This is a genomic window from Metabacillus malikii, from assembly GCF_030813355.1.
Lineage (GTDB): Bacteria > Bacillota > Bacilli > Bacillales > Bacillaceae > Metabacillus > Metabacillus malikii.
This window is the reverse complement of the sequence record NZ_JAUSUD010000008.1, coordinates 1-57671: the sequence shown is the minus strand read 5'-3', so window position 1 is coordinate 57671 and position 57671 is coordinate 1. Positions and strand designations below refer to the sequence as shown.

At 37.3% G+C, this 57671-nt stretch carries 52 protein-coding genes (1 of these 52 running past the window's edge); 39 read left to right on the top strand and 13 right to left on the bottom strand.

Features of this window, described 5'->3' with window-relative positions; all coding sequences use genetic code 11:
* From esaA to J2S19_RS09835, 3 genes are all read left to right on the top strand, one after another.
* Nucleotides 1–646, top strand: partial view of a type VII secretion protein EsaA gene (gene esaA / locus J2S19_RS09845; RefSeq protein WP_307340870.1) — the 3' end only. The gene continues 2660 nt to the left of window position 1, outside the view; the window shows 646 of its 3306 coding nt (coding positions 2661–3306); its start codon lies off the left edge, out of view; the stop codon is at nucleotides 644–646.
* On the top strand, nucleotides 636–1139 hold the full coding sequence (gene essA / locus J2S19_RS09840; RefSeq protein ID WP_307340869.1) for a type VII secretion protein EssA: 504 nt from the start codon (nucleotides 636–638) through the stop codon (nucleotides 1137–1139). Before esaA ends, essA begins: the two co-directional genes overlap by 11 nt.
* Before the next feature lie 277 nt (nucleotides 1140–1416).
* The gene (locus J2S19_RS09835) at nucleotides 1417–2796 is read left to right on the top strand and encodes a VWA domain-containing protein (protein WP_307340867.1); all 1380 of its coding nucleotides are present in this window, start codon (nucleotides 1417–1419) and stop codon (nucleotides 2794–2796) included.
* Nucleotides 2797–2906: 110 nt separating this feature from the next.
* Here J2S19_RS09835 and pepT read toward each other — a convergent pair whose 3' ends face one another.
* The 5 genes from pepT to treP form a co-directional block, all read right to left on the bottom strand.
* Nucleotides 2907–4142, bottom strand: coding sequence for a peptidase T (gene pepT / locus J2S19_RS09830; RefSeq protein WP_307340866.1), 1236 nt, complete (start codon nucleotides 4140–4142; stop codon nucleotides 2907–2909).
* 21 nt (nucleotides 4143–4163) lie between these two features.
* Nucleotides 4164–4880 carry a trehalose operon repressor gene (gene treR / locus J2S19_RS09825; RefSeq protein ID WP_307340864.1) on the bottom strand — a complete coding sequence of 239 codons (717 nt, stop codon included), beginning with the start codon at nucleotides 4878–4880 and terminating at the stop codon, nucleotides 4164–4166.
* A 124-nt stretch (nucleotides 4881–5004) separates the two neighbouring features.
* The gene (gene treC / locus J2S19_RS09820) at nucleotides 5005–6693 is read right to left on the bottom strand and encodes an alpha,alpha-phosphotrehalase (RefSeq protein WP_307340863.1); all 1689 of its coding nucleotides are present in this window, start codon (nucleotides 6691–6693) and stop codon (nucleotides 5005–5007) included.
* A 15-nt stretch (nucleotides 6694–6708) separates the two neighbouring features.
* Nucleotides 6709–8385, bottom strand: coding sequence for a glycoside hydrolase family 13 protein (locus J2S19_RS09815; RefSeq protein ID WP_307340861.1), 1677 nt, complete (start codon nucleotides 8383–8385; stop codon nucleotides 6709–6711).
* Between the two features lie 252 nt (nucleotides 8386–8637).
* Nucleotides 8638–10038, bottom strand: coding sequence for a PTS system trehalose-specific EIIBC component (treP, locus tag J2S19_RS09810; RefSeq protein ID WP_307340858.1), 1401 nt, complete (start codon nucleotides 10036–10038; stop codon nucleotides 8638–8640).
* 481 nt (nucleotides 10039–10519) lie between these two features.
* On the opposite strand from treP, the gene J2S19_RS09805 reads away from it, so the two are divergent.
* The 10 genes from J2S19_RS09805 to J2S19_RS09760 all read left to right on the top strand — a co-directional run bounded on the left by J2S19_RS09805 (nucleotide 10520) and on the right by J2S19_RS09760 (nucleotide 18644).
* Entirely contained in the window at nucleotides 10520–11563 is a 1044-nt protein-coding gene (locus tag J2S19_RS09805) for a zinc chelation protein SecC (protein ID WP_307340855.1), read from the top strand.
* Nucleotides 11564–11628: 65 nt separating this feature from the next.
* Entirely contained in the window at nucleotides 11629–12393 is a 765-nt protein-coding gene (locus tag J2S19_RS09800; RefSeq protein WP_307340853.1) for a threonine/serine exporter family protein, read from the top strand.
* Between the two features lie 218 nt (nucleotides 12394–12611).
* The gene (locus tag J2S19_RS09795; protein ID WP_307340850.1) at nucleotides 12612–12740 is read left to right on the top strand and encodes a hypothetical protein; all 129 of its coding nucleotides are present in this window, start codon (nucleotides 12612–12614) and stop codon (nucleotides 12738–12740) included.
* Nucleotides 12741–12899: 159 nt separating this feature from the next.
* Nucleotides 12900–13376, top strand: a complete 477-nt coding sequence (locus tag J2S19_RS09790; RefSeq protein ID WP_307340847.1) for a threonine/serine exporter family protein — start codon at nucleotides 12900–12902, stop codon at nucleotides 13374–13376.
* Nucleotides 13377–13436: 60 nt separating this feature from the next.
* The gene (gene purU, locus J2S19_RS09785) at nucleotides 13437–14336 is read left to right on the top strand and encodes a formyltetrahydrofolate deformylase (protein ID WP_307340845.1); all 900 of its coding nucleotides are present in this window, start codon (nucleotides 13437–13439) and stop codon (nucleotides 14334–14336) included.
* A 258-nt stretch (nucleotides 14337–14594) separates the two neighbouring features.
* Entirely contained in the window at nucleotides 14595–15404 is an 810-nt protein-coding gene (locus tag J2S19_RS09780; RefSeq protein WP_307340842.1) for a uroporphyrinogen-III synthase, read from the top strand.
* Between the two features lie 226 nt (nucleotides 15405–15630).
* A complete protein-coding gene (locus tag J2S19_RS09775; RefSeq protein WP_307340839.1) occupies nucleotides 15631–15957 on the top strand; it encodes a PadR family transcriptional regulator in 327 nt (108 codons plus the stop codon).
* Nucleotides 15950–16507 carry a DUF1700 domain-containing protein gene (locus J2S19_RS09770; protein WP_307340836.1) on the top strand — a complete coding sequence of 186 codons (558 nt, stop codon included), beginning with the start codon at nucleotides 15950–15952 and terminating at the stop codon, nucleotides 16505–16507. The genes J2S19_RS09775 and J2S19_RS09770 overlap by 8 nt, the downstream gene beginning before the upstream one ends.
* Nucleotides 16504–17352, top strand: coding sequence for a DUF4097 family beta strand repeat-containing protein (locus tag J2S19_RS09765; protein WP_307340834.1), 849 nt, complete (start codon nucleotides 16504–16506; stop codon nucleotides 17350–17352). The genes J2S19_RS09770 and J2S19_RS09765 overlap by 4 nt, the downstream gene beginning before the upstream one ends.
* 308 nt (nucleotides 17353–17660) lie before the next feature.
* Nucleotides 17661–18644, top strand: coding sequence for an aldo/keto reductase (locus tag J2S19_RS09760; protein ID WP_307340831.1), 984 nt, complete (start codon nucleotides 17661–17663; stop codon nucleotides 18642–18644).
* 117 nt (nucleotides 18645–18761) lie between these two features.
* Here J2S19_RS09760 and J2S19_RS09755 read toward each other — a convergent pair whose 3' ends face one another.
* The 3 genes from J2S19_RS09755 to J2S19_RS09745 all read right to left on the bottom strand — a co-directional run bounded on the left by J2S19_RS09755 (nucleotide 18762) and on the right by J2S19_RS09745 (nucleotide 21810).
* Nucleotides 18762–19958, bottom strand: coding sequence for an MFS transporter (locus J2S19_RS09755; protein ID WP_307340828.1), 1197 nt, complete (start codon nucleotides 19956–19958; stop codon nucleotides 18762–18764).
* Between the two features lie 6 nt (nucleotides 19959–19964).
* Complete coding sequence (locus J2S19_RS09750; protein WP_307340825.1) at nucleotides 19965–20393, bottom strand: MarR family winged helix-turn-helix transcriptional regulator; 429 nt, start codon at nucleotides 20391–20393, stop codon at nucleotides 19965–19967.
* 211 nt (nucleotides 20394–20604) lie between these two features.
* Nucleotides 20605–21810 carry an MFS transporter gene (locus tag J2S19_RS09745; protein ID WP_307340822.1) on the bottom strand — a complete coding sequence of 402 codons (1206 nt, stop codon included), beginning with the start codon at nucleotides 21808–21810 and terminating at the stop codon, nucleotides 20605–20607.
* A gap of 277 nt (nucleotides 21811–22087) precedes the next feature.
* Here J2S19_RS09745 and nirB (J2S19_RS09740) point away from each other — a divergent pair, with 277 nt between their 5' ends.
* The 6 genes from nirB (J2S19_RS09740) (at nucleotide 22088) to cobA (ending at nucleotide 31626) form a co-directional block, all read left to right on the top strand.
* Entirely contained in the window at nucleotides 22088–24394 is a 2307-nt protein-coding gene (nirB, locus tag J2S19_RS09740; RefSeq protein ID WP_307340820.1) for a nitrite reductase large subunit NirB, read from the top strand.
* Nucleotides 24395–24488: 94 nt separating this feature from the next.
* Entirely contained in the window at nucleotides 24489–24629 is a 141-nt protein-coding gene (locus J2S19_RS09735; protein ID WP_307340817.1) for a hypothetical protein, read from the top strand.
* Between the two features lie 215 nt (nucleotides 24630–24844).
* Nucleotides 24845–26977 carry an assimilatory nitrate reductase catalytic subunit NasC gene (gene nasC, locus J2S19_RS09730; protein ID WP_307340814.1) on the top strand — a complete coding sequence of 711 codons (2133 nt, stop codon included), beginning with the start codon at nucleotides 24845–24847 and terminating at the stop codon, nucleotides 26975–26977.
* A 340-nt stretch (nucleotides 26978–27317) separates the two neighbouring features.
* Nucleotides 27318–29732 carry a nitrite reductase large subunit NirB gene (nirB, locus tag J2S19_RS09725; protein WP_307340809.1) on the top strand — a complete coding sequence of 805 codons (2415 nt, stop codon included), beginning with the start codon at nucleotides 27318–27320 and terminating at the stop codon, nucleotides 29730–29732.
* Nucleotides 29733–29777: 45 nt separating this feature from the next.
* The gene (nirD, locus tag J2S19_RS09720) at nucleotides 29778–30101 is read left to right on the top strand and encodes a nitrite reductase small subunit NirD (RefSeq protein ID WP_307340806.1); all 324 of its coding nucleotides are present in this window, start codon (nucleotides 29778–29780) and stop codon (nucleotides 30099–30101) included.
* A 58-nt stretch (nucleotides 30102–30159) separates the two neighbouring features.
* Entirely contained in the window at nucleotides 30160–31626 is a 1467-nt protein-coding gene (gene cobA, locus J2S19_RS09715; RefSeq protein WP_307340803.1) for a uroporphyrinogen-III C-methyltransferase, read from the top strand.
* Nucleotides 31627–31712: 86 nt separating this feature from the next.
* Here cobA and J2S19_RS09710 read toward each other — a convergent pair whose 3' ends face one another.
* Nucleotides 31713–31856 carry a hypothetical protein gene (locus J2S19_RS09710; protein WP_307340801.1) on the bottom strand — a complete coding sequence of 48 codons (144 nt, stop codon included), beginning with the start codon at nucleotides 31854–31856 and terminating at the stop codon, nucleotides 31713–31715.
* Between the two features lie 277 nt (nucleotides 31857–32133).
* Complete coding sequence (locus J2S19_RS09705; RefSeq protein WP_307340799.1) at nucleotides 32134–33657, bottom strand: FAD-dependent oxidoreductase; 1524 nt, start codon at nucleotides 33655–33657, stop codon at nucleotides 32134–32136.
* A 312-nt stretch (nucleotides 33658–33969) separates the two neighbouring features.
* Between J2S19_RS09705 and J2S19_RS09700 the strand changes: the two genes are divergently transcribed.
* The 6 genes from J2S19_RS09700 to J2S19_RS09675 all read left to right on the top strand — a co-directional run bounded on the left by J2S19_RS09700 (nucleotide 33970) and on the right by J2S19_RS09675 (nucleotide 38644).
* Nucleotides 33970–34323, top strand: coding sequence for a lmo0954 family membrane protein (locus J2S19_RS09700; RefSeq protein ID WP_307340796.1), 354 nt, complete (start codon nucleotides 33970–33972; stop codon nucleotides 34321–34323).
* Nucleotides 34324–34520: 197 nt separating this feature from the next.
* Nucleotides 34521–35168, top strand: a complete 648-nt coding sequence (locus J2S19_RS09695; RefSeq protein WP_307340794.1) for a PspA/IM30 family protein — start codon at nucleotides 34521–34523, stop codon at nucleotides 35166–35168.
* A 171-nt stretch (nucleotides 35169–35339) separates the two neighbouring features.
* Nucleotides 35340–36068 carry a cell wall-active antibiotics response protein LiaF gene (gene liaF, locus J2S19_RS09690; RefSeq protein ID WP_307340790.1) on the top strand — a complete coding sequence of 243 codons (729 nt, stop codon included), beginning with the start codon at nucleotides 35340–35342 and terminating at the stop codon, nucleotides 36066–36068.
* A complete protein-coding gene (locus J2S19_RS09685; protein WP_307340788.1) occupies nucleotides 36065–37111 on the top strand; it encodes a sensor histidine kinase in 1047 nt (348 codons plus the stop codon). The genes liaF and J2S19_RS09685 overlap by 4 nt, the downstream gene beginning before the upstream one ends.
* Complete coding sequence (locus J2S19_RS09680; protein WP_307340785.1) at nucleotides 37104–37736, top strand: response regulator transcription factor; 633 nt, start codon at nucleotides 37104–37106, stop codon at nucleotides 37734–37736. The genes J2S19_RS09685 and J2S19_RS09680 overlap by 8 nt, the downstream gene beginning before the upstream one ends.
* Before the next feature lie 65 nt (nucleotides 37737–37801).
* Nucleotides 37802–38644 (top strand): STAS domain-containing protein, encoded by an 843-nt coding sequence (locus J2S19_RS09675; RefSeq protein ID WP_307340782.1) that lies wholly within the window; start codon nucleotides 37802–37804, stop codon nucleotides 38642–38644.
* Between the two features lie 333 nt (nucleotides 38645–38977).
* Here the strand turns inward: J2S19_RS09675 and J2S19_RS09670 are convergent, their stop codons facing one another.
* On the bottom strand, nucleotides 38978–40525 hold the full coding sequence (locus tag J2S19_RS09670; protein WP_307340779.1) for an ABC-F family ATP-binding cassette domain-containing protein: 1548 nt from the start codon (nucleotides 40523–40525) through the stop codon (nucleotides 38978–38980).
* Between the two features lie 263 nt (nucleotides 40526–40788).
* On the opposite strand from J2S19_RS09670, the gene J2S19_RS09665 reads away from it, so the two are divergent.
* From J2S19_RS09665 to J2S19_RS09655, 3 genes are all read left to right on the top strand, one after another.
* Nucleotides 40789–42963, top strand: coding sequence for a DNA topoisomerase III (locus J2S19_RS09665; protein ID WP_307340776.1), 2175 nt, complete (start codon nucleotides 40789–40791; stop codon nucleotides 42961–42963).
* A gap of 12 nt (nucleotides 42964–42975) precedes the next feature.
* Nucleotides 42976–43449 carry an SRPBCC family protein gene (locus J2S19_RS09660; protein ID WP_307340774.1) on the top strand — a complete coding sequence of 158 codons (474 nt, stop codon included), beginning with the start codon at nucleotides 42976–42978 and terminating at the stop codon, nucleotides 43447–43449.
* 269 nt (nucleotides 43450–43718) lie between these two features.
* Nucleotides 43719–44699 (top strand): nuclease-related domain-containing protein, encoded by a 981-nt coding sequence (locus tag J2S19_RS09655; protein ID WP_307340771.1) that lies wholly within the window; start codon nucleotides 43719–43721, stop codon nucleotides 44697–44699.
* A 16-nt stretch (nucleotides 44700–44715) separates the two neighbouring features.
* On the opposite strand, the gene J2S19_RS09650 is transcribed toward J2S19_RS09655, so the two are convergent.
* Nucleotides 44716–44988, bottom strand: coding sequence for a spore morphogenesis/germination protein YwcE (locus J2S19_RS09650; protein WP_307340768.1), 273 nt, complete (start codon nucleotides 44986–44988; stop codon nucleotides 44716–44718).
* A 356-nt stretch (nucleotides 44989–45344) separates the two neighbouring features.
* Between J2S19_RS09650 and J2S19_RS09645 the strand changes: the two genes are divergently transcribed.
* The 5 genes from J2S19_RS09645 (at nucleotide 45345) to J2S19_RS09625 (ending at nucleotide 50174) form a co-directional block, all read left to right on the top strand.
* Entirely contained in the window at nucleotides 45345–46553 is a 1209-nt protein-coding gene (locus J2S19_RS09645) for an MFS transporter (RefSeq protein ID WP_307340763.1), read from the top strand.
* 66 nt (nucleotides 46554–46619) lie between these two features.
* The gene (gene nfsA / locus J2S19_RS09640; RefSeq protein WP_307340760.1) at nucleotides 46620–47369 is read left to right on the top strand and encodes an oxygen-insensitive NADPH nitroreductase; all 750 of its coding nucleotides are present in this window, start codon (nucleotides 46620–46622) and stop codon (nucleotides 47367–47369) included.
* 152 nt (nucleotides 47370–47521) lie between these two features.
* Complete coding sequence (locus J2S19_RS09635) at nucleotides 47522–48427, top strand: SDR family oxidoreductase (protein WP_307340758.1); 906 nt, start codon at nucleotides 47522–47524, stop codon at nucleotides 48425–48427.
* Nucleotides 48428–48938: 511 nt separating this feature from the next.
* Nucleotides 48939–49844, top strand: coding sequence for an NAD(P)/FAD-dependent oxidoreductase (locus J2S19_RS09630; protein ID WP_307340757.1), 906 nt, complete (start codon nucleotides 48939–48941; stop codon nucleotides 49842–49844).
* A gap of 75 nt (nucleotides 49845–49919) precedes the next feature.
* The gene (locus J2S19_RS09625) at nucleotides 49920–50174 is read left to right on the top strand and encodes a hypothetical protein (RefSeq protein ID WP_307340752.1); all 255 of its coding nucleotides are present in this window, start codon (nucleotides 49920–49922) and stop codon (nucleotides 50172–50174) included.
* A 51-nt stretch (nucleotides 50175–50225) separates the two neighbouring features.
* Here the strand turns inward: J2S19_RS09625 and J2S19_RS09620 are convergent, their stop codons facing one another.
* Nucleotides 50226–51071, bottom strand: a complete 846-nt coding sequence (locus J2S19_RS09620; protein ID WP_307340749.1) for an AraC family transcriptional regulator — start codon at nucleotides 51069–51071, stop codon at nucleotides 50226–50228.
* Nucleotides 51072–51356: 285 nt separating this feature from the next.
* On the opposite strand from J2S19_RS09620, the gene J2S19_RS09615 reads away from it, so the two are divergent.
* The 6 genes from J2S19_RS09615 to J2S19_RS09590 all read left to right on the top strand — a co-directional run bounded on the left by J2S19_RS09615 (nucleotide 51357) and on the right by J2S19_RS09590 (nucleotide 57248).
* Complete coding sequence (locus tag J2S19_RS09615; RefSeq protein WP_307340746.1) at nucleotides 51357–52526, top strand: galactokinase; 1170 nt, start codon at nucleotides 51357–51359, stop codon at nucleotides 52524–52526.
* A gap of 17 nt (nucleotides 52527–52543) precedes the next feature.
* Complete coding sequence (gene galE / locus J2S19_RS09610; protein WP_307340744.1) at nucleotides 52544–53533, top strand: UDP-glucose 4-epimerase GalE; 990 nt, start codon at nucleotides 52544–52546, stop codon at nucleotides 53531–53533.
* A 75-nt stretch (nucleotides 53534–53608) separates the two neighbouring features.
* A complete protein-coding gene (galT, locus tag J2S19_RS09605; protein WP_370875116.1) occupies nucleotides 53609–55129 on the top strand; it encodes a UDP-glucose--hexose-1-phosphate uridylyltransferase in 1521 nt (506 codons plus the stop codon).
* Nucleotides 55130–55579: 450 nt separating this feature from the next.
* Nucleotides 55580–56248 carry a uracil-DNA glycosylase gene (locus J2S19_RS09600; RefSeq protein ID WP_307340737.1) on the top strand — a complete coding sequence of 223 codons (669 nt, stop codon included), beginning with the start codon at nucleotides 55580–55582 and terminating at the stop codon, nucleotides 56246–56248.
* 271 nt (nucleotides 56249–56519) lie between these two features.
* Nucleotides 56520–56816, top strand: a complete 297-nt coding sequence (locus J2S19_RS09595; protein WP_307340734.1) for a YwdI family protein — start codon at nucleotides 56520–56522, stop codon at nucleotides 56814–56816.
* A 126-nt stretch (nucleotides 56817–56942) separates the two neighbouring features.
* Entirely contained in the window at nucleotides 56943–57248 is a 306-nt protein-coding gene (locus J2S19_RS09590) for a hypothetical protein (RefSeq protein ID WP_307340731.1), read from the top strand.
* Nucleotides 57249–57671 lie beyond the last annotated feature (423 nt).

Below are 57671 nucleotides of genomic sequence, written 5' to 3'. Positions count from 1 at the left end.
GTTTAGTGTCCTAGGAAATGCCTTTGTAGATGGACAATCGAATGGTTATGTCTATGATTTTTTAACAAATCCATTGAAAATAAGCGGAGATGTACCAGAAGAAACACAAACTCAAACGGTGAAAAACCTTCCACCAGTAGTTGTCATGTTTATTGTACTCGTATGTAGCTTACTGATTGGATATACAAGCTTCTACTTTCAGCAACCGCCTTTATGGGTACAAGCCATTTTATTTGTTTTATTAAACATCATTGTGGGACTCGTTATAAGTTTATTTGGCTTAGATATTTATCCATTAAGAGAAGATAGTGCAGTTCAATGGACGGTCTATACAATCTTCCTGCTGGCTGCAGGTGCTGCATTGATTAGAGTTGCATTTAGTGTGCACCACTTGGTCGGAATCTTTATAACGGTTGGCGTCATTGTATTTTATATCACCCCTTTACTAGCGTTAACTACGCCAAACTTCACGTTTGAAGACCCGATGTCAAGCGTATATATGTCAATTCAATACGGAACAGAAAGCTTATTTAACCAAGCAGTCATGATATTGGCATTTATGATTATTGGCTTAGGAGCATTGCAATACTTCATTTCAAAGGCAGGAAAGGTAACGACGGAAGGTTCTGAAACATATGAAGCATAGGGCATTTCTTTTTATGTTAATCTTGTTCCTCATCACTATGGTCGTTCATCTTACTATGACAGATGTAGTATATGCAAACCCGCCAAGTATTGATGAACTTGAGCCCAATCAGTATGAAAAAAAGACAGTAAAAACGAATAAGAGCTTACTACATGATGAATCAGCATCTACGACGGTACGCTCAAAAATACCAGAGCATATTAGAGAGCTATCATTTGAAGGAGGAACGTCTACAAATGATAATCACATTGCTTCACTCTTTTTAAATGAAACTGCAAATCGTAATACAATACAATCAAAAGCAGTTGAGATGAATCTATTTACTGCGACAATATCAGGAATGAACAATCAGTTGGAAGAAGAGGTCACATCTTCTTCCACTTTGTCTATTTCAATTCTAATATGGGTGCTTGTAGGAATATGTAGTGTTGCACTTGTCATTGTTTTATATATTTGGGGAGTTTCTTCATCAAAAAAACAGGTAATAAAGTAGATTTAATGATTAATATGTTGAAAGATATAAAATAATGCCACGAAAATTTTCCGTTTGTTAACAATTTCGTTCTAATATGACCAGTAATATCTCGTAATTTTAGTGGGGCTAATATCCCGCATGCGTAAACCACACGCGTGTAATTGGCCCTATGTGTAATAGGTGGAAAGTTTGGTTTTTCTTAGCAGTACAGGTTAATGATGTATTTTACCTTAGATATATGCTATTGGTATATAGAGAGAAAATAACATAACCATATTGAAGGGGGAGTTATGTCGTGAGGAAGGCATTATATGTATTTGTCTTATTATCACTAACACTTAGTATATTAGTAGCTTGTGGATCAAATGAAACAGTGAAGAAAGAAGCTAATCAAGGCGACAGTGTAGATAAAGAAACGAATGTAGATGAGAAAGAAAAAGAAGAAAAGGAAGTTGAGGAAGAAGAATTTGAAATTGCCACAACAATAGAGGAAATCATTAAAGAAAAACCCGGAAAATACTCTGGAAATAAATACAACCAAGCAATTGTTCATAGGGATTTAGACGAGAACAGCTTTCAAGATAAAGATAGCTTCCAAGTTTATCAGTATTTACTCGGCCTTATGAGTGAGTCAGAAACGTTTGAGGAACATTATGAGTTTGCTGAATCATTTAATGCGAATATCGAAACAACAGTATCTGGAACACCAGAAGGTATGAAGCTTGATGATGGGCAAGTTGTCAATGGCGTATCTAATATTGCCATTTTATTAGATGCGAGTGGAAGCATGGCCCAGAAAATTGGCGGGAAAACAAAAATGGAGTTAGCTAAGGAAGCAATCAATAACTTTGTTGCCTCAATGCCAGAAGGTGCAAATGTTTCGTTGCGTGTTTACGGACACAAAGGAAGTAATAGTGATAGTGATAAAGAGTTATCATGTGCAAGCACAGAGTTAGTGTACGAACTAAATGCATACAATGAAGCAGACTTTAAAGCATCATTAGACAGCTTTAGGCCGACAGGATGGACACCAATTGCCAACGCAATTATGGAATCAAAAAAAGATTTTGAAAAAGCGGCTAATGATGCACAAAATATAATTTATGTTGTAAGTGACGGAATTGAAACTTGTGATGGAGACCCGGTAAAGGCAGCAAAGGAGCTTCATGATTCAAATATAAAAGCAGTAGTGAACATTATCGGATTTGATGTTGACAGCAATGGGCAAAAGCAGTTGCTTGAAGTAGCTGAAGCCGGGGGCGGTCAATATGAAACGGTAAACTCTGCAGATGATTTTAAGAAAGTTTGGGAAAAGGAACGAGTGCGTCTTTATAATGAGTGGAGTAAATGGTCATCAGAAAACTATAATAAAGTCTCAAGAGAACAAACTGAAAAGGTCAATGAACTATACAAGAAAAAATCAGAGTTCTCGAATTTGATGTATGCTGAGAAAAACCATTTAAGTGAGGCTGCCTATTACTTATATAATCAAGAGCAAATTAGCTCTGATGTAAGAAAAGAAGTTGAAAGCTTGATAAGTCAACGGAAGAATATATTAGATGATTATGAGGGCAGATTTAAAGAACAAATTGATCACTTACAAGACCAAGGAAAGAGTATGAAGGATGAGATTTTAGAACAAGGCGATAATATGAAAGATAAGTATCGTAATTAATGATTAACATGAAGGGCTAGACACCCCGAACACAATATATAAAGCTATATATTGTTGTTTTAGGAGGTGTCTGGCCCTTTTTATGTCACAGCCTAATTTTAGTTAATGATTTAATTAGCCTTTTCTTCAAATAACTTAATGATTTCAATAATCGTTTCTGTAGCTTTTATCATATTATCAACTGAGATAAACTCATAACGACCGTGGAAGTTTTCTCCGCCTGTGAAAATGTTAGGAGTCGGCAATCCCATGTAGGAAAGCTGTGAACCATCAGTACCGCCACGGATTGGTTCAACAATTGGTGTTATTCCTAAGTTCATCATTGCCTGATGTGCAATGTCGACAATATGCATAACAGGTTCAATTTTATCCTTCATGTTGTAATATTGGTCAGTTAATTCAAGTGTAATTGAATTTTTGCCATACCTGTCTTGAAGTTCATCAACGACCGTATTCATTTTTTCTTTTCTAGCATCGAAGTTTGCTTTGTCAAAATCTCTAATAATGTAATGTAGCATCGTTTCTTCGACATCACCACTTATTGAAAGCAAATGATAAAACCCTTCATAGCCTTCTGTATGTTCAGGTGCTTCATCATGTGGTAGCTTACTATGAAGTTCCATTGCAATTTTTGCAGAATGGACCATTTTGTTTTTAGCAGTCCCGGGATGAACATTTGTTCCTTTGCAGACAATTTTTGCAGCAGCAGCATTAAAGCTTTCATACTGCAGTTCCCCTAATGGACCTCCATCTACTGTATAAGCAAAGTCTGCATTAAAGGCATGAACATCAAATTTATGTGGCCCTCTGCCAATTTCCTCGTCAGGTGTAAAAGCTATACGTATTTTCCCATGCTTAATTTCTGGATGCTGAATAAGGTAGTCCATTGCTGTCATAATTTCTGCTATCCCTGCTTTATTATCGGCCCCAAGTAATGTTGTCCCATCTGTCGTAATGAGTGTATGCCCGCGATAATTTGCCAAATTTGGGAACATCGTAGGAGAAAGTGTAATATGTAAATCTTCATTTAAAGTAAGCTCTTGACCGTCGTATTGTTCAGTGATTTGCGGTTGTACATTTTTACCTGTAAAGTCAGTTGCTGTATCAATATGTGCTAAAAACCCTATCGTTGGAAGGTCTCTATCACTATTAGCTGGTAAGGTTGCCGTGACATAGCCATTTTCATCAATCGTGACATCCTCCATGCCAATAGCTTCAAGCTCAGATACTAGCTGATTAGCCAAACACAATTGCCCCTCTGTTGATGGACATGACTCATTTAGTTCGTTAGATTGTGTATCAATTTTGACGTAACGAGTGAAGCGTTCGATTATATCTGTTTTCATCGATCTATCCTCCTAGTACAGTTAGACACCGCGTCTTGCAAAATCAACAAAGCGGAATTTATCAAGACGATGCCGTGATTCAGTATATTGAAACAAACTAGTATTTTCTAAATAAACATAGTTTTTAACAACAACAATATGGGTAAAGCCTTCTAAATCGAGATGTTTGTAATCTTCTTCAGTACATTCTTCAACAACGATTTCTTTCTTTGCAAAACTAATCGATAATTGAAGGTTATGTTCTAAATAATCATAGATAGACGATTCACAAATTTGCTTCGTTAGCATCGGGACATGTTTTTTAAGGAAATAGTCTTTATCTAAAATTATCCGCTCATCACCAATTTTGCGAGAGCGGATGACCTTCCATATTTCATCCTTTTTAGAAGCTTGTAATTGTTGCATCAAAAATGCGTCAGGTTTAATGAGACCGATGTCATGTACGGTTGTTGTTGCTTCTGCTTGAAACCCTTTTGAGATTTCTTTAAAACTAACAAGACCAGATATCGGAAAACTCATTTTTTGAACATCCAATATAACGGACCCCTTGCCACGGATTTTTTGGATGAACCCATTTTGAGCAAGTAGATTTAAAGCCTTCCGAATCGTTTCTCTGCTTGTCCCATATATTTGTGCTAAATCATTTTCAGAGGGTATCGTGTCACCAGCCTTCAATTCGCCAGTCTTAATTTTCTCTGCCCATTCCTTGTATATTACATGATATTTATTTGCTCTCACTTTTATCACCGTTTATCCTATCTCTAAACAGGCTGTAAATGGCCTGAGATGATTCAGTTTAGGTTCCTCTTTCTCGAAGACCCTTACTTTATCTTATCATGAACGAGAAAGCACGTGTATCGATTTATGCCTTTGCAAAGTGATAGACAATTGACTCGTATGGGCGAAGGTTAATCGTTTCGAATACATCTGATGAGTCTTTATAATTAGAAAGTAACACCTTGCTTGTATAACCAGCCAAGTCGAGCTGTGAAGGTAACTCAAATCTTGCCTTTTGCTTATAAAAATTACTTATGACTAACAGTTTCTCATCTGCTGTTTCTCGTAAATAAGCAAAAATTTGCGGATCATCTTCTAATAAGAGTTGATAATTACCTTCAGTAATCACGTTGAGCTCTTTCCGTAACGAGATGAGCTTTTTATAGTGATAAAAAATTGAGTCTGGACTATTAACGGCTTCCTCAGCATTAATAGCTGTATAATTATCTGCGACATCAATCCATGGTGTACCAGTTGTAAACCCACCATGTTTTGAAGAATTCCATTGTACGGGTGTCCGGGAATTATCACGTGATTTTCGCCGTAGAATTTCTAATACTTCATTTTCAGGTATACCTTTATCAAGTAAAATCTCATACATATTTTTTGATTCAACATCTCGATATTGTTCAATAGAAGAGAATTTTGGATCGGTCATACCAAATTCTTCACCTTGGTAGATATATGGTGTCCCCTGCATCATATGCATGGTAGTTGCAAGCATTTTGGCAGACTCTACGCGATATTCCTGATCATTTCCATATCGAGAGACAATTCTTGGCTGGTCATGGTTACACCAAAATAAAGCGTTCCATCCCCCACCTTTATGCATTTCAATTTGCCAAGTAGAGAGGATTTGTTTTAAAGAATAGAAATCCACATCCCCTATTGCCCACTTTTCCCCATTTGGATAGTCAACTTTTAAATGGTGGAAGTTAAAGGTCATACTAAGCTCTTTTCGATTTGGGTTAGAGTAGTTTATACAATGGTCGATCGTAGTTGAAGACATTTCCCCAACTGTCATACTATCGTACTTTGAGAAAACCTTTTCGTTCATTTCATGAATGAATTCATGAACACGAGGACCATCAGTATAAAATTTTCTGCCATCGCCAGGAGGTATTGTCCCATCATCACTTGGGAAATCCTGATTTTTAGAAATTAGGTTAATAACGTCTAAACGAAAACCATCAACACCCTTTTCAAACCAGAAAGTCATCATCTTATAGATCTCTTCACGTAGCTGCTCATTTTCCCAATTTAAATCTGCTTGGGTAACATCAAATAAATGTAAATAATATTGCCCTGTTTTTTCGTCATACTCCCAGGCTGGACCGCCAAATTTTGATACCCAATTAGTAGGCTCGGATCCATCTGGTTTCGGGTCTTTCCAAATGTAGAAATCACGATAAGGATTATCCTTCGATGAAGCAGCTTGTTTAAACCATTCATGCTCTGTTGACGTATGATTGACAACAATATCCATAATAATCTTTATTCCACGCTTATGACCTTCTTCTATTAATTGGTCAAAATCCTCCATCGTTCCATATTCTTCATGGATGTTGAAATAATCACTAATATCGTAGCCGTTGTCACGCTGTGGTGACGAATAGATCGGTGTGAGCCATATGACATCAATACCTAAAGCTTGTAAATAGTCTAATTTTTCAATGATTCCTTGAAGATCACCAACACCGTTTCCTTGTGTATCGTTAAAACTTTTCGGATAAATTTGATAGACAACTGAAGTTTTCCACCATGGTTGTTTCATCTGTTCCACCACCTGTTATGATTTTAGTAAAAAAGCTTTCGCTTCGTAAGGTTTTAATTGTGTTGTTTGAATGTTGTTGTCAGTTGGATAATTACTAATAAGGAGCTCTATTGAATGAAAAGTAAGATCTAAAGGTAATTCAAAGATTGGCTCCTGATTTGAAAAATTACAAATAACTATTAATGTATCATTGTTTAACGTTCGTTTGTAAGCAAATATTTCAGGATGGTCACGAAGTAGTAATTCATAATCACCATAGACGATAATGTCATGGTTTTTACGTAATTGTATAAGTTTACGATAATAATGAAAAATTGAATCTGAATGTTTTATTTCAGTTTCGGCATTAATTTCAAGATAATTTGGATTCACCTTAAGCCAAGGAGTTCCTGTTGTAAAACCTGCATTTTCTGACGAGTCCCACTGCATCGGTGTTCGCGAGTTATCCCTGCTTTTAGCATAAATACTTTCCATAATCTCTTCGTGTGGTAACCCTTCTTCAGACAATTCGTGATAGATATTTAACGTTTCAATATCACGGTAGTCATCAAGCGAGTCAAATTGAATATTTGTCATCCCAATTTCTTCGCCTTGATAAATGAAGGGTGTACCTTTCATCATATGAAGGACAGTAGCAAGCATTTTAGCCGACTTTTCCCGATATTCTTTATCATTTCCAAACCTTGAAACGGAACGCGGCTGGTCATGATTATTAAAATAAAGACTATTCCAACCAGTAGTATCTAGGGCTTGCTGCCATTTAGTTAAGTTTTCCTTTAAGTCAGGCAAATAAAGCGGCTTTAAGTCCCACTTTCCATTAGGTCCATTGTCAAGTCCCATATGTTCAAATTGAAACACCATATTTAGTTCGTTTCGCGCTTCATCGGTATATAACCTTGCAAGTTCTGGGGTAACACCAGGCATTTCCCCTACTGTCATGACATCATATTTTGTTAGTACGGTTTTGTTCATTTCTTGAAGGTACTCATGGATATGTGGTCCATTTCGGTAATACTTACTTCCGGAAGCATATTGTTTTCCTTGTTTAAGTTCACCATCTTCAAATATTTCCGGCTTTGAAATGAAATTAATGACATCCATTCTAAAGCCATCAATCCCCTTCTCAAGCCACCATGTCATCATCTTATATATATCACTACGTACTTGAGGATTTTGCCAATTTAAATCAGGCTGCTTTTTTGAGAATAAGTGTAAATAATATTCATCGGAAGCCTCATCATATTGCCAAGCAGACCCGCCAAAGTTAGAATACCAGTTTGTTGGTTCCTTTCCATTCTTACCAGGCCGCCATATGTAATAATCACGATATTGGTTATCCTTTGCTTTTTTTGATTCAATAAACCATTGATGTTCATCAGAAGTATGATTAACAACTAAATCCATGATTAGCTTCATACCGTGGTTATGGACTTCCTCGAGAAGCTTTTCCCAGTCGGCCATTGTCCCAAATTCATCCATGATTTGTTGGTAGTCACTAATATCATAGCCGTTATCATCATTTGGTGATTTATAGACGGGTGATAACCAAATAACGTCAATACCTAAGCTTTTTAAGTAATGAAGTTTTGAAATAATACCTTGTAAGTCCCCTATTCCATCCCCATTACTATCCATGAAGCTGCGAGGATAAATTTGATAGACGACACTTTCTTTCCACCATGTTTTACTCAAGATGTAGACAACTCCTATTAAATTAATTTATATGGCTTTAGTATTTTCAGTTGTTAGTTTTAAGGCTAAGCTTATCTACCCTGACTGCATGCTAGTACTCGTGCTACAATCAACCCCAAGCCGCAACTAAGTCCAATAATGTTTACGAATTTAGCCATTTATAATTAGTTTTTATACGTATAAATGAAAGATACGATACCATCATGAACGAAAGTAAATTAGTTCGATGGTATCGTCTCTTAAATTTATATGTTACTTTTGTTTGCTTAACTTTCCGAATAGGAACGTTAGAACAAATGGAACAACTATTACGATCGCCATTCCAATGAAGAATGAAGCCCAATTTTCCTGGAAGATGGACAGGAATGCTGGGAGACCACCAACACCGATTGATGGTGCTTTAACAGCTTGCACAGAGATAAATGCCCCTGCTAATGCTGAACCAATAATGGCAGAAATAAATGCAAAACGATAACGTAAATTCACACCAAACATTGCAGGCTCTGTAACACCTAGGTAAGCTGAAACTGCTGATGTGACGGAAAGGCTTTTCAGTTTTTCATCTTTTAAAATAAACATCATTGCTAAAGCCGCAGTACCTTGTGCGATATTTGATAATGCAACCATTGGCCAGAGGAATGTTCCACCTGTGCTTCCGATTAACTGTAAATCAACTGCTAAGAATGTATGATGCATCCCAGTAATAACAAGTGGTGCATATAGTCCACCGTAAATTAATCCGCCAATGATTGGTGCAAATTCAAAGATACCAACGACAGCGTTTGTAATGACATTCCCAATCGCGAATGTTACCGGACCAATCGCGATGAAAGAAATAAGTCCTGTTACTAAAAGTGCAATTGGTGCAACGAGTAATAGTTGGAATGAATCCGCGATTTTGCTTCTTAGGAATTTCTCAAGTTTTGCTAGGACAAAAGCTGCTACTAATACAGGTAAAACTTGACCTTGGTAGCCGACTTTTTGTACTTCTAGACCGAATAAGTTCCAAGTAGGGATTTCCTCTGCAGCTCCATAACCCCAAGCATTTAACAGGTCAGGGTGAACAAGCATTAATCCAAGAACAATCCCAAATAATGGACTGCCGCCAAATCGATTAACTGCAGACCAACCAACAAGACCTGGTAAGAAGGTAAACGCTGTATTTGCAATTAAGTTAATGATATTGGCTAAATCTGCCCATTGTGGATATTTTTCAACAATTGATTGCTCAAAGAAAATTCCTGGACCAGTTAATATGTTGTTAATCCCCAATAATAAACCGGCTGTTACGATTGCTGGCAAAATGGGAATAAATATGTCTGCTAACGTTTTAATTGCACGTTGTAATGGATTTAAATTTTGTTCAGATGCTTTTTTTACATCATCTTTAGTCGCTTCTCCAATACCTGTTTGACTGACCATTTCCTTGTATACTTTATCGACAGTACCTTGGCCGATGACAACTTGGTATTGTCCATTTGCTGAAAATGATCCTTTTACTAAATCAATAGCTTCTAAAGCGTCTTTATCTACCTTTCCTTCATCAACTAGTGCAAGTCTCAGTCTTGTTACACAATGTGTTGCTGCTGAAATATTATCTTTACCGCCAATGGCTTCAACAATCTGACGAACTTGATTTTTGTCTACACTCATGGTGTTCCCTCCTACATCTATTTATTAAGCTCTCTGAAGAAATGGTTATGATGTTTACTAATATTTAGGCTCTGATCGAAAAAGGTTATTGTTTTTCCGCTAACTTACTTACTTTACAAAAGGTTGAATGGAGCTAGACAAGCTCACTCACCCACTCGCGGCAAGCGAGTATTGAAACAGGAATCAACCATAACGACTGCCATGTTTATAGCAACAATGTTTACGAAAATAGCCTTTTAATAAAACACATAGAATATAAAAATGAAAATGGTTTCATAAACATGTATATACATGTTATGGATTAATCATAAACCTGTATATACATGTTGTCAACAAATTTATTTAACCGTTTTCATAAATTATGAAATTAGACAATTCGATATGCTGCTCCTTATATTAGTAGTGCGACATTGTCATAAAAAGATACACATGTTAAAACTTAAATAGGAATGAATAAGTATTGAAAGGAATTAACGAATAAATGAACTTTTTTGAGAGAATTGAAGCCAATTTATTAACAGATGACCCGGTAGTGCAGGAATTTGTACTTGAATCTTTGCATGATTATCCTAATGTGGACAAGAAGTGGGTTGAGAGATTATTGAAAGAAGCCGTCATAAATGATATAAAGCGCGATCTTATTCTCATTTACTGTCCGGTCGATTCAGAACATGAGGAAGTTATCCCGTTGGTTATGGATGGGTTACAGAATACACCTAATGAAAGTAAACATTTATATGTAAATATAATCGATAAATTATCGCCAGCTATTCTTTGGAAGTATAAGGAACTTTTAGCGCCGTTTTATACTGAAGAAGAATGGTCGTTATATGATGTCCTAGTTAATGGTGAAGAACGTAAGGTATTTGCAGTTTTCAATGAGTTAATTGAAAGGCTTAACAATGAACAAGCATTCAACGGTAATCTTTATAGGATGGCAAAAAAGACAGCGTACATACTTGTCAAAAAGCAATGGATTACAGACAATGAATTAGAGTCAATATTTATAAGCAATTTACAAAACGAATGGTTCCAATATGACGGTTATTTAGCCATCTATATGATAGGCTTAATGAAAAATGAGAGGTATATACAGCAGCTGACACAGCTTCTTGTAAGAGATGATGATATATTATTAGATGAAGTAGCTTTTGCTCTAATATTTATGCAGAAAGAGGCAGTAGTCGATGCAGTTGCACCATTTTTAATTAAAGAGGAATCATGTATTTTTGCAACATCAATTGTTGAAAATTATAAAACTGATTATGCAAATAAGGTTTTAAAAAATGCCTATTATTCTGCGGATGGAGAAGACAGTAGAGCGATGATTATTGAAGCTTTAGCCCATCAATTAAATGGTCCAGCTTCTCAGGAATTGAATGAATATGTAAGTGAGAGACCGGAAACATTTCTATTTAGTGTAGCAGATTTGGCTTATAGTTATTATAAAATAATTGACGAATCACATCCTCTTATGAACGAATGGATAAACATAATTAATCAGGAGAGAAACGGTGCATCGTGATTATGTTGATTAATAAGGTTTTCTTATATAAACTCTAGGTATAGTTTAGGATATGGAGTGGAGGTATGAGTACTAAGAATCAAAGTCAAACATTGGATATTTTAGAGGTCTGTTTACTAGCAGGGAAAATCATGTTGCGTGGCGGAGCTGAGACCTATCGGGTAGAGGACACAATGATGCGGATTGCAGCTGCATATGGAATTACTCATTCTCACAGCTATGTCACACCAACAGGAATTATCTTTTCAATTGACCGTGAAAATGTCACGAAGTTAGTGCGTATAAATGACCGTTCCACAGATTTGCAAAAGGTTGCAAAAGTAAATAGTATTTCCAGAATGATAAGTAACGGGAATCTGTCGGTCAGAGAAGCCTTTGAAGAGCTGAAAGAGGTTGAAAGGGATGCTCATGCATATCCTATTTTAATTCAAATCCTGGCTGCCTCAATTGCGAGTGGCTGCTTTTTAATTATGTTTAATGGCAGTTGGCATGACGTACTGCCGGCGATTATTGCAGGAGGCTTTGGTTTTTCAAGTATGCTTTACATACACCGGCTTGTCGAAATTAAATTTTTTGCTGAGTTTCTTGCATCGTTACTTATTGGTCTACTATCTATTGCATTTATTGTAACGAATATAGGAGTAGAACTGGATAAAATCATTATTGCCTCTGTCATGCCGTTAGTACCAGGACTACTTATAACTAATGCAGTTAGAGATTTAATGGCAGGTCACTTAGTTTCAGGTATATCAAAAGGAGCTGAAGCCTTTTTAACATCCTTTGCTATCGGTGCAGGGGTCGCTGTTGTTTTCACATTTATCCACTTTTAAACCTATGTCCTTCATTATACGATGCTCTAAAATTTCAATTGTCTGTTTTGAGACATGAAAAGGTGTTAGGCTGGGGATTAGTTCAAGTCCACACTATATTAATAGATAACATAATAGGATTTTTGGTCTTTTCTAAAAGATTGAGGTTTTTTGCACTAACCTATTTTAAGGGTTTGTTGGAGCTGACCTGAGAGACTCTTGCGGGATGTGTGGGAGAGGTGAGACGTGAGCAGTCGTTTACGCTGAGGAGTACGAAAAGCGTAGGCGGCTTGCCCATCGACGTACAAACTGGAGGGGCATCGACTAAGACCAAAGGAATCACAATGAGCCGAATGGCGAATCGATGATGACTTATCGTAGGGAGGTGACCTGAAGTTTGATAACGGGTAGCCGCAAGGAGCTATGAGGCTCACCACCCACCCCGCTATTGCTGAGTACTGAAGCGGAGACAAACCCTAAGCGACAACTCAGTTAAAAGCAACAGCTTAAAATATGTAATAAAAGTTATGAAGAATACTAAAGCTGGAGGGATTCGATTTGTGATAGAGCAAATAATAACGAGTTTTATTGCTTCAGCTGCATTTGGAATCATTTTTAATGCACCTAGCAAATCATTGTTAAAGTGTGGCTTTGCAGGGATGATTGGGTGGATTATTTATATATTTCTTTTTGATTATTCAGGGGATAGCGTGTTTGCCTCTGTTATTGCTTCGTTTTTTATCGCAATAATAAGCCAATACTTTGCTAGAAGATATAAAACGCCGGTCATTATCTTCAATGTTTCTGGAATCATTCCGCTAGTTCCTGGTGGCTTAGCGTATGATGCAATGAGACGTGTTGTTGAGAACGATTATAATGCGGCAATTCCACTAGCAGCAAAGGCGTTTATGATTTCTGGTGCAATCGCAATTGGACTGGTTTTATCAGAAGTGTTAAACCAAATTATAAAAAAGATGAATCAAAAGAAGCTACTGAATAATTAATCTTATCGTATTGTTTTATCTATTGTATAATGAGTGAATGAAGATAGAGAGGTTTTTATAATGAATACATTTATTAATGATCAAATTGAAAGTTTTAAAGAGCGTAATCAAAACCGAGGACGCCTTTTAGTAAGCTGTCCTGATAAGCCGGGAATTGTATCAGCAATATCAAAATTCTTATTTTCGCATAGTGCAAATATTATAGAGTCTAGTCAATATTCAACTGACCCTGAAGGTGGCATTTTTTTCATTCGAATTGAATTTGAATGTCCGAATTTAAAGGAAAAGGCGACTGAACTAGAGCAGCAATTTGCAGAGATAGCACAGCAGTTTGAAATGGAATGGAAACTAACTCATGTCTATCAAATAAAAAAGGTAGCAATTTTTGTATCAAAAGAATTGCACTGTCTATTAGAGCTTTTATGGGAATGGCAAAGCGGCGATTTGATGGCAGATATTGCGCTCGTTATTAGTAACCATGAAGAGGCGAGAGATGTCGTAGAAGGACTAAACATTCCATTCTATTATATACCGGCAAACAAGGATATTCGTGAACAAGTTGAAGAAGAACAGTTGAAGTTACTAAAGGAATATGAAATTGATGTGATTGTGTTAGCAAGATATATGCAAATTTTAACACCTAAGTTTGTTGCTGCTAATCCAAATAAAATTATTAATATCCATCATTCCTTTTTACCTGCATTTATTGGTGCAAGACCGTACGAACGTGCTTATGGCCGCGGTGTGAAGCTAATTGGTGCAACATCACATTATGTTACGAACGACCTCGATGAAGGACCGATCATCGAGCAAGATATTAGTCGTGTCGATCATCGTGATGATGTCGATAGACTGAAGAAAATTGGCCGCGCTGTTGAACGAAGTGTCTTAGCACGTGCAGTGAAATGGCATCTTGAGGACAGAATAATCGTCCATCAAAATAAAACGATAGTTTTCTAAGTAGCTAAATACGTAAATCCCCCTAGTAAAAAGCTGAATGTTCTATTTTACTAGGGGTTTTTTGTGTTATTTTTTTGAAGGTGCTTGGAGCGTAATAAGGGAGAGGCACATTATCAGAAATGAAGAGGGCGACTAACCTAGCCCGATTATTTTATACTTGTTAAGTGAATGAAACCAAGAGTTTTGGAAATGTATCTCAAATAAACTTAGAATTAATGGTACAATATTAGCAACTTATTACAAGCGGGTGATGATGTTATGAAACGGTTAGATGGTAAAACAATAGCATTATGTGGACAAAGGAAATCAGAGGAATTAAGCAAACTAATTGAAAATTTAGGCGGAATTGCTCTCGTACGACCAGCACAAGGAACAGTATTTCTTGATGATGCAATCGTCGAGAAGGAAGTTGAAGCATTAGTTGATGGGAAGTTTGATTGGTTTATCTTTACAACCGGAATTGGGACAGATAAATTGTATCAAACAGCTGTAAGGATGGGTGTAGGCGAAAATTTTATTCATGTTCTCGAAAATTCCAAAGTTGCCGCTCGTGGATACAAAACCGTCAATATGTTGAAGAAGTTAGGGATTGTGCCAGATGTAAGAGATGATGATGGAAGTACAGCGGGATTAGTGAGACAGTTGCAGCCTGAGTCATTCACTGGGTGTAATGTAGCACTCCAATTACATGGAGACCCTGCGCCAGGATTAATAGCCTTTCTTGATGAAAAGGGAGCTACATATAAAGAAATTCTCCCCTATAAGCATACTCCACCTAATCGGGAAGTAATCACTCAGCTTATTGATGAGATTGTGAATCGAAAAGTCGATGCAGTTAACTTTACAAGTACACCTCAAGCCCGGTTTTTAATGTCTTATGCGAAAGAGCAAGGGTTAGAAAATGAGCTATTAAGTGCCTTTGAAGATGATGTGGTAGCTGTTGCAGTCGGTAAGGTGACAGCACAAGCCTTACGAGAAGTAGGGATCCATCGCATTGTTGTACCGGAGGAAGAACGTATGGGAAGTGCGATTATTAGTCTTGTTAAATATTATCAGGCTGCAAAATAAATAAACCTTTAGTGTCCAATTAACTCCAAACACGGATAGAATGTAATCATTTCTACTATTCTAGGTGTTTGGAGTGTTTTTACTTGCTTTCAAAAAAAATAATATTCAGTACCTTGTAATGTTCAATAGTTTGTGCTACAATCTGGTTATAGGTGGAAAAAGATTTTTTTGGTCTACTAGTAGATAATACACAGTAGTGAATAACGTACAATAGGAGATGACCGAAGTGAATGTCCAATTTAAAAAAGGGGTGCTTGAGCTTTGCGTATTAGTACTAATATCAAAAAAGGACCAATATGGTTATGAATTAGCTCAAAATATATCAAAGCAGATTGATGTCGCAGAAGGGACGTTATACCCGTTACTAAGAAGGCTAACAAAGGAAGATTATTTTACAACATATTTAGTGGAATCAAATGAAGGGCCATCCCGTAAGTATTATACGCTTACAGATAAGGGAAGAGAGTATATGGATAGCTTAGTGAAAGAATGGCGGGAATTTAAGGCGAACGTAGACGAATTAATTGGAGAGGGGTTACAGGACGATGAATAAAGAGCGTTTTCTAAAAGAATTATCAAATCAATTGAAGAAGATGCCAAATGAGGATCGTCAAGAAGTATTAACTGATTTTGAAGAGCACTTTCAAGTAGGTCTTGAAAATGGGAAGACTGAAGAAGAGATTTCAAAATCTTTAGGACATCCAAAAGTGATTGCTAAGGAACTATTAGCTGATTTTATGGTAGCACAAGCGGAAACAGACCAGTCTGTTGCTAGTATTACACGTGCAATCTTTGCAACGATTAGCTTAAGCTTTTTTAATATAATCGTCTTACTAGCACCCGTTGTATTAATAATAGGACTATATGTAAGTTTAGGTTTAATAGCAGTTGCATTCACAATCTCACCACTCTTGCTTATAGTTGGGTTTATTTTCGGAACTACAAGTGATTTCGTACTAGAGTTATTTATGAGTATTACATTATGTGGGATTGGCCTATTATTAAGTATCGCAACTATTTATGTAGGAAAGTTTTTATATAAAGTCATTATCCGGTACGTGAAATTTAACGTGAAAGTAATTAAAGGGGGAGTACAACGTTGAAGAAAGTTGCGATAGGTGCTGTATTGGCAATTATAATTGGGACAATCGGGATGTTTGCTTTTGGGGGAAATGTATTTTCAAAAGGGGAAAATGAAAATATAGATGAACGTAAAACGGTTAACTCGGAACAAATTAAAGAGATGGATATTAATGTCGATGTTGGGGAAGTTCACATTACGGAGAGTAAAAGTGACAATATAGAAGTACATTTTCATGGTCATGCTATAGATAGAGTAAAGAAGCAAATTGATTTCTTAGTTAATCAGGATGAGACTAAACTCGAGGTGAAAGTAAAGCAAAACAATAAGTTCTTCACACAAATACCGTTCATTACTAGCGATTTAAATAGTGAGAGAATACTAGACATTGCTATACCTAAAAAGGTTCTTGAAAAATTAACAGTCAATGTGGACGTTGGTGAAATCACGATTGAAGATATTGATCCTAAACAGATGAAGGCTGAAAATAATGTCGGTGAGATTTTTGTAAGTAAATATAATGGAAATGGCCTTTATAAGTCAGATGTTGGGAACATCAAACTTGAGAAAATGAATGGAAAGATAAAAGCCCAATCAGATACAGGTGGAATTGACATTAATATTATTGAATTAACAGAGGATATCGATTTAAAATCAGATGTTGGTGAGATTGAAGTGACAATCGAGAATGATACGGAAAATCTAGCATTTGACCTTTCAAGTGAGATAGGAGATGTTACTGTTTCTGGGTTTGATGGCTACCAAAATAGTACTTCGAAAAGCATTATTACAAAAATAGGAAATGAAGGACCGATAATTAGGGCGAAAACAGATATAGGTGGTATAAGTGTTGTATCAAATCAATAATAAATTGACTCTTTAAGGCGATGACCTCTCATTCAAGTACCAATATAAGAAGGCAGTCTATTTCTTGTAATTGAGTACTGAGGGGTCTGACCCTGTGTTTTTTCTCTATGCTATGAAAAGAGTAATACATGTTGATAGGGTCTTCACTATTTAGATATGAATGTTCAAATTTTCTTAAGGTATTAAGGATAAGACACCCTAACATATAAAATGTGTAAGTCGAATTACTTTTGATAACGCTTTATATTTACTATACTAAACTAGTACATATCTAAAATTGTATAAAAACGATCAGGATGGTGAAATAAATGAAATATCGTCAGCTTGGTAATACAGATTTAAAGATAAGTGAGCTTAGTTTTGGAACTTGGGCAATAGGTGGATCTTGGGGGAAGTCAGATGACCAAGAGGCTTTAAGAGGTTTAGAGAAAGCGATGGATGAAGGGGTAAATTTCTTTGATACAGCCGATGTTTACGGTGATGGTCATAGCGAGGAATTGCTTGCGAAGGCAACGAAGGGTAAAGAAGATAAAATCCATATCGCGACAAAGTTTTGCCGTGCTGGAGATATTTATAACCCGGAAACTTATTCACAAGAAGCTGTAACTGCTTATTGTGAAGCTAGTTTAAAGCGCTTAAATAGAGAAGCGATTGACTTATATCAAATTCATTGTCCGCCTATGGAGATTTTAAAGAATGGACAAGTATTTGAAGTGTTAGATAAGTTACAGCAACAAGGAAAAATCAGATACTACGGTGTAAGTGTTGAAACGGTTGAAGAAGGACTGTTTTGCATTGAACAACCTAATGTAAGTGCACTTCAAGTTATATTTAATATTTTTAGACAAAAGGCTGTTGCTGAACTACTTCCTCAAGCAAAGGAAAAAGGTGTTGGTCTATTAGCACGTGTTCCGTTAGCAAGTGGACTTTTAACAGGTAAATTTACACAACAGGCGACATTTGAATCAGATGATCACCGTCACTTTAATAAAGATGGAGAACATTTCAATGTTGGGGAAACGTTTGCTGGAGTAGAATTCTCTAAAGGTGTTCAATTAAGTGAACAACTAAAGTGGATTGCAGAAGGTAGAGGAAATATGACGAGAGCAGCACTTCGTTGGATATTAGACCATGAAGAAATTACGACAGTTATTCCAGGCTTTAAAACAGTTAAACAGGTCGAAGATAATTTACAAGCAACAGAAGTTCAACCTTTTAGCCAAAGTGAGTTAGAAAGACTTAAAGAATTTTATCAACAAGAAATCCATCCGAATATACGAGGAGCTTATTAATTGGTAAGCAAATAATAACTAAAGCAGGGTTACCCAATTTGGGGCCCTGCTTTTTTCGACTTCTTTTATTAAGGGGGGCTAATTCCCCACGGATTAATTAATGACCTTATTTAGCTATTAATTTAGCTGCTTTACTTCAGAATGAGATTCTTTTTTTGCATGTAAGACAAGTTTATACATAACAATAATAATTACCATAAACAATGCCGTAAAGAAATATAGTGAACCGTAGCCTAACTCAGTCGCAATAAGCCCTAAAATGTAAGAGCCAACTGCAATCCCGGTATCGAATAGAGTGAAAAAGGTGGCTGTCGCATGGCCACTACGATTGCGATCCGTAGACTGAATGGCAAGTGTTTGTAGTGATGGGACAACAGTTCCATAACCTAAACCAATAAATGCACCCGATAATAATAATGAAAAAGTTGTATTTGCAACGCTTAATAGTAATAATCCAATAAGGAATAAGATTAAGGCTGGATACATGACAATATGCGGTCCTTTTGTGTCAAAGAGACGACCACTAAATGGCCTTGCAATAAGCATTACAACAGCAAAAACGACAAAGAAAAAGCTGGCCGCATCTAGTAACTCTAATTCCTTAGCATAAATCGATATAAACGATAAAACACTTGAGTAAGCGAAGGCAACTAAACTACCGATAAAAGCAACAGGTAATGCCTTTTTATCAATTAAATCTGACAGCTGTAGTTGCTTCTTGCTTTTCTCATTTGTGCGGTTTTCACTAATTTTACTTGTTGCTGTAAATAGTAGACCAACCGTGATTAATAACGCGATTATAAGAAATAACGTATAAAATGATGTCACTTGTATTAATGAAATTGAAACTAGCGGACCAAAAACAACGGCTAAGTTTGTAGACATAACGAAATACCCTAATCCCTCTCCGCGACGATTATGTGGTACAAGGTCAGCTGCAATTGCACCAGTAGCTGTCGTTGCAATGCTAAACCAAATCCCTTGGAAAAACCGTAATGCTAGTAATAATCCGTACTGATCGACCCATAAGTATAGGAATGAACAAATAGTAAAAAACACTAGACTTATCATCAACATCATTTTTTTTCCATAATCATCGAGCAGTTTACCGGAAAAGGGTCTAATTATAATAGCCGATAATAAGAAAATGGTAACGATGAGTCCTGCATCTACCTTTGAACGATGCAACTCATCAACTACATATATCGGCAATGATGTAAGTAAGCCGTAAAAGGCTAAAAAGATAAAAAAGTTACTTAAAAATATACTAATAAAGTTCTTCGTCCAAATTGGCTGTTTTTTTGCCTTTTCCATATAAGATTATCCCTTCCTCTCAGTTGTACTTAATCCTATTTTCGTAATAAAGGAATAAAAAGAATCTAATTCTTCCTGATTAAATTGCTCGATCATTTTTGCCTCAAATCGTTCGACCTCTTTTTCAACAATCGGTAGTTGATTAATGGCCATTGCTGTAAGTGAAACGACCCGCTCGCGTTTATCAATTCCTTGTGAACGTTCTACCCATCCACTCGCCTCAAGCTTCATAATTGTTCGAGTTACTGTAGGGGCCTCAACGACAAGTTGTCGCCATATTTCACTCTGTATCATCGGTCCATTGTTTTTCAAACAGGAGAGGATCGCCCACTGTGAACTATACAACCCAAATGGCTGCAAAAATTCATTGAGTTCCTTTGTCATTAAGCGTGTCTTTTGATATAGAAGGTGGAATAGCTTATTTGTATTGACCATATTTAATCACCTCAATTATTTACCTAGGTAACTATATAAGGATAACAAATTTGTAGAGTTTGTAAAGGGGTTTTACTTAAATTGGCATAGGAGGAGATTTATGTGTGCCTTTTTAATAGGGGATTCTAAGTTGTAAAGGAAGCAAAGGGACGGTTCCTCTGCTTCCTAATAAAAGGAAGCAGGAGAACCGTCCCCCTGCTACACCCCTGCTTCAAATTTTTACGGTGTCACCTTTTACATTCCAAGACTTTTTCCATGAGAAGTTTGCAATTAGTAGGACGACCATTGCTAATCCTGCGATTATAGAGAAAGTGATAAAGCCTGATGCATATGAACCTGTCACTTCCTTTAAAGTTCCTAGAATGTTAGGTAGAAAGAATCCGCCAATTCCTCCTGCAGCACCAACAATACCTGTTATCATGCCAATTTCCTTTTGGAAACGTTGTGGGACTAATTGGAATACAGCTCCGTTACCCATACCGAGACACATCATTCCGGCAAATAATAAAACAGTTATTGCAAGTAATGGTGGTAGCTGACTAACGCCGAGCATGCATGCTGCCACTCCGATAAATAAAAATGACAACACCTTTACTCCTCCAACTCGGTCAGCAATATAACCGCCCACTGGTCTGAAGAAACTGCCTGCAAACACACAGATTGTCACAAAATCTCCAGCGCGGACACTCGATAGCTGGTATTGGTCGACGAAGAACATGCTAAGGAAGCTCGATAAACCGACGAATCCGCCAAATGTCACACTATATAGTAAACAAAAATACCATGTATCCCGATAAGCAAAAACCTTAAAATAATTGACTAACGGTTGTGGTGCGGGTTGTGTCGGTGCATCCTTTGCTAAGAAAATAAAAAGAAAAAATGTAATAATTAAAGGAATGGCTGCAAAGCCCATTGTTAAATGCCAGCCGAATTGTTCTGCTAACCGAGGACCAAATAGTGTTGCTAATAACGTCCCGCTATTACCTGCCCCTGCTATGCCCATCGCTAGCCCTTGTAAGTTTGGTGGATACCATCTGCTTGCCATCGGTAGGGCTACTGCAAAACTTGCCCCTGCAACACCTAGCAAAATACCAATTAGGTAAAGCTCAGGTAATGTATTACCAGCTAATAATCCCCATAATAACGGAATCGTCGTAATGCTCATCCCAATGATTGCTGTTTTCTTTGGACCGATTCTATCAGTTAAGATTCCTAGAATAATTCTAAAAAAGGACCCGGCAAGAATTGGTATTGCAACGATTAATCCTTTCTGCGAAGGTGATAATCCAAATTCCTCTGTGATGAAAACACCTAGTGCTCCTAAAATGACCCAAATCATAAAGCTGACATCAAAATAGAGAAATGCTGAAAATAACGTTTTTGGGTGACCGCTTGTTTTTAAATCTGAAAGTTTCATCATGTACAACTCCTCTTAATAAATCGATTGGTTTTTATAGGCGATTTAGATAACATACCGCTATTATAAAATTTGCAATTTTTATAGAAAAGCAACTTGTTAGGAAATGTAACATTAAAAATAAAGGAGTTCATTAGATTTTGCTGTTTTTGTATCCTAGACGTAATTTTTAAAACTTCCATGTTAGAAAATGTAACAGGAAGTCTTACTATTCAATAAAGATATGAAATAATGAAGTTAATGAATATGAGATACTCTTTAGCTTTGGAGGGGTAAGATGAGGCAGAGATTAGTTGTAATTGGCAATGGAATGGCAGGAGTGCGTACAGTTGAGGAGATTATAAAACGTAATCCTAATCTATATACGATAACGATCATTGGAAGTGAGATACACCCGAATTATAACCGCATATTATTATCCTCTGTTTTGCAAGGGAAAGCCCAGGTCGATGAAATCACGATAAATCAAAGAGAGTGGTATAGAGAAAATGGAATTAGCCTTTTGTTAGGTGAGACAGCTGTGAACATAGATACAAATACGAAAGAGGTAAAAACAAATCAAAACCGTACGCTCTATTATGACAAATTGATTATCGCAACCGGGTCGGTACCGTTTATCTTGCCGATACCCGGTGTTAGTAAAGAGGGTGTTACGGTCTTTAGAACAATTGAAGATTGCAATAAGATTATTGAAGCATCAACAAAATATAGGCGTGCAGTCGTCATTGGTGGTGGTGTATTAGGATTAGAGGCAGCGCAGGGGCTAATAAATTTAGGTTTAAACGTCAAGGTCGTCCACAATACAGATCACTTAATGCAAAGGCAGCTTGATTCGACGGTCTCTAAGCTAGTTCAACATACGTTAGAGAAGCAAGGTATCCAATTTCTATTGGGGAAAATGACAAAAGAGATTGTTGGAGACAACCGCGTTGAAAGATTGACTTTTACTGATGGAACAGAAGTAGAAGCGGATTTAGTCGTAATGGCTATAGGTGTTAAACCAAACATCGCATTAGCTACTGAGAGTGGTATTAAAACAAACCGAGGGATTATCGTGAATGATTTCTTAGAAACGAACATTGCTAATGTGTATGGAGTTGGTGAGTGTGTTGAACACGAAGGAGTAGTCTATGGGCTCGTAAAACCACTTTATGAGCAAGGTAAGATTCTAGCAAACTATTTATGTGGCATTTCAAACGAGGGTTATCGTGGATCAGTGTTATCAACGGGCTTGAAGGTTCCGGGGATTGAGCTCTTCTCTGCCGGAGAAGTTCATGGGCCCCCTGAGTCAAAAATGATTGTTGTAGAAAATCAACTAGATAACATATATAAGAAAATTATCTTCCATGATGACAAGATTATCGGTGCGTTATTATATGGAGATACAAAATCAGGACGGATGATTTTAGATTACATGTCAAAAAGGAGGCATGTAAGTGAGGATGATATTCAAACTATATTAAATAGTAGTAGACGTGATGATGCTTTATTCCAGTCAATGGATGATGCAGAACTGATCTGTAATTGTAACGCAGTGACAAAAGGAGCAATTGTAGAGGCAGTTTTTAAAAATGATTTAAATACAGTTGACCAAGTGAAGCAATGTACTAAGGCATCTAGTTCTTGTGGCAGCTGCTTAGCAACAGTTACCGACCTGCTAGCGTATCTCAAAAGTGATGCGTGTACTGAAACATATCATAAAAAAACATTATGTGAATGTACAACATTATCTGAAGAAGAAGTTGTTCATCAAATCCAACAGGACGAAATCTTGCATATCCAAGAGGTTTTTACAAAGCTAAATTGGAAAACACCAAATGGATGTGTTAGTTGCAAGCGGGCTCTAAACTACTACTTCGCAATGATTTACCCAAAAAATGAAGAAGTGTTTCTAAAGGATGTTAATAATGCTCAACTGCATGAAGATGGCACCTATTCAATGGTGTTGCAACTGCATGGGGGTCTAACAAACGCCACTAATCTAAAGAGAATAACTGATGTGATGAATAAATATGGTATCCGAGAGTTAGGGATAACAACAGAACAAAGCTTTCGACTATTAGGGATTAGAAGAGATGTGTTGCAAAACGTATGTAAAGAATTAAGAGTACGACCAAGACCGTCACATCTTCATAAAATTGTATTTATTAATACGTTTTACAAGGAACGCACGTGTGCTTGTAATAGTGAGATACTCAGGAACTTAGCATCTGAACTTGAAAATGAATTGGTACATGTCTTCACACCTCATCGTCTCGTTATGGCCATGTCTGCCTGTAAACATGAGGATATTGAATTAAAGACAAGAGATGTTTGTGTTATTGGTGATTATGGCAAATACGAGATTTATGTAGGGGGTACTGCCAAACACCAGCCGAGTTATGGAGAGTTGTTTGCTGTTGCGAGTGACTCAACAGAGCTTAAACAGTATATTTGCAGCTTTATTCAATATTACCGAGAAACAGCTAATTATTTAGAGTCGGTTGCTGAATGGGTAATGAGAGTGGGGCTAATTCATATAAGAGAAGTAGTGTTTGAAATGTCGTTAAGTGAACAACTTGTTGAACGTCTTATAAAAATATAAGGTTTTTTCTAAAGGCTCATTTCTAAAAGATTGTGGCTTTTTACACTAACCTTTTTAAGGGTTTGTTGGAGCGGAAGTGCGAGACTCCTGCGGGATGAGTGGGAGAGCTGAGACCCCGCAGGCGTTTGCGCTGAGGAATTCGAAAAGCGTAGGCGGCTTGCCCATCGACGTACAAACTGGAGGGGCATCGACTAAAGATTTAGGAATCACGATGAGTCCTTGGACGAATCGATGATGACTTATCGTAGGGAGGTGACCTGAAGTTTGTTAACAGGTAGCCGCCGAAGCTAGACAGGCTCAGCACCCACCCCGCGGAAAGCGAGCACTGTAGCGGAAATAAACTCTAAACGACAACTCAGTTAAAAGCAACATTATAAACGAAAACAGCCAGCCAAGTATAAAGATGCTTTGTAAAAAATTTACTAGATTGTTATGTTAGGGTGAGGAATTTTGACTGACTTATTATTAAAGTATTTTCGTAAGAAGCAACAAGAGGTTCAATCTGAAAAGGTTTATGATACACAATGTCCGTTTTGTAGTATGCAATGTAAAATGCAATTAGTTGAACAGTCAGTTGTTTCGCGTAAAAAGTATACGACAGTTGGTGTGGATAATCCAACCTCTATGGGAAGGATTTGTATAAAGGGAATGAATGCTTATCAGCATGCAATCCATCATGAGCGGATAAAATACCCGTTGTTAAAAGTAGATGGAGATTTTGTACGAATTTCTTGGGATGAAGCATTAATGATTATTAAAGAGAGGTTTTCGAAGATTCAAGCAAAAGATGGAAATGATGCCCTATCTGTATATGGCAGTGCCTCGATAACAAATGAAGAAGCTTATATATTGGGGAAATTTGCAAGAGTGGCATTAAAGACTCCGTATATTGATTATAATGGCCGCTTATGTATGTCTGCTGCAGCAACCGCAGCAAATCAAACATTCGGTTTAGATCGTGGGTTAACGATGCCCTTATCTGAAATTCCGCAAACACGCGTCATCATTTTGGCTGGTACGAACATTGCTGAATGTCAGCCGACAATTATGCCTTACTTTGAAAAGGCGAAGGAGAATGGCGCATATATTATTGCGATAGACCCTCGAGAAACAGCGACAACACAAATTGCTGATTTGCACCTGCAAGTTAAGCCAGGTATGGATGCAGCGCTAGCAAATGGAATGTTAAAGGTCCTCATTGAGGAAAATCTAGTTGATCATTCATTTATCGAGCAACGGGCAACAGGATTTAATGAGGTGGCAGACTATGTAGCATCGTTATCTTTAGTTGAAATTGAAGACATGACGGGTGTACCGCTTGAGCATATTCGCAAAGCGGCAATGAAGTTTGGTAGTGAAGAAACAGGAATGCTCTTTACTGCAAGAGGTGTTGAACAACAAATTGATGGTACTGCTGCGGTAAGAAACCTTCTGAATATGATCATTGCAACGGGCAAAATCGGAAAACAGTACTGTGGCTATGGAGCAATTACAGGGCAAGGCAATGGGCAAGGAGCACGAGAACATGGGCAGAAGGCAGACCAATTGCCAGGTTATCGCTCAATTGAGAATGAACAGCATCGAGAGTATATCGCGTCAGTTTGGGGAGTAAGCAAAGATGAATTACCTCGTAAAGGAGTATCAGCATTTGAGATGTTCCAGAAGATTGACGAGGGCGAGATTAAAGGGATGCTCCTTATGTGTTCAAATCCGGTTGTCTCAAACCCGAATGCAAATTTCGTGAAACGTGCATTAAAAAAATTGGATTTCCTTGTAGCAGTGGACTTATTTATTTCAGAAACTGCCCAATATGCAGACCTCATTTTACCGGCCTCATCATATTTGGAAGATGAAGGAACGATGACGAACCTAGAAGGCAGAGTTATTCTAAGGGAAGCAAGCCGTAAGTGTCCTGGGGAAGCAAAGCATGATTGGCAAATTATTTGTGATATTGCGAAAGCACTCGGAAAGGAACAATACTTTTCCTATACAAAGCCTGAGGATATTTTTAATGAGCTTCGGATAGCAAGTAAAGGTGGAATTGCTGATTATTACGGGATTACGTATGAACGGATTCGAAAGGAACAAGGTGTTCTATGGCCATGTCCGACTTTACAACATAAAGGTACGGATACAGTGTTCAAGACGTCATTCGCACATCAAGATGGCAAAGCGAAGATGACAATCGTTACAAATCACTCCGAAATTCCAAAGGAAAAACCAACTAAAGAATTTCCGTTGTATTTAACAACAGGTAGAGTGGTGTCACATTATTTAACAGGAGTTCAAACGAGGAAAAGTGCATCACTAGCCGCGAGAAACTTTGAATCCTACTTAGAAATTCATCCTACAACTGCAAAGAAATACAATATCGAAAACAATTGCCTCGTTTCAGTTATCTCAAAGCGGGGAAGTATCGTTGTTAGAAGTAAATGGTCAGAGAAGATAAGACAAGATACGGTATTTGTCCCATTCCATTGGGATGATAGACAAAATGTTAATATGTTAGTCGGCGAAGAACTCGACCCATCGTGCAAGATGCCAGGCTTTAAAGTAAGTGCTGTAAAAGTGACCCCGGTTTAACAAAACAAATAAACAGAGAGAGGTTAGAACGACCTGATAAAAAACTCCTTGAAATCGCTTGTACGATAGCGTTTAAGGAGTTTTTTATTTATCTCTAATTAAAAGCTTGAAACCTTTTGAAGGGGGAATTGCTGACAGGAGCCCCGCAGATAGGGAGCAATGCAAGGGGAGAACAACTCTAAACGACAGCTCAGTAAAAAGTATCGATGTTTACGAAAACAACCTATTACTTAGAGGAAGCCCAATTGGTAAAAACCATGTTAGATAATCTAACATCAATGTAAAATGTTTCAATTTTACATGCTATAGTAAAGGAAACTTTCAGGGGGAGGAAACGTCGGTGAAGAAAAAGAGTCTAGTTTTAATCGGAAACGGAATGGCCGGTGTGCGAGCAGTTGAGGAAATTCTAAAAATTACAAATGATACATTTGAAATCACAATTTTCGGAAGTGAGCCACATCCGAACTACAATAGAATTCTGTTATCAAAGGTGTTGCAAGGAGACACAAATGTGAGTGATATTACCTTAAATGATTGGGCTTGGTACGAGGAACATCATATTACATTATATACTTCTGAAACGGTAACAAAAATTGACCAGGAAAGAAAAGTCGTTATTTCTGATAAGGGCAGAATGGTTCCCTATGATGAAGTCATCGTTGCAACAGGCTCGGTCCCATTTATTTTGCCGCTTCCGGGTGCGGATAAAGAAGGTGTAACGGCTTTCCGTGATATTAAAGATACAGATATAATGCTTGAAGCTTCAAAAAAGTATAAAAAGGCAGCTGTAATTGGTGGGGGATTATTAGGTTTAGAAGCTGCACGGGGACTGTTAAATTTAGGAATGGATGTCACAGTCATTCATATTGCTCCAACGTTAATGGAGCGGCAATTAGATGAAACAGCTGGAAAGCTATTACAAAAGGAATTAGAAAATCAAGGAATGAAGTTTTTATTAGAGGCAAGTACGAAAGAAATATATGGTGAAAATCGTGTAGAAGGTCTTTTATTTCAAGACGGTACAACACTAGAAGCAGATCTTGTCGTGATGGCAGTAGGTATTAAGCCGAATATTGAGCTTGCACGACAAAGTGGGATTGCTGTTAACAGAGGAATCATCGTTAATGATTATTTACAAACAAACATACCGAATGTTTACGCTGTTGGAGAATGCGCTGAACATAATGGGATTCCATACGGACTTGTTGCTCCTCTGTATGAACAAGCAAAGGTCCTAGCTCATCATATTTGTGAAAAGGAAACAGCACCATATAAAGGGTCTGTTTTATCTACACAATTGAAGGTTTCGGGTGTTGAAGTATTTTCAGCAGGTGACTTTATCGAAGGTGAGGATAAGAAGTCACTGAAAATCTTTGATGAACAAGACGGCATCTACAAGAAAATAGTCCTCCAAAATAATAAAATTGTCGGAGCTGTCTTGTTTGGAGATAGCAAGGAAGGTAACCGTCTATTTTCAATGATAAAAAAAGGTGCAGATATTTCCGATACTGAGAAAATCTCAATTTTACAACCAATTGGGGAAGATGCAGGTGCAAGTCTTGTTGCTACAATGAGTGACGATGAAGTGATTTGCGGCTGTAACGGTGTCTCAAAAGGGGCAATTATTCAAGCGATCCGTGATAAAGGTTGTACAACGGTTGATGATATTAAAGCATGTACAAGTGCTTCCCGCTCCTGTGGAGGCTGTAAACCATTAGTGGCTGACGTCCTACAGCTTACACTTGGTTCAGAATTTGATGGACTGTCACAAAAAGAAGCAATTTGCAGTTGTACGACATTATCAAGAGATGAAGTAGTAGAGGAAATCAAAATGAAAGGATTAACACATATCAAGGAAGTCATGAATGTGCTTGGGTGGAACTCTGATGAGGGCTGTTCAAAATGTCGCCCTGCTCTTAACTATTATCTTGGAATGGTAAACCCGAAAGACTATGTAGATGAAAGAGAGTCACGTTTTGTAAACGAAAGAATGCATGCCAATATTCAAAAAGATGGCACTTATTCAGTCGTACCGAGAATGTATGGCGGTGTGACAAATGCTAAAGATTTACGCCGCATTGCTGACGTCGTCGAAAAATTTAAGATTCCGTTAGTAAAAGTTACTGGTGGGCAACGGATTGACTTACTCGGTGTGAAAAAAGATGACCTCCCTAAAGTGTGGGAAGAGCTTGAGATGCCTTCAGGATTTGCATATGGTAAATCACTCCGTACCGTTAAAACTTGTGTAGGTGAACAATTTTGCCGATTCGGCACACAAGACTCCATCGGGTTAGGTATTTTATTAGAAAAGAAATTTGAAGGCTTGCAAACACCGCATAAAGTGAAAATGGCTGTGTCAGCTTGTCCGAGAAGCTGTGCAGAATCCGGATTTAAAGATATTGGATTTATTGGAATAGATGGAGGTTGGGAAATTTATATCGGCGGGAATGGAGGTACACATGTCCGCGGCGGAGATTTATTGTACAAAGTGAAAACGGATGAAGAGGCAATAGAAATTACAGGTGCCTATTTACAATATTACCGTGAAACAGCCAATTACCTTGAAAGAACTTCTGCATGGATTGACCGTGTTGGCTTAGACCATGTCAAATCGATCCTAGACGACAAAAACCTGCGTAAAGAGCTGAATGCACGTATTGAAGAGGCATTATCAGTTTATAGCGATCCTTGGAAAGAAATTATTGAAAGTAATAAGACAAGGCAAGCTTTATTTGAAACTGTAAGCATGTCTTAGTTGCAAATCAATAAGAGTAAGTAAATCGCCTAGGAGGAATGTGTCGTGAAAGAGTTAACAAAAGCAAAAGTATATGTAGGAAAGGTATCAGAACTGCCAGAACGTGTTGGGAAAACTGTCCGGATTGATGAAAACAAAGAGGTTGCCGTTTTCAAGCTTTCAAACGGAAAGATAAAAGCGGTCGAAAATAAATGTCCACATAAGGGTGGCGTTTTAAGTGAAGGAATCGTTAGTGGAGAATTTGTTTTTTGTCCAATGCACGACTGGAAGATTTGTCTGCAAGATGGAAAAGTACAAGAACCTGACTTCGGCTGTGTAAAAACCTATATGACGATAATTGAAGGAGATGCTGTTTTTCTCCTTTTATAAGAGAGGAGATTTCAGCTTGCGGTGTCGACCAATCTATTACTAGCAAGGAGGGATGAGAATGATAGGTAGTGTATATTTAGTTGGTGCAGGACCCGGAGATTGTGAGCTTATTACGGTAAAGGGTCAGGAGGCGATAAAGCAAGCAGAAGTCATTCTATATGACCGGTTAGTGAACCCTAAGCTTTTGACATACGCTTCGCCAAACTGTGAATTCATTTATTGTGGAAAGTTACCGACACGTCATTATATGAAACAGGAAGAGATCAACTCGATGTTAATTGAAAAAGCACGTGAAGGGAAAATGGTTGTCCGCTTAAAGGGAGGGGACCCTAGTATCTTCGGTAGAGTTGGTGAAGAAGCAGCAGCATTAGCGAATCATAACATTCCTTATACAATCGTCCCTGGAATTACATCAGGAATAGCTGCACCTTTATATGCTGGTATCCCTGTAACCCACCGCGATTATGCGGGCTCCTTTGCAATGGTAACTGCACATGATAAATCAAAAAATGGCATGCCGAACATCGATTGGGAAGGTCTTGTAAGAGGAGTTCAAACGGTGGCGTTTTATATGGCGATGAAAAATTTACAGCACATCTGTGAAAACTTGATTAACCATGGTAAGTCGCCAAATACACCTGTTATCGTCATCAGGTGGGGGACGTGGAGCAGGCAGGAAAGTGTTGTTGGAACATTAGCGACAATTAGCGAAAAGGTTAAGAAAGAAAATATAACAAACCCAGCTATAACGTTAGTAGGAGAAGTAGTAGCAACAAGAGAAAAGCTGAAGTGGTTTGAGAAAAAACCGTTGTTTGGCAAACAAGTAGTTGCTATTCGTGGAAGTGAAGACAATCGTGACGATATTGTAGCTTTAGAAGCACATGGAGCTGACGTGATTGAGTTTCCTAAGTGGAAAAATAGTGAACGGTACATTGATAATGAGATTATGAAAAAGCTTGAAACGTATGAGCGGATTTTGTTTATGACTACTGGTGCTGTCACAGCCTTTTTCTCATTGTTGAAAAGATATCAAATTGATTTGCGAACGATTAAAGCAAAGCTCTTTTGTAAAAGTAAAACGGCAATTCATATGTTGGAACAAATAGGGTTGTTCGCACATTTAGAATACAATATGAAAAATAACGGTCGGCTATTACTTGTTGGACCGAAGCATCTTACAGAACCAATATGGATGCTTGATTATCACTACGGTTGTTATGATTACGCAGACGTATACCAACGTGTTATTGATGAAAGACATATCCCGATTGTTAAACGGCAATTAGAAGATGCAAACCCAGGTGCAATTCTATTTTCTTCAAAAGCATCTGTTTTATTTTTTATAAAGAGTGTAGGAAAATATGGTTTATCAGATTTGCTACAACGTCAACATATCGAATATCTTTGTATAAATAAAGAAACGAAGGATACAGCCAAAAATCATGGACTAAACGCAAGACTCATTACTGATTGGTTTACACCTCAAATTCCGAATAAAAACGATTTAATAATGACAAGTATTTAAAGAAGACTGAATCAATGACAAGGAGATTGATTCAGTCTTCATGTTTTCCTACATTTAGCCTTCATATTCGGGTGTAATGCCTCGTCTCAATATTCAATTTCTTCATAATCCTTTGGTTGAGGGAGAGGCTGGTCTGGTAGTTTTGTGTTAAATTCTGACAATGCTTCAGATTTTCTGCGATAAATTTTACCCTTTCTTTGGGTTGTTTGCTTGTCATAATGTTGTGTCATCAAATTTCATCTCCTTGTTTTTTATCTACTCTTAGTCTAACCAGTATAGAAATTAACATGAAGAATGAAAGGGTGTCATTTATTGTTAAATGATGTAATGGAACAAAGTCAAATTAGAGCTTTATCGAATCTATAATGTGTTGTTTTTTATGTAGGAACAGGAGCCGTTTTGAGCAATTTCTACTGTCGTAATAGCTTCGTTGAAATCAATTCAATACGGCTACCAAGTTAATTTAACAAGATGTTTGAATCAGTTATTTAGAAAGAGTAAAAAAACTTATAACTCGATTTGTGGTAAAGGTTTTGTCGCTGGTCCTTCTAGTACTTCCCCATCCGTAGCAAATCGAGAACCATGGCAAGGACAATCCCAAGAACGATCTCCGCTATTCCATTCAACTTCACAGCCCATATGTGTACAAGTTGTATCAACAAGCTGGACATGACCATCCATATCCCGATAACAGCCTGCACGCTGACCGTTTACTCTAATAATTGCAGCTTCATCCTTACCGATATCTTCAATAGCCTTTTCTTGCGAATCAAACTTCCCCTCAATCAAATGACCTGCCACATCAAGGTTTTGCATAAGAAATGTTTTAATGCTTGGATCTGCATAGAACCTCGAAGGGTTGTACAATTCTCGGTATGGATTTTCTTTTTCTAACACAATATCATGTAATAAGTGTGCAGCGGCAGTGCCGTTGGACATTCCCCATTTCCTATAACCCGTTGCGACTAGTACATTTGGTGATTTGGACGTAATTGACCCAACATAAGGGACATTATCAAGTGTGTAGAGATCTTGGGCTGACCAACGATATTTAATTTCGTTAATTCCTAGCACTTGCTCACTATAATCTTCAAGTGCCTTGTAATGTTTATAAGTTGATGTGCCTTGCCCTGTTTTATGTCCATCGCCACTTACTAAAATTAATTTTTCACCATCTACAGGCGTATAGCGAATGGAGCGTGTCGGAGAATCGGCGCTATAATACATACCTCCAGGAAATTCAGTTTTTGATGTGATGCCTAGAACATAAGATCGTTCTGCGTGTAATCTTGTAAAATAGAAGCCTTTTCCATCATAAAAAGGAAAATGTGAGCACGATATGACATATTTAGAGGTGACACGGTGTTGGTCACGTGTAATCACCGTCGGCTTGTCAGTTGTCGTATCGATATCAACCGCTGTTGTCTGTTCGTATATTGTACCGCCTCCACGAATAATCTCTGCTACAAGCGATTTTAAATATGTCAATGGATGAAATTGACCTTGCTCTTTCATCACAATTGCACCCTTGACATCAAATGGCAAGGCAATGTCATTGACAAACTCACTAGGGATACCTAGTTTTTCGTATGCTCGATACTCCGTTTCAATTTTGCGCTCATATTGGTCACTCACTGCATACATAATCGCATCTTCAGTCGTTAAATCACAAGAAATACCAAGTTGTTTTACTATATTTCGTACATAGTCTAACGCATTTTGATTTGCTTCATAATATTGCTTTGCCCGTTCAATCCCCATATGTTGAATCAATTCGTCATAAATCAATCCATGTTGGGCTGTAATTTTGGCTGTTGTGTGTCCAGTCGTACCATTAAAAAGTGTACTTGCTTCTAGTATAGCTACCTTTAATCCACTTTTTACGAGTAAATAAGCAGTAGTAATTCCTGTAATCCCACCGCCAACTATAGTAACATCAACATCGATATTTGCAGTTAATGGAGGGTAATTCTCTAAATTTGCTGAATCTTGCCAATAGGAAGACGGCTTTTGTGGCATGTTATCGGTCATTATATCCACTCCTAGGTTGTTATTTTTATGTAAAGGATTTAAGTCTATTTACATTTTTACCTAATGTAAGAAAATCATGTGTAGTCAATTCATAATCATGAGAGTCTTACATCAGCTACGACTTAAGTCTTAGATGAAAATAAAGCGCAGGCTCGTTATTGGAAAATGAATACGTAGGTAAGATAAGAACATAGAAACACACCAAAACATTACTCTCTAATCAAAACTTATTAGGTTGACGCTAAATGGGTAACGAAGAGGGTAAAGGTGGGCGGTTAAACCGTCATCACGTTGAAAGGAGGAAAGTAGACGATGAAAAAATTTGGTTACTTGTTATTAGGTGGGGTGGCTGCGATTGTCTTGTTATCAAATCTCGCACCAATGATTGCATTAGCAATAAGTTTAACGGTTATGTACTTTGCATATAAAGGTTTTATTAAAACAGACTCAACATTTACGAAAGTGTTGCTAGCAACTATCGGGATTATCGCATTATTTGCATCAGCATCTAACTTACCAGCTGTCATTGGAGTTGTTGCGGTATATGTATTGTATGTAGTTTACAAGAAGTGGAATAACAAACCGGCTAATTCAAACATCATTGATAGCGATGACCCATTCACAAATTTTGAGAAAGAATGGAACAGTATTAAAGGGAATTACTAAAAGTAGGAAATGAAAATAGGCTTTTATGGGTTGGTCCCTCTTGCAGTACTCGCATCCCGCAGGAGTCTCGCAATTAGCTCCAACCAACCCTTGATAAATGGTTTTGTTATAAGCAACCATCTTTTAGAAAAAGGTCAAAAAATAAAACAAGAGACGTGCTAAATAGGCCGTCCTTTATATAAAAGGAGAGTAATAAAATGGCTAACATTTTTACTAGAATAAAAGATTCAATCGCAGCAGATCTACATGAGGCAATCGATAATAAAGAACAAAAAAATCCAATTTCAGTGTTAAATCATTATTTAAGACAATGTGAGAATGAGACAGAAAAAGTACGTAAATTAGTGGAGCGACAATATTTATTAAAAGAAGAGTTCTCGCGTGAATACAATGAGGCTTCACAATTAGCTGAAAAACGTAAGCATCAGGCTGATATTGCCCAAAAAGCGGGTGAAGCTGAACTTTATGAATTTGCACTAAAGGAACAAGCATATTATGAAGAGAGAGTCACTAGATTACATGACTCTTTACAGCAAACAACACGCCAGCTTGAAGAGTTAGAACAAAAATATGAGGAAATGAAACATAAGCTGAAGGATATGCACATTAAACGGTTAGAGCTAATGGGCAGAGAAAACATTGCCCGTGCACACTACCGCATGAATAAAGTAGTCGAAAACAACAATTATTCAACAAAGTCTTTCTCAAAGTTTAACGAAATGGAAAGCTACTTAGATCGCTTAGAGCACCAAGTAAATTCAACGTATCATCGCAATACAATTGATACAAGAATTGCACAATTAGAAAAACAATTGAAAAAAGAGGAAACAAGTACAATATCTTAATCGAAACATGTTATTCTAATAAGGCGTAGGTTTCTACGCCTTATTTTCAAATGATGTGTTTGGCAATAAATTTCTTCATAAGAAAATAGTCTGAGGCCTGTTTTTTTATGAAGTCATTTATTTGTCGTGACTCGTTTAAGTGCAAAAAACCTTTAAAAAAGGAGGTGCCTCATGTTAAAGAATTTTAATACAGAATATTTGAATTGGATCGTTCTAATCGGTATTTTATTACTATTATTAGAAGTTTTGTTTTTTAATGGTGGACTTATTATCGTATTCGTTTTGTCAATTGGCTGTATTTTTCTAGGCAGGAAGTGGAAGCCGTCCTTTTTCGGTAAAGTTTTCTATTGGATAGGATGGATATGGTTAATCATAAATATCCTAAATATGATGACATTTCGTTACTTCGTCTGTGTTGTCTTAGTATCGATTGTCGTTCAATTCTACCAAGCACATAAGCAACCGAGGGAGATAAAGCCCGTTATTTTAGATGAGGCATCGAAGCCAGGTCAGTTTTTAAATAGTGAAAAAATCTTTTCTAGTAAATTTTTTGCTAATCAAACGACACCTGATCAGGTCTATGAATGGAATGATATAAATATACAAGTCGGAGTTGGGAATACAATCATTGATTTAAGTGATACAGTTTTACCTAAAGGCGAAGCCATTATATCGATACGAAACCTAATTGGGAATATTACCGTATTAGTACCATATGAGGTAGAACTATATTTAAATCATTCATTAATTGCCGGTTCAGTAGCGATTTTTCAAGAAAGGGAGCATAGAATAGTAAATGAGACCATTATTTATCGAAGTGCAGACTATGAAGAATCGGAACACAAGGTCAAGCTTATTACGTCAAGTTTAACTGGAAAGCTTGAGGTGAAGCGTGTATGAATATTATTCAACGGCAAGTAGTAATGGGAATAATATTCACAATGCTTCTGTTTATCCTTTTATCATTGATGTTTTTTGTAGCGTATCCGATAAATAGTTGGAGCATGTTGTGGGAACGGAAGATTATTGATTTACCATTCATCTATATCGTTCCTAGTATCTCAATTTTACTTGGTGCATGTTACGGTACCTTGACTGGTTTCTATTGGAAGAAACAGCTCAATACAATTGAAACCGCTGTTAAAGAGCTAGAAAAAGGGCGTACTATCCCGAAGACAGAACAAGTACTCCCGGAAATAGAAGAGATTTGGAACCGAATTGAAAAGGTGCAAAGCCACATTCAAGAACAGACAAAGCTCTCCCAAAAACTTGCTAATGAAAAAGCAGAGGACCAGGAAAAGCGTGTTCAAGAAATGGTCTCTCAGGAACGCAATCGATTAGCACGTGAACTTCATGATTCGGTTAGTCAACAATTATTTGCCGCATCGATGATGATGTCAGCAATCACCGAAACGAAGCAACAATCAGACGACCGGGAATCAAAACAATTGAAATTAATTGAAGAAACGATACAGCAATCACAGCTTGAGATGAGAGCATTACTTCTGCATTTACGCCCAGCTGCCTTGAAGGGAAAATCCCTGCAAGAGGGAATTGAAGAGTTAATGGTTGAACTTATGCAAAAAGTGACAATGGATATTAAGTGGAAGATTGAACAAATTCCGTTAGATAAAGGTGTCGAGGACCATTTATTTCGAATTCTCCAAGAATCTGTGTCAAACACTCTCAGACATGCAAAAGCAACCACAATGGAAATCCTGTTAATCAAACGGGATGATTTTGTCATTATGCGTGTCTCGGATGATGGTGTTGGCTTTGAAGTTGATAAAGATGGTAAGACTGGCTCTTATGGCATGCAAAATATGTATGAACGTGCTGTGGAAATTGGTGGGACATTAAAAGTAGTTAGCTTAAAAAATAAAGGAACTCGTCTTGAAGTGAAGGTTCCGGTACTTACTGTAGAAGGTGATAATGATGATTAAAGTAGTTTTTGTTGACGATCATGAGATGGTGCGAATCGGTGTATCCTCTTATTTATCTGCACAACCAGATATTGAAGTAATTGGAGAAGCTGATAATGGCAAAAAAGGGGTCGAGCTATGCTTAGAGTTGCGACCAGATGTCATTTTAATGGACTTAGTTATGAAAGAAATGGATGGTATTGAAGCAACTAGGCACATCATTGACGCATGGCCGGTAGCTAAGATTATTATCGTGACTAGTTTCCTTGATGATGAAAAGGTATATCCTGCCTTAGAGGCTGGTGCAACAAGCTATTTATTAAAAACATCGAAGGCAAGTGAAATTGCAAATGCTGTTCGATCCACATATCATGGACAGTCGATTTTAGAACCTGAAGTGACAGGGAAAATGATGATGAAAATGCGCCAAAAAGATGTCACAGCACTACATGAACAATTAACTGCGCGCGAGATGGAAATCCTTCTCTTAATGGCGGAGGGTAAGTCTAATCAAGAAATCGCAGATCAGTTATTTATTGCTTTAAAAACGGCCAAAACACATGTAAGTAACATCTTAAGTAAGCTTGAGGTACAAGATCGTACACAAGCTGTCATCTATGCTTTTAAACATGAATTAGTCAAATAGTTGATAATTTCACATATGATGTGAATCATATGATACATAATTTTTACTATAGGGAGAGACAAGAGATGCATAGAAATGAGCAACTATATAACTTTTTAGTAGGAAACTCACCACAAATGACTGAAGATTGGTACAAACTTGTTGAGGGAATAGAAGAAGAAGATTCCGTTTACAGTACAAATGATCCTGAAGTGATTAAAAACTTGAAAGAACAAAATCAAGACTACTTTCTTCATTTACATGAATTATTTATTAACAAAGAGGAAGACTTTTTTAAACAGTTTAAGGCATGGTCTGAAGAGCTAGCAAGGGACCAGAAGCATCTTAAGACACCAGTACATTTTGTTGTAAGAGAATTTATGAATTCAGAACAAATATATATAAACTATTTGAAATCCTTTTTTAAGAATAACAGTGATAAGGTAGATATCGACCAGTTTCTTTCCTGGAACGATTTAATTAGAAGGGTAGTTAATCTATCAATCTACATATATATCGAAGAAGCAAATAAAAATACGTTAAAGCAACTAACTGCACAGAAGGAAATCATTAATGAATTAAGCTCGCCAGTTATTTTGCTTAGAAATAACATCGCTCTATTACCATTAATTGGGGATATCGATACGGCAAGAGCACTCATTATACTAGAAAATACACTGGCACAATGTGCTGAGCTTAGAATTGAAGACTTATGTATTGATTTATCAGGTGTCGCCATTATTGATACAATGGTTGCCCACGAAATCTTTCATCTGATACAAGCATTAAACCTTATCGGAGTTCGCTCAACACTGTGCGGCATCCGCCCAGAAATCGCCCAAACCGCAATCCAACTAGGACTCCGCTTCGACGACATCCGCACAACAGCCACATTGTCACAGGCGTTGGAGATGATACTAAACAACTAAAAACCTGGAGACTGTCCCCAAAAGGGGCACTTGCTAAATAATTTAGATAATACTCTTTAGGGGACAGTCCCCCCCTACTTACTGTGTGTGGTGTATTGACAGCTACTAACTCCTAGGGGACAGTCCCCACTCTCATTATTGCACACCACTCAGTCAGTAGGAGTTAACGCACCCAACTCAGTAAATAAATGGGGACAGTCCCCTACTAAAGAGGTATGACTAAAGTAACTTAGCAAATGCCCTCTAGGGGGACAAATAAATGGGGACAGTCCCCTAAAGAGTACTGACTAAAGTAATTTAGCATATGCTCTCTAGGGGGACTGTCCCCGGGTTTTAATTGGTAGCCCAATCCTCAATATCCCAAACTTTCGTGACCCAATCTTCATAAAAGTCAGGTTCGTGACAGACGAGGACGACGGTGCCTTTGTATGCTTTGATGGCACGTTTTAGTTCTTCTTTCGCGATAACATCTAGATGGTTTGTTGGTTCGTCAAATAGGAGCCAGTTGCTTTCTTCCATTGTTAACTTGCAGAGGCGGACTTTGGCTTGTTCTCCACCACTTAATTGTGCTAATGGACGTGAGATATGTTCGTTTTTTAAGCCTGCGCGTGCTAGCAATGCCCGTACTTGATGCTGGTCAAGATGTGGAAAGGCATTCCATACATCATCAATAGGTGTGATATCAGCTGCTTTGACCTCTTGTTCAAAGTAAGATGGGAATAAGAAATCACCATGATTCGTCGTTCCGCCTAGTGGCTTCAATTTACCTAGTATGGTTTTCAATAATGTAGATTTTCCGATTCCGTTACAACCGACAATTGCAATCTTTTCACCGCGCTCAATCGTCATGGTTAGCTTTGGAAGTAATGGCTTATCATAGCCGATTTCTAAATCCTTCGCCTCAAACACATAACGGCTGCTACCTCTAGATTCTTTAAATTCGAAGGTAGGTTTTAGTGCTGTTTCTGGACGGTCAATACGTTCAATTCTGTCCAGCTGCTTTTGGCGGCTTTTTGCACGGCCAGTTGTTGAATAACGTGCTTTATTTTTCGCAATGAAATCTTCCTGCTTTTTAATAAATTCACGTTGCTTTTCATATGCTTGGAGGTGCTGGTTTTTATTAATTTCTGCAAGCTCAAGAAACTTTTCGTAAGTAGCTGTATAACGAGTAAGCTTTGAAAATTCTAAATGAAAAATAACATTCGAGACACCGTTCATAAATTCAGTATCATGTGAGATTAATAGAAACGCATTTGGATACTCTCTTAAATAGTTACTTAGCCATTTGATATGCTCAACATCTAAATAGTTCGTTGGCTCATCCAGTAATAATACATCGGGCTGTTCTAATAATAGCTTTGCTAATAAGACCTTTGTTCGTTGTCCACCACTTAATGCCGAAACGTCACGGTCAAGTCCAATTGCATCAAGCCCTAGTCCTCTAGCTGTTTCTTCCACTTTCATATCTAATAAGTAAAATCCGCCTGCATCAAGACGGTCTTGAATTTTTGCCATTTGCTCAAGCAATTCTTCTAATTCCTCAGGTGTTGCAGTTGCCATTTTATCTGTAACTGCATTTAATTCCTTCTCTTGCTCAAATAAAGGAAGAAACGCATCATTTAATATATCTCGAATCGTTTTTCCCTTCGTCAAGACAGTATGTTGATCAAGGTACCCATAACGAACTCCTGGTGTCCATTCGACACGACCAGTATCATAAATGAGCTGTCCTGTAATGATATTCATTAATGTCGATTTCCCGACACCATTTGCCCCGACAAGCCCAACACGTTCACCTGCTAATAAGCGCAACGAAACATCTTTAAACAGCGTGCGGTCACCGAAGCTATGGCTAAGATTATCGATTGATAAAAGACTCATATTTTTACCTCCAAAACTTACAGTATCTTTGCTCATTCTACTATTGTTTTATTTAATATGCTACTGGTAATCGATTGAAACAATCTTGTTTGACAAACGAGTGGAACCTATTAGATTTCCTACCCAATAACACCTATAATAGAATAAGGCACTTGGTAAACAATTCGTTTTTTTTTAATAAAGCTTAAGGCAACTCTTAAAATAATCATAACTTTATATGAGCCTGAGGGTTGGACCTCTTAACATATTGAAAGGATGTTCGTATGAGTAAAACAGTCGTTATTGCTGAAAAACCTTCAGTAGGAAGAGATTTAGCTAGAGTATTAAAATGTCATAAAAAAGGTAATGGGTTTCTAGAAGGAGACAAATATATTGTAACATGGGCACTTGGGCATCTTGTCACATTAGCTGACCCGGAAAATTACGGAGACCAGTATAAATCGTGGCGATTAGAAGATTTACCGATGCTGCCACCACATTTAAAGCTTGTTGTCATTAAAAAGACAGGAAAGCAGTTCCAAGCTGTGAAATCACAGCTATTACGTAAGGATGTTCAAGACATTGTTATCGCAACTGATGCAGGTCGGGAAGGTGAGCTCGTTGCCCGCTGGATTTTAGATAAAGTCCGTGTTAACAAGCCGATAAAACGTCTTTGGATTTCATCAGTGACAGATAAAGCGATAATCGATGGCTTTCGTAACCTTAAAAGTGGAAAAGCGTATGAGAATCTCTATGCTTCGGCTGTTGCGCGCGCGGAGGCAGACTGGCTAATCGGGTTGAATGCTACTCGTGCACTGACAACAAAGTATAATGCCCAGCTATCTTCAGGTCGTGTACAAACACCTACACTTGCGATGATTGCACAGCGTGAAGAGGAAATAAAGTCATTCAAGCCAAAGAAATTCTTTGGTATTAAGGCGAAAACCGATCGAGGTCTTACGCTAACGTGGCACCATGCAAAAACGAACGATGCAAAAACATTTGTCGAGCAACAGGTTGACGACTTGCTAAAACGATTAAATGGGAAAGCAGCTAATATCATCGATGTAAAAACAACACCGAAAAAGACATATTCTCCAGCTCTTTATGACTTAACAGAGTTGCAGCGTGATGCAAATAAGCGCTTTGGGTTTTCAGCAAAAGAAACACTATCAATCATGCAAAAACTGTATGAACAGCATAAAGTGTTAACCTATCCGCGGACGGATTCACGTTATATTACGAGTGATATTGTCGGTACGTTAAAGGATCGCTTAGAAGCTTGTAGAGTGAAACCATATGCTTCGTCTGTGGCAAAAATACTAAGCAAACCGATTAAAGCAAATAAATCATTTGTTGACGACCAAAAGGTTTCGGATCACCATGCAATCATTCCGACAGAGGAATCTGTGCCACTAAGTGCATTAAGTGATAAAGAACGGAAAATTTATGATTTAGTTGTAAAAAGATTCATCGCCGTCCTACTACCAGCCTTTCAATTCGAACAAACGGTCATTACAGCTAAAATTGATAGTGAATCGTTCTCCGCAAAAGGAAAGCGAATCATTGCCCAAGGTTGGAAAGAAGTATACGATGCGTTTGATGATGAGGATGAGGACGATCAAAATCTCCCTCAAGTGAATAAAGGTGACGTACTTCCAATCCAATCATTAACAAAAACGACAGGAGAAACAAAACCACCAGCTCGATTTAATGAAGCAACCCTTCTCTCCGCGATGGAAAATCCATCGAAATTTATGGCTGGGGAAAGTAAAGAGTTAATTAAAACAATTGGTGAAACAGGTGGGCTTGGAACAGTTGCAACGAGAGCAGATATTATTGAAAAACTATTTAGCAGTTTTCTAATTGAAAAGAAGGGGAAGGACCTTTTCATTACATCAAAAGGGAAGCAACTGTTAAATCTTGTTCCTGAAGATTTAAAATCACCTGTCTTAACAGCAGAATGGGAGCAAAAGCTAACGAAAATAGCGAAGGGACAAATGTCACAAAAAGCATTCATTAGTGACATGAGAAATTACGCTAAAGAAATAGTCCATGAAATCAAAAATAGTAAAGAACGTTTTAAACATGACAATCTTACAGGAAGCAAATGTCCTGAATGTAACAAGCTCATGCTCGAAGTAAATGGAAAAAAGGGAAAAATGCTAGTCTGTCAGGACCGAGAATGTGGATATCGGAAAAATATCGCGAGAACGACGAATGCACGCTGTCCGAAATGCCATAAGAAGTTAGAGCTTAGAGGTGAAGGTGAAGGACAAATGTTCACTTGCAAATGTGGTCACCGTGAGAAAATGTCCACCTTCCAAGAAAGAAGAAAAAAGAACCAAAATAGCAAAGTATCAAAACGCGATGTTGCAAAATATATGAAAAATCAAGATGAAGAATTTACAAATAATGCTTTAGCAGATGCATTAGCGAAATTAAATCTTAAGAAATAAGGAAGATTGAAAGTGCCAATCATTAAGACAGACATGTTTATCTACGCACCTCGTGAAATATGTTTTGATGTTGCACGGGATATTGATATTCATACACAATCAACTAGCCAAACATTTGAAAAGGCCATTGCTGGTGTCACGAGCGGCTTAATCGAATTAAACGAAACCGTCACATGGGAAGCGATCCACTTCGGTATCAAGCAAAAGCTTACAGTTCGTATCACTGAATTTGATTATCCGAATCGGTTTGTCGATGAAATGGAAAAGGGTGCCTTTAAAAGGTTCTATCATTCTCATGAATTCATTGAGAAACCAAATGGCACGCTCATGGTCGATACATTTGACTACACATCACCGCTCGGAGTACTCGGTAAACTAGCAGATCGGCTCTTTTTAGAGCAATATATGAAGAATTTTTTGATTACGAGAAACCGAGTGATTAAGAAAGTAGCTGAAGAACGGGTTACAGCACCGCATCAACGTTAAGATGCGGTGTTTTTTTGTGTGGTGTTATAGTAGAGGAACACATGGGCCAAGAGAGGGGCGAATTTTGTCGAATGACAGATTTTATTGGAAACTTGACAGATTTTTCTCTGAAGTTGACAGATTTTCTAAGATTGTTGACAAATAAACTTAAAAAGTTGACAGATTCCACCACCATATTCATAAACAACATCAATTTTTTTCAGGAAATTGGCAGGAAACGATGGTAACAGAAGCGAATATACTACAAAACTTATAAAAGGAGCGATTAAATGATTAGTAAAGAGCGTACAATCCCTCTAACAATCCTCAAATTGCAAGCATTACTACGTCGGTTACCAGTCACACATCATAAAGTTCCACTTTTGCAAGAAAATCTAGCTAAACAACGATCAGGCTATCAAGGCGAGAAGGCACTAGATTATCCATTAAGCTTATTACCTGAAAAAGACTATTATGTTCTCCACGACCTTCGACTAGAGGACGGTCAACATTACTTTCAAATAGATACAATGATTCTATCATGTCAGTTCATCATCATGATTGAAGTGAAAAATATAGCCGGCTCCCTATATTTTGATGAAAACTTCCATCAGTTAATTCGGACAAAAGATGGCATTGAAACAGCTTTCCCAGATCCATTAATTCAACTTAAAAGACAAGAACGGCACCTACAAAATTGGTTAACAACAAAAGGAATAACAAATCTGCCAATTATTTCACTTGTGGTTATCAGTAATGAAAAAACAATCATCCGCACCTCTGCAAATTATAAAGAAGCAAACCAAAAGGTTATCCATGCAAATTTTCTTCCTATCAAAATCCAACAATTAGAAAAAAAGTACAAAGAGAAACGGGAAACACCTAAACAACTAAAAAAACTTAGTCGACTCCTAATAAAAAACACTTTTCCATTAGAGCGCTCCATCTTGAAGCAGTATGACATTACATATGATGAACTGATAAAAGGTGTATTTTGTCCTGAATGTGAACATAAGCAAATGAAAAGAGTGTATGGGAATTGGCTGTGTCCACAATGCTTATGTAAGGACAAGCATGCTCACTTAGCTGCATTAGATGATTACCTATTATTAAATGGTCGTACTATTACGAACCAACAAATGAGAGACTTCTTACAAATTAAATCTGCTAATTTAGCAACACGATTAGCCCATTCTCTAACCTCTAAAAGTGAGGGAACAACACGTGACCGAGTTTATATGCTAAACAAAAAGGACCTGACTACAAATTGAGTCAGGTCCTTAAAACTTATACAAGTCGACGACTGTTTTTCAAATGTTTGAAAAACGGGATAACAAATACGTAAAATACTGTGACATGGGCAAGGATAACGTTTAGTGCGAAGAGTCCGCCAAACATTAAGTGACCTGCCATTCCATAGTCATTACTAATATATAGAGTAAACATAATCCACATTGCAACAATGACTGGGATTTGAAATATAGCTAATTTTATATGCTCTTTCCAAAGAAAAAGTGGAGAAGCACTAGCAATTAATAAGTAAGCGAAAAATACGTCCATTCTAATCAGCTCCTAACAAAAAAATTTGTTAACGCTTCCAAGTTTGTCTAAATTGAGAACAATTTGTGAACATTTTGTTACAATTACTATATCATATTCCCTTTTAAGTTGAAAGTGATAAGAAGAAAAAAATGTTAAACAAGATTTAAAATAATAAAAGTGTCTAGATACTTAGAAAATGTATGAAGGAAGATAAAATTTGGCATGTTAAGCATAAAACATTGACTAACCTAAAATAAGTGCAGTATAAGTGAGTATAGACATTATCATTACGTTTTATGGACGCCTAATATTACAGCTTTGTATACATATTTGACATCAGGTGAGATGGCGAAACGATTTGAAGGGTGGTCAAGATGGAAAAAACGGAACAATTATCGAGGAAAAAACTTTTAAGTGTAGCAGGACTTGGCTGGATGTTTGATGCAATGGATGTTGGGATCCTTTCATTTATCATTGCTGCCTTAAAGGTTGATTGGGATTTAACATCAAATCAAATGGGTTGGATTGGTAGCATGAACTCAATTGGTATGGCAGTTGGAGCATTAGTATTTGGTGTGATGGCCGACCGTGTTGGGAGAAAAAATGTCTTTATCATCACACTTCTTTTGTTTTCAATCGGAAGTGGTTTATCTGCATTTGTGACATCTTTAACAATGTTTTTAATTTTAAGGTTCTTTATTGGCATGGGTTTAGGTGGGGAACTGCCAGTTGCATCAACGCTTGTTTCTGAGAGTGTCCCTGCGAAAGAGCGTGGAAAGGTCGTCGTTCTATTAGAAAGCTTTTGGGCTGGCGGCTGGTTAATCGCTGCACTCATTTCTTACTTTGTTATCCCGCATTTTGGCTGGCAGGCTGCTTTAATTATCACTGCACTTCCAGCGTTTTACGCACTTTACTTGAGAATAAAGTTACCAGACTCACCAAGCTTTAATGCGATAAAAACAACTGAGAAAAAGGAATCATCTTTAAGGAAGATTGCAAAAGTATGGGCAAAACCGTATATCAAGCAAACAACAATGCTTTGGATATTATGGTTTACGGTTGTCTTTTCTTATTATGGCATGTTTCTATGGCTGCCTAGTGTAATGGTTATGAAAGGTTTTAGCTTAATTCAAAGCTTTCAGTATGTGTTAATTATGACGTTGGCACAATTACCAGGTTATTTTAGTGCAGCCTTTTTAATTGAGCGTGCTGGTCGGAAATTCGTGCTCGTCACATTTTTAATTGGAACAGCTGTTAGTGCATACTTCTTCGGTAATGCAGAAAGTCTAGGACTATTACTAACATCAGGTATTTTCCTTTCATTCTTTAATTTAGGTGCTTGGGGTGCTTTATATGCATATTCACCTGAACACTACCCTACTGAAATACGTGGCACAGGTACAGGTTTAGCGGCTTCATTTGGCCGTGTTGGTGGGATTCTTGGACCATTATTAGTAGGTTATTTAGTAACTGCTGATGTTTCGATTTATACAATTTTCTTTATCTTCGCCATTTCAATTTTAATTGGCGCACTCGCTGTACTCATATTAGGTGAAGAAACAAAGCAAAAAGAGTTATTATAGACTTGAGGAGGGGATTATTTCTAATCCCTTTTGTTATTTAAGCAACTAAAGGAGTGAAAGGTAGTAATGGACAAATTAATTGAGTTAATCCAAAATCATCGTTCAATCCGTAAATTTGAAGAAAAACTATTATCAGATGAACAAATCCAGACAATTGTCAAAAGTGCACAAGCTGCCTCAACATCAAGTTATGTACAGGCATATTCGATAATTGGTGTAAAGGATAAGCAAAAGAAAGAGAAATTAGCGGGATTAGCAGGTGGACAGGACTATGTCGCAAACAATGGACACTTCTTTGTCTTCTGTGCTGATTTATATAGGCATCAATTAATTGCAGAAAATTATGAGCAGGATTCGAAGGAGATATTACAAAGTACTGAAAAATTTATGGTAGCTGTGATTGATGCGACACTAGCGGCACAAAATGCAGTACTTGCAGCAGAAGCAATGGGCTTAGGCGCTGTATACATTGGGGGATTACGGAACCAGTTAGCCGATGTATGTGAGCTATTGAAAACACCAAACTATGTGCTGCCGCTTTTTGGTGTAGCAGTAGGTTACCCTGCACAGTCCCCAGATAAGAAACAACGGCTACCACTGCAACATGTATATCACGAAGATGAGTACACTCAAGATAAAACAGCCTATTATGAACAGCTAAAAGAGTATGACAAAGAAATAGCAGCATACTACGAAAAAAGAACAAATGGTAAGCGTAGTGATACATGGACAGGTCAAATGGCTGGATTATTATCAAGACCAACGAGAATGTATATGAAAGATTTTGTAGAAGGTAAAGGCTTTAATAAAAAGTAACTAGTGAGGGCTCATAACGATATGAGTCTTTTTTTATGGAGAAATTTCACAAGCTAACGATTAAAAGTGCTGAAATTGAAAATATCTGTGATGAACACAAGCTAGTATGGAATAGATTTAAGTTGAGAGAATGTGACAAGGAGGATATGCCTATGAATCAGTATCCGATTTATCCATATTATGCTATGCAACAGAAATGTCAAAACCAGCCAATAACATTTCCCCCTCAACACCAAAATCGTCATCCTGGTATTGAGGCAAATATGGTTCCGAGACCGATCTCCGAAAATCCAAGTTATAAAGGAAGTAATAAGTTAAAGGATAAAGTAGCGATTATTACTGGAGGAGATAGTGGAATTGGAAGAGCAGTAGCATATGCCTTTGTAAAAGAAGGGGCAAATGTAGTTATTCCCTACTTAAATGAGCATCGTGATGCAAAGGAGACGAAGCAACGTATCGAGGAATTAGGTGGCAAATGCTTACTAATTCCATGTGATTTAAAAGAAGAGAAATCTGCTAAACAAGTTGTGGAACAGACAGTTACAGCTTTTGGAAAACTAGATATATTAATCAATAACCATGCGATTCAAATCGTGCAAAAAAGCATCCTAGATATTTCAGCAGAACAATTAGAAGCAACATTCCGTACAAATATATTTTCATTCTTTTACTTAGTCAAAGCAGGCTTACCACATCTTAAAGATGGCAGCTCAATTATAAATACAACATCTATTACAGCGTATGAAGGGCATAAAACATTAATTGATTACTCTGCTACAAAGGGGGCAATCACGACATTTACAAGGTCGCTATCTTTATCATTAGTGAACAAAGGAATTCGTGTAAATGCCGTAGCTCCAGGTCCGATTTGGACACCTCTTATTCCTTCAAGTTTTTCTGCAAAAAATGTCGCTACCTTTGGCCTCGAAACAGAAATGAAGCGTGCAGGTCAGCCATTTGAGTTAGCGCCAACATATGTTTATTTAGCTTCTGATGATTCCAGGTATGTGACCGGGCAGGTTCTCCATGTGAATGGTGGTCAGTATCGAACTTCTTAAAGTAGAAAACTGTCATCCTTGGTGTCGAAAGACAGAAAATGAAGAGATATTTAATATGAAAGTAGCGAATTAACATGAATTTTCTGTGCATAACCTGTTGATAAAAGACGAAAGCTCTAATAGATATAGTGGCGAACGAATGTACCCACACAAAATGTGGATAGAGATTGTGGATATGTTGATAACTTCTGTGGATATCTTGTTCTTAACTTAGCTATCAGTTGTTAATATCTTAATTTTTTGAATGAATGGAAGTTATTAGTTGAATTTTAGAAAAAAATTTAATGGTTATCCACAGTCTACCATAATCCCCGTGTATAAATATGTCACGGGGTTTTTTTGCTAACAAGAAGTCTTAAAGTGTAGGTTCAGCTAAAAAGTAAAATAGTATGAAAAAACAACAAGGTGTGAAGATGACAAAATAACTTTATTAAGTATTTTCATGTTCATACATGATGTGACAAGAATTATCACAGTCTACGTATAAGAGAAAACAAAGGATTGTGATAATATGAGTCGGAAAACGTATGATTGTATCATCATAGGTGCTGGCATTGCAGGTTTACAAGCAGCAATACAACTTGGAAGGTATTTGCGCCATGTGTTAGTAATTGATAATCAAAACGGTCGCTCAAACTTATGCCGGGGATATCATAATATTTTAGGATGGCCTGAAGGAGTTAGTGGTGAAACATTGCGAGAACTAGGGAAGCAGCAGGCAACCTCTTTAGGGATTTTGTTTCAACAAGATACAGTAAGTGATGTAAAGAAAAATAAGAATGAATTCACACTGCAAACTGTTAAAGGTGAAACATACCATACAAAAACAGTACTTATCTCAACTGGTGTGAAAGACAATATACCAAAAATCAAGGATATTGAACAATGGCTTGGAAGATCAATTTATGTATGCCCAGATTGTGATGGATATGAAGTAAAGGATAAGCAAGCCTTAGTTCTAGGAACAGGGAAAACTGGAGCAAATTTATCACTAACATTGACATATTTTACTAATAGAATAACTTTTATCAATCATGGTGGGAAAGTAATAGAGCAAGAGGCAAAGGAAAAGCTTCAACAAAAAAACATCACGATTATTGATGGAGAAATCGAGGCAATTGTCGGTACTGAGGAATTTGAAGGTGTCCAATTAGCGAATGGTCAAGTTATTAACGGGGATAAGGCTTTTATCGGTTTTGGAGGAAATAAAGTTCATTCTGAAATCGCAAGCAAGCTAGGGGTTGAACTACTTGAGAATAAACATATTCTAGTCGATCCTCGAACAAAAGAAACGAATATTACAAATGTTTGGGCTGCGGGTGATGTTGTCGCCCACTCTGAACAAGTGACGATTGCAATGGCAGACGGATGCCAGGCAGCAATTTGGATTCATAAAAGATTATTACAAGGTATTTAACTAATGGAATACTTCAAATTCCGTCCATCATTTTGTATCATAGATGTATGAAGTGAACAAGGGAGACGGATCTCAATGAAAAGAGAAATTGAGGAATTATATGATGAAGTATATGAAAAAATCTCTGACTATCATTCAGTAGCACAAAAGTATACAAAAAACTTGAGGGAAATCCCAAGTGAGCAAAGGGAAGAGGAAACGGAAAAGCTCGAACGGATTGAGTTTGCACTACAAGCTGCAAAAGATATATTAGAAAATATGATGACAGCTGGAACAACAATGACGATTATGCATGAGAAGGGTTCGATTCAAATTAATGTGAATAAATGATGAAAAAAGCAATTGAACTTGCAATTGCTTTTTTCAAATAACAGGAATTGACTACCCCCCTTGTCTAATTTGACCCGGCGACTTCCCTAACTGTTTCCTTGTAACTTTATTTAAATAATTCGCGTTTTTATATCCAACAAGCTGGGCAATTTCATCAACTGTGTATTTCGTTTGCTGCAGAAGTTCAGTTGCCTTTTGTAAGCGAATGGATGTTAAATATTGCACAGGTGTTAGCCCTGTCTCTTTTTTAAAAATGCGAGTGAAATGATATCTTGATAGCTGTGATGCTGCAGCCATTTCATCGGAACTAATATCATCTTGGTAGTTATTGCGTGCGAATAGTGCAGCACGAATAACGCCTTCAGACCAATCCTCCATATATTTATCAAGATTTGATAAGTATTCATATAATTCCATAATAAAATGATAAGCAATTTTTGAACCTTTATATGCATTTGTTATTTTACGTTCCTTTGCATCATCATAAATCTCTTTGATTAGCTTTATTGGTGTCGATTCTGGATGGAAATGCAGAACTTGATTAGTTGTTTCTTTTACATAGTCCCAACAACGTTTTACCTCATGTCCATATAAAGTTAAATATAAAAATTCCCATTTTTCTGCATCCTTAGGTAAATAATAATGATAATTACTAGGACTGCTGACAATAAAGGCTTGTCCAGCTCCAACCTTATGAACATGACCATCTATTGAAATTTCCCCATGGCCTGATAAAGTGTATTGAAATATATACTTTCCTTGGTCCTTTCGTTCTGTTCCGCTCCAATTATAGATTGTTGAATGTTGTTCATCCCAGCCGACTGACCATATTTGCGCTATTTCATTTATGGCATCATCAGTAAATCGAAAGACGATCGCCCCTGTTTTTTGTTCCACAGCAAAAAATCCCCCCTTTTATAACCCTTTTTGAAAGATTGAGCAAAAAAAGGATGTTTCTATACAAAGAGTTACGTTCAACAAAGCGAAATAGCTATTAGTTTTGCTTGCGAGAAATAGTTACTCAAAGCAAAAAATGACTATATCTTTAAATTGATTTTACCATTGTATCGGAAAGAAATGAAATCTAAAATAAACGTAACAACACATTAAAAATGGCTATATAGGATTTGTAAAAGAAAAGGAAATCTTTAGAAAAATAGGCTATAATGAAGGGTGATTTGAATGAAAGAACAAATGCGTGAGCAATTTACGAAGCTGTTTGGTGAAGGTAGAAATGTAAGGAACTTTTTTGCACCTGGACGCGTTAATTTAATTGGTGAACATACAGATTATAATGGAGGTCATGTATTTCCTTGTGCATTGACCTTTGGGACTTATGCTGTCGTTGCATCACGTGACGATAATAAGATTCAACTATATTCAATGAACTTTCCGACTATTGGTGTCATTTCGATTTCATTAAATGATGAGATTGCTTTTCAGAAGGAGCATGATTGGGCGAATTATCCAAAAGGAGTTTTAAAGGAATTCATAGATAAGGGGATTGAAATAGAGAAAGGCTTTGATATCGTATATTACGGCAACATCCCAAATGGTGCAGGCTTATCATCGTCTGCTTCAATTGAGCTTGTGACAGCAGTTACACTTCAATCGTTATACGAAACTAGCTTTACAAGTGTTGATTTAGTGAAAATGAGTCAACATGCTGAAAATGAATTTATCGGAGTAAGCTGTGGGATTATGGACCAGTTTGCAATCGGGATGGGCAAGAAGGATCATGCAATTCTCTTAGATTGTAGTAGCTTGGAATACACATACAGTCCAATCGTCCTTGACGATGCATCACTTGTTATTGCAAATACGAATAAACGAAGAGCTTTAGCAGATTCAAAATACAATGAAAGACGTTCTGAGTGTGAACGTGCTTTGAAAGATTTACAAAAAGAGCTTGCAATTCAATCGTTAGGTGATTTGACACCTAGTCAATTCGACCAGCACGCTCATCTGATTCAAAATGATATTGACCGCAAACGTGCAAAGCATGCTGTTTATGAAAATGCGCGGACAATGGAAGCAGTAGAGAAGCTTCAACAGGGAGATATTGAAAGCTTTGGACAGCTTATGTGTGACTCACATACATCTTTGCGCGATGATTACGAAGTAACTGGCATTGAATTGGACACGTTAGTAGAGGCATCACTTGCCCAGGAAGGTGTCATCGGTTCAAGAATGACAGGAGCAGGCTTTGGCGGATGTACAGTATCTATCGTAAATAATGCGAACTTGAATCAGTTTATAGAAGAAGTAGGCAAAGTATATAATGAAAAAACAGGCCTTACAGCAGAGTTTTATGTAGCAAATGTTGGAGATGGGGCTAGAGAAATCATATAAAAAATGGAGGAATTTAAATGGCGATATTAGTATGTGGTGGAGCAGGTTATATTGGCAGTCATGCAGTTTCAGAACTTTTAGATCGAAATGAAGAGGTTATCGTAGTTGATAATCTTCAAAAAGGCCATAAACCAGCTGTATTAGAAGGGGCAAAACTTTACAATGGTGATTTACGTGATGAATCGTTCCTTAAACAAGTGTTTCAGGAAAATAATGTTGAAGCAGTCATTCACTTTGCAGCTGATTCTCTTGTTGGCGAAAGTGTTGAAAAACCACTTCAATATTATGAAAACAATGTTTACGGAACAATGTGTCTATTAAAAGTGATGACAGAATTTAATGTGAAGAAGATTGTCTTTTCATCTACTGCTGCAACATACGGTGAAGCGCAGAACATTCCAATTGTTGAGACAGATCCAACTGTACCGACAAATCCATACGGTGAAACTAAGCTGGCTGTTGAGAAAATGCTGAAATGGAGCGAGCAAGCTTACGGTCTTAAATATGTAGTTCTTCGCTACTTTAATGTTGCTGGCGCACATATGGATGCGAAGCTAGGTGAAGATCATCAACCTGAGACGCATCTAATTCCAATTATTTTACAGGTTGCATTAGGAGACCGTGAAAAGATAATGATTTTCGGTGACGATTATAATACTGAAGATGGTACATGTATTCGTGATTACATCCACGTAACAGACTTAGCGGATGCACATATTTTAGCAATTGAAAAATTACGTAAAGAAAACAAAAGTGGAACTTATAACTTAGGTAATGGAAGTGGCTTCTCTGTTAAAGAAGTTATTGAAACAGCCAGAAAGGTAACAGGCCATCCAATCCCTCAAGAAATCGCTCCACGACGTGCAGGAGACCCAGCGATCCTTATCGCATCATCTGAAAAGGCGATGAAGGAACTTGGTTGGAAACCAAAATATGCCGATTTACACACAATGATTGAAAGTGCATGGAATTGGTTTCAAAAGAATCCAACAGGCTACGAAAAATAATGAAATATACAAGGGAATAACGTGGCAGACCTTGCCCGTTATTTCCAATCGTTTATAGGGGATGATTTGATGTCGATTAATATAAACGCAGAAATTGACCGATTAGTGCAATACGCATTAAAAAAACACCTCATTTCACAATGGGATATCGACTTATCACGTAATCGAATCTTAGAAGTATTGCAGATTCATGATTACAAATCAGCTACAATACAGGATGAAGAACTTGCTTCACCAGTACCAATACTTGAAAATATGTTAGATTGGTCTGCAGAAAATGGCCGTCTACAGGAAAATACCGTAACATACCGCGATTTACTAGATACAAAGATTATGGGATGCTTAGTTCCATCACAAGGTGAAGTGATTCGCAGCTTCAATGAAGCAGTAGATACTGATGGACCAAAGGAAGCGACTGCTGCATTTTACCAACTATCCCAAGATGTCCATTATATTCGCACCGACCGAATTGCTAAAAATGAGAAATGGCTCGCTCCAACGGAATACGGTGATTTACAAATGACAATCAACTTGTCAAAACCTGAAAAAGACCCAGTAGCCATTGCAGCTGCACGTCTCATGCAAAAAAGTGAATATCCAACATGCTTGCTTTGCAAAGAAAATGTAGGGTACGAGGGAAGACTAGACCATCCGGCACGGCAAAACCATCGAATTATTCCCGTAACATTAGAAAATGAGCAATGGTATTTACAATTTTCACCTTACGTGTATTATCATGAGCATGCGATTGTGCTTGCAGGAGAGCATAAGCCAATGAAAGTATCGAAACATACTTTTACAAAGCTACTCCAATTCGTCGAGCAATATCCTCATTATTTTCTAGGCTCGAATGCCGATTTGCCAATTGTCGGGGGTTCAATATTAAGTCATGACCATTTCCAAGGTGGACATCATACATTCCCTATGGAAGTTGCTAAAATTGAGCATACATTTCAATTGGAAAAATATAAAGATGTTCAATTCGGTACAGTGAAATGGCCTATGTCGGTCATACGTTTACAGGGACTTAATCAACACGACTTAATTGCTGCAGCAGACGAAATTCTTAGAGAATGGAAACAATATCATGATGAACTAGCCGAAATCCATGCATTTACAGGGGACACTCCACATAATACGATTACGCCAATCGCAAGAAGACGTGGTGAGCTGTTTGAATTAGACTTAGTCTTACGGAATAATCGTACAAGTGAAGAGCATCCATTCGGTATCTTCCATCCACATGAAGAAGTACATCATATTAAGAAGGAAAATATCGGCCTCATCGAAGTGATGGGATTAGCTGTATTACCTGGAAGATTACTAGATGAACTGAAAGGTATCGCTGCAATTTTAGACAACGGAAAAGATAAAAAGGTAATTTTAGAAGACCCTGATCTTTCAAAGCATTACGATTGGGTTGTAAAAATAACTGAAAACAATCATTCACATCAAACAAGCTATCAATTATTGCTTGATGAAGTAGGTAAGGTGTTTGCAACAATTTTAGAGCATTCAGGTGTCTTTAAACGGACAGAAGCTGGTCAGCAAGCTTTCTTACGTTTTATAAATGAATTGAAAAGAAAAATAAAATAATGAAATTTACTAGTATAAGATAATCGTATTCCGTCCATAATAGGACTAATCCCCCCCTTTATTTTAATAAATGGTATCGGAATGAACGTTCCGAGTAGGCTCTAGTTCATTACTAGAGTCTTTTTTTGAAATTTAAATCCACCATCAGTGTACCCCTTTCATGTAATGAAGTCCTCTATCTAAGCTAGTCACTCAATTTTTATCTATGTTAAGATATGTAGTAGATTATAAGATTTTATAATTCCCGTTTTGAAATGTGAATTTCATTATTAGTTTATTAGCGTCATTTGAAAATTTATAGGAAAATGTTAAGCATGTTCATGAAGAAAATATTGATGTAAGCTATGTACAGGAAATTATTATGTTTGTCATGATACATGGCAACATGGATATAAAATTCATATTGAGTAGATTCACTAAAAAGTCCTGTGACAGAAAAGGGTGAGCGATATGGAATATATATTAAATAAAGAGTGGGACGAGCTGTTAACGGAAGAATTTAAACAGCCATATTTTAGAGAGCTTGCAGCTTTTTTAGAAGCTGAGTATGAGAAACATACAGTTTTTCCACAGCAAGATGTAATATTTAATGCTTTAAATAAAACACCTTATTCTTCGGTTAAGGTAGTCATTTTAGGTCAAGACCCATACCACGGTGCGGGACAGGCTCATGGATTAAGCTTCTCGGTACAGCCTGATGTGAAGTTACCGCCATCGCTAAGAAATATATTTTTAGAATTACAATCAGATATAGGTTGTTCGTACCCTGAAAGCGGATCGCTGGAAAATTGGGCTAAACAAGGAGTATTACTTTTAAATACTGTTTTAACTGTAAGGCAAGGAGAGCCTAATTCACATAAGGGGATAGGGTGGGAACGTTTTACAGATAACATCATTTCATTACTCAATAGTCGTTCTCAGCCGATTGTATTTATTTTGTGGGGAAAACATGCAGGGGCAAAAAAAACACTTATTACATCAAAACATCACTATGTGATTGAATCACCACATCCAAGTCCATTTTCTGCAAGGAAGGGTTTTTTTGGAAGTCGTCCGTTTTCTAAAACAAACGTTTATTTAAAACAGCAGCAAATAACAGGAATTGATTGGGCCCTTTAAGATTGTGAACTTAAGTTTCTAAACGACTAGTTAGGTCGTTCAAACGTAATACACAAATAAATTTTAATATAGTAAGGAGCTATATGAAGATGAAAGAGTCGGCAGTGAATTGCATAAAATGCAAACATTTTTATGTTACATGGGATAATCGCTACCCAAATGGTTGTCGGGCATATGGCTTCAAGTCAAAAAGCCGTCCCGCAATGATGGTTAAACAATCATCCGGAATGACTTGTCTAAAATTTGAACCTAAAGCAAGGGAGGCGAGGCAGTGAACATCCATGTTTCAAAGCTACTTCAAAAGATGGACGATGAGTTACGAAAAGCAAAAGCTAGTCAAAATGACAATGAAATCAGAGAATCCTTAATTGTGATTAAATCTTTATGTGATGTTGTCTTAGCTGAAAAGAATTCATTACACATACCTTCACCAAAAACAAATGAGATTAATCAATCGGAATTACAAAAAATGATGGGAAATCTTGCACCTGTAAAGACGGCTAGTCCACTTCCAGATAATAAAATTGAAGAGGAAGATGCTAATGGGGATTCGCTCTTTGACTTTTAATATCATTAGGTAGCATGCTTTATCATTTGGAGATTTGCCATTTGAAGATAATCCCTCCAAACAAATCCAACATATTATAGCCTATTCAGGAAACACTGAAAGTAAATCGAATGGGAGGTTTATAATATGGTATACGATGATTTGTTTGAAGTGGGAAGAGGGGGCAGATTTGCCGCCTTAGATATGTTTAACCAATCATATCAAACAAAGGTTTTTAATGACCGCTACGATGTTTATGTAAATGATGACTATATTGGTCAGAAACAACTATTAACAGCACAAGAGTCTGTTAAAGATATAGACGATTTCCTAATGAATGAAGGACATAAGGACTTTCATTCATACGTTGACGGCGATCACTACTACATCCGCTCACAGCAAAATGAGCAAGAATTAGCAAACGTACTAAAAGTATACCTGCAAAACCGATAGAAAGCATGGGGACGGTTCTTCTGCTTCCTTTTAAAGGGAACAGGAGAGCCATCTGAGAATGCTAATTTACCTTTGATTTCTATTTCAAGATTCAGCGGTAAATAAGGATAAGGCTAATTTCCCTTTGATTCCTGTTTCTAGCTAATACGGTAAATGAAGAGACGTCTATTTTACCTTTGATTCGATTTTCAAGTTGTTGCGGTAAATAAGAATACGTCTAATTCCCCTTTGCTCCGCTTTTCTAGTCTTACCGGTAAATAAAAACACAGCTAATTTCCCTTTGAACTGATTTTCAAGCTCCTGCGGTAAATAAGAATACGTCTAATTTCCCTTTGCTCCGCTTTTCTAGTCTTACCGGTAAATAAAAACACAGCTAATTTCCCTTTGAACTGATTTTCAAGCTCCTGCGGTAAATAAGAATAC

Coding starts and splice junctions, on each gene's coding strand:
- J2S19_RS09675 (WP_307340782.1), top strand. CDS start 37,802: ATGCATAGAAATGAGCAACTATATAACTTTTTAGTAGGAAACTCACCA.
- J2S19_RS09735 (WP_307340817.1), top strand. CDS start 24,489: ATGAGTGGGAGAGCTGAGACCCCGCAGGCGTTTGCGCTGAGGAATTCG.
- J2S19_RS09590 (WP_307340731.1), top strand. CDS start 56,943: ATGGTATACGATGATTTGTTTGAAGTGGGAAGAGGGGGCAGATTTGCC.
- nirB (WP_307340820.1), top strand. CDS start 22,088: ATGAGGCAGAGATTAGTTGTAATTGGCAATGGAATGGCAGGAGTGCGT.
- J2S19_RS09680 (WP_307340785.1), top strand. CDS start 37,104: ATGATTAAAGTAGTTTTTGTTGACGATCATGAGATGGTGCGAATCGGT.
- J2S19_RS09615 (WP_307340746.1), top strand. CDS start 51,357: ATGAAAGAACAAATGCGTGAGCAATTTACGAAGCTGTTTGGTGAAGGT.
- J2S19_RS09645 (WP_307340763.1), top strand. CDS start 45,345: ATGGAAAAAACGGAACAATTATCGAGGAAAAAACTTTTAAGTGTAGCA.
- J2S19_RS09780 (WP_307340842.1), top strand. CDS start 14,595: ATGAAACGGTTAGATGGTAAAACAATAGCATTATGTGGACAAAGGAAA.
- pepT (WP_307340866.1), bottom strand. CDS start 4,142: ATGAAAACAGATATAATCGAACGCTTCACTCGTTACGTCAAAATTGAT.
- J2S19_RS09600 (WP_307340737.1), top strand. CDS start 55,580: ATGGAATATATATTAAATAAAGAGTGGGACGAGCTGTTAACGGAAGAA.
- J2S19_RS09685 (WP_307340788.1), top strand. CDS start 36,065: ATGAATATTATTCAACGGCAAGTAGTAATGGGAATAATATTCACAATG.
- J2S19_RS09750 (WP_307340825.1), bottom strand. CDS start 20,393: ATGGTCAATACAAATAAGCTATTCCACCTTCTATATCAAAAGACACGC.
- J2S19_RS09800 (WP_307340853.1), top strand. CDS start 11,629: ATGAGTACTAAGAATCAAAGTCAAACATTGGATATTTTAGAGGTCTGT.
- J2S19_RS09790 (WP_307340847.1), top strand. CDS start 12,900: ATGAAGAATACTAAAGCTGGAGGGATTCGATTTGTGATAGAGCAAATA.
- cobA (WP_307340803.1), top strand. CDS start 30,160: ATGATAGGTAGTGTATATTTAGTTGGTGCAGGACCCGGAGATTGTGAG.
- J2S19_RS09745 (WP_307340822.1), bottom strand. CDS start 21,810: ATGAAACTTTCAGATTTAAAAACAAGCGGTCACCCAAAAACGTTATTT.
- J2S19_RS09625 (WP_307340752.1), top strand. CDS start 49,920: ATGAAAAGAGAAATTGAGGAATTATATGATGAAGTATATGAAAAAATC.
- J2S19_RS09650 (WP_307340768.1), bottom strand. CDS start 44,988: ATGGACGTATTTTTCGCTTACTTATTAATTGCTAGTGCTTCTCCACTT.
- J2S19_RS09705 (WP_307340799.1), bottom strand. CDS start 33,657: ATGACCGATAACATGCCACAAAAGCCGTCTTCCTATTGGCAAGATTCA.
- purU (WP_307340845.1), top strand. CDS start 13,437: ATGAATACATTTATTAATGATCAAATTGAAAGTTTTAAAGAGCGTAAT.
- liaF (WP_307340790.1), top strand. CDS start 35,340: ATGTTAAAGAATTTTAATACAGAATATTTGAATTGGATCGTTCTAATC.
- J2S19_RS09760 (WP_307340831.1), top strand. CDS start 17,661: ATGAAATATCGTCAGCTTGGTAATACAGATTTAAAGATAAGTGAGCTT.
- galE (WP_307340744.1), top strand. CDS start 52,544: ATGGCGATATTAGTATGTGGTGGAGCAGGTTATATTGGCAGTCATGCA.
- essA (WP_307340869.1), top strand. CDS start 636: ATGAAGCATAGGGCATTTCTTTTTATGTTAATCTTGTTCCTCATCACT.
- J2S19_RS09700 (WP_307340796.1), top strand. CDS start 33,970: ATGAAAAAATTTGGTTACTTGTTATTAGGTGGGGTGGCTGCGATTGTC.
- J2S19_RS09635 (WP_307340758.1), top strand. CDS start 47,522: ATGAATCAGTATCCGATTTATCCATATTATGCTATGCAACAGAAATGT.
- J2S19_RS09770 (WP_307340836.1), top strand. CDS start 15,950: ATGAATAAAGAGCGTTTTCTAAAAGAATTATCAAATCAATTGAAGAAG.
- J2S19_RS09755 (WP_307340828.1), bottom strand. CDS start 19,958: ATGGAAAAGGCAAAAAAACAGCCAATTTGGACGAAGAACTTTATTAGT.
- treP (WP_307340858.1), bottom strand. CDS start 10,038: ATGAGTGTAGACAAAAATCAAGTTCGTCAGATTGTTGAAGCCATTGGC.
- treC (WP_307340863.1), bottom strand. CDS start 6,693: ATGAAACAACCATGGTGGAAAACTTCAGTTGTCTATCAAATTTATCCG.
- nfsA (WP_307340760.1), top strand. CDS start 46,620: ATGGACAAATTAATTGAGTTAATCCAAAATCATCGTTCAATCCGTAAA.
- J2S19_RS09655 (WP_307340771.1), top strand. CDS start 43,719: ATGATTAGTAAAGAGCGTACAATCCCTCTAACAATCCTCAAATTGCAA.
- J2S19_RS09665 (WP_307340776.1), top strand. CDS start 40,789: ATGAGTAAAACAGTCGTTATTGCTGAAAAACCTTCAGTAGGAAGAGAT.
- J2S19_RS09805 (WP_307340855.1), top strand. CDS start 10,520: ATGAACTTTTTTGAGAGAATTGAAGCCAATTTATTAACAGATGACCCG.
- J2S19_RS09710 (WP_307340801.1), bottom strand. CDS start 31,856: ATGACACAACATTATGACAAGCAAACAACCCAAAGAAAGGGTAAAATT.
- J2S19_RS09630 (WP_307340757.1), top strand. CDS start 48,939: ATGAGTCGGAAAACGTATGATTGTATCATCATAGGTGCTGGCATTGCA.
- J2S19_RS09695 (WP_307340794.1), top strand. CDS start 34,521: ATGGCTAACATTTTTACTAGAATAAAAGATTCAATCGCAGCAGATCTA.
- J2S19_RS09670 (WP_307340779.1), bottom strand. CDS start 40,525: ATGAGTCTTTTATCAATCGATAATCTTAGCCATAGCTTCGGTGACCGC.